This is a genomic window from Citrobacter sp. U14242, from assembly GCF_046555775.1.
GTDB lineage: Bacteria > Pseudomonadota > Gammaproteobacteria > Enterobacterales > Enterobacteriaceae > Citrobacter.
The window spans coordinates 1-57671 of record NZ_JBKGLW010000012.1 but is presented as its reverse complement, the minus strand read 5'-3'; the positions used below and the strand labels follow the sequence as shown (position 1 = coordinate 57671).

Genomic DNA, 57671 nt, shown 5'->3' with positions numbered 1-57671 from the left:
AAAAGCACACGGCATATAGATAAGCCCTGTAGAAAGACCAAACGCGCCGGCTTTTAGCTCACGCTCAAGGACTTCACACATCTTCGCCACATCTTCACGCGTGGAAGGGCGTCCATCCAGGCCCATCGCTTCCATACGTACGTTACCGTGTGGCACCAGATACGCCAGGTTTGTTGCCGGATGTCGGGATGCCAACAGGTTGAGATAGCCGTCCGTGTTTTTATATTTCCAGTCAATTTTGTCGGTGTCGCCGTCCAGTCCGGCAATATTTTTACGCCATGCCGGAATATATTCCTCCGGCAATGGTGCCAACGCTACGCCATCCTGCCCCAGCAACTCGGTAGTAATCCCCTGGCGGATTTTCGCTGACAGCGCAGGATTAATAATGGCTGACAGGTCAGAGTGTGTGTGCGTATCAATAAAGCCCGGGCAAATAATTTTCCCTGTTGCATCAATAACCTGTTCATTGACACCCACATCAATTTGGCCAATTTCGACAATATGCCCTTCATCAACCATTACATCGGCAATTCGGCCTGGATTACCCGTTCCATCAATCACAGTTCCGTTTTTAAAAATGGTTTTCATCGTTATTCTCCATTGTGGTGCCACGAAGCAGCACCACCTGTAAGGTAAGAGGTATTTATCTTTATTTTTTAACGGCGATAGAGTGTCTGGATGATGCTGTAATAGCCGCGGGCCGATCCGGTCAACTGATCGATCTCGATATACTCGTCGATGGTATGCGCCAGATTTTCACGCGACGGCCCAAACCCAATGGTTTTGATCCCCGCTTCTCCCGCGTAGTGGCTGCCGTTAGTGCAAAATGAGTACTGAGTAATCGTTGGCGAGAAACCCGCTTCGCGAACGCCAGCCAGAGCGGCCTGCACGAACTCGTCGGACTCGTCATAAACCCAGCCAGGGAAGAAACGCTCACCCTCAATGGTGGCTCCGGTATAGCAAGACTCCTTACCAACTGCGTAAGAGACGCGGGCTTTGAACTGCGGGTCCTGGGCGGTTAGCTCCGCAAGTGCATTTTCCAGTGGAGCGATAACGCTTTCTTTGGTTTCGCCCACCAGCAAGCGGCGATCGTAGGTGGCTCGGCAGTAGTCCGGCACCACTGATGCGCCTGGGTACGGCGACGATTTAATGTCTGTCAGTTCCAGGATACCGGGGCCAAGCACCGGGTGAGTTGGCGGAGTGATGGTGCGAATTTTGTCGATCAACTGCGCCATTTTGTACACTGCGTTAACTCCTGCCTGCGGGTTGGCGGAGTGTGCTGGCTTACCAAAGGTTTCAACCACAATTTCAGCACGACCACGCTGACCGATTTTCAGATTCAGTTCAGAAGCTTCGCCAATGATGACGTAATCAGGCTTATAGCGCTCACTGACCAGACGAGCGGCAATGCCTTCAAAACACTCTTCATGAACGATACAGGCGACGTAAATTTTCCCGGCGAAATTGCGCTGATTATCCTGGCCGAAAAAACCGACGGCGGAGATCATCGCAGCAACAGCACCTTTCATATCGGTGGTGCCACGGCCATAAATCTTACCATCGTCAATATCACCGCCGTACGGGTTGCGGGTCCACTTCTCTTCATTCACCGGCACAGTATCGATATGACCATCCAGAACCAGCGTTTTCCCCGGCTGATTTCCCACAATACCGCCGACGATATTGCCGTATTTATCAACATGGATATCGTCGAACTGGTAATGCTGCATCATTGTTTTTATGGCATTTACCACGTCACCTTCCTGACCGGAATAGCTTTTTTGCTGGATCAGCGCCTGACAATTTTTAATAACGTCTTCAATACGGGTTGCAGATAACATGTGTTTCTCCGTTAATGCTCTCAATCAGGAAATTATTTATTGATGCCTGGGTACTGACCGCCCCAGACAATATCCAAATATTGTTGCGGGTCGGTATCACCTTCGGTACTTATCAGCAACACGCGGGAATGCTCATCCAGACCCAGTTGCTCACGGGTTGGTGCCAAATCCGGGGAGGTCATCAACTGCGCCAGAAGACCTGTCGTGACGGCCCCAGATTCACCTGAAATAATTTGTGGGTCGCCCGCCAGCGGGTTACCCAACATACGCATCCCCAGCGCCGCGATTTCATCAGGGCAGGAAGCAAATGCGGTGGCATAATCACGCAGTAACGCCCAGCCAATACTGTTTGCCTCACCGCAGGCCAGACCCGCCATCACGGTCTGTAAATCGCCGCCTACCGCAACAGCATCCCCCTCTTTTGCACGGGCAGAACGATAGAGACAGTCGGCAATTAACGCTTCAGCGACGATCACTTTCGGACGATTTTCGCCCCACGCGGCCGTCACCATTCCCTGCACCATTCCCGCAAATGAACCCACCCCGGCCTGAACGAAAACATGCGTCGGGGCGACCTGATGGAGCTGATCAATCGCCTCCAGCATCAGCGTGCCGTAGCCCTGCATAATCCACAGTGGGATCTTTTCATACCCTTCCCAGGCCGTGTCTTGTACAACGATCCAGCCATACTTTTGTGCCTGATCCGCGGTCATGCGCACGGCATCGTCATAGTTCATATCCACGATTTCAGCGGTAGCACCTTCATTGCGGATTGATGTCAGCCGCTGCTGTGAAGACCCTTTCGGCATGTAAACCACCGCATTTTGCTTTAACTGGCGCGCCATCCACGCGACACCGCGCCCGTGGTTACCATCGGTGGTGGTGGCAAACGTCACGGTCTTCAGGTCATGGCGTACTGCTTCACTGGTCATGACATCAAACGGTAATTCGCTGATATCCTTCCCCACTAATTCCGCGATATGGCATGCCATCGCGTAGGCGCCGCCCAGCGCCTTGAACGCTTTCAGGCCAAAACGCTGAGACTCATCTTTGAGGTAAATATTTTTTACGCCCAGTTTTTGGGAAAGTGCCGGCAGCGTATACAGCGGCGTCGGAGCATATCCCGGAATAGACCGATGAAAATTCAACGCTTTTACCAGTTCCTGGCGACTAAATGGTGCCAGCGGTGCGTTAGGGTGTTCGGTAAACGGCGTCTGGTTGATAAAAAATGATAAGTTTTGCTGCATCATAAAACCTCATTGTCCTGGTAATTCATTCCCTGTAATCGGTGTAATACAGAGTTATTTACGCTATCGGTAATTCATAAGAGCAAAATGCTTACCAGTTTTTTAGAAAATGGGGGAATGCTTAGAATTAATTTAATAAATACTTTTATTTCAATGTGTTAAGGAATTTCCAAAGCTAACAAGGTAAAAACAGCCTGCCTTAGTTTATCGCCTGATTTTGATAAATTCTCATAAATGAGAAATAGTGTGATCACGAAGGATAAAATTAAAAAAACATACAAAAACAATGCAATAGATTGATTTTTCGCAAATCAATTTTGCAATAATTCACCTATTTATCATTTTTATTGAGAAATGAGAGAGCTTACCGGAGAAGTATCATGATTTCAGTACTGAGCAATATCCAGGATGATATATGCAATTATGCCGATGCTATTTCTGGCATTACCGGGACTGATGTAGAAATCATTGATGAATCTTTAATGCGCATTGCTGGCACCGGTAAATACCGACATATGCTCAATGAGAACGTGGCAAAAAATGGTTATATCTATCGGCATGTTTTGCAGGTCCGTGAGACGGTATTGATCAAAAACCCCGGTGAACATCCTCTATGTCAGCTGTGTGAAAAACACCATTACTGCTCTGAAATGCTGGATTTGAATGCCCCTATTTTTCTCAATAACCGCGTCATTGGGGTGATCGGCATTATTTGCTCAACGCAAATACAGCGTGACACCTTGCTTAGCCAGATCGATAAATTTGTCACGTTTATAGAGCAAATTGCCGTCATGATCTCCAGTAAGGTCTTCGAATGCCTGGAACGCTTACGCGCGCAGGAAACACTCGGTGCCTTTCGTCGCCTGATTGATGCAATGGATCGCGGTGTTGTGGCCATTGATGGCAAGGGTCGCATCTGGCATGCCAACCATTCAGCAGATCGCATACTTAACCGTGAGGTTCAGGGATTACCCCTGACCATCGAAACGACCGGAGACAGTTTGTATGGCGATGAGGAAGCATGGCTGACGCTTGAAGGGCAAAAACACCATGTGCTGTGTAAACAGATCTCGCTCTCGTCGCTGGATAACGACCGACTAACCATGGTTATCTTTCGCGATGCGCACGACTACCTGAGCACGATTGCCCCCTCGCCCTATGAGTCTGACACACAGGTACGTCTGATTGGACATTCCCCCTCAATGGAACAACTCAGAAGCACCATTGGTAAAATCGCCAACAGCTATGCCAGTGTACTGATCACCGGGGAAAGTGGTTCAGGTAAAGAAGTTGTGGCATTTGCCATTCATCAGAGCAGTCCGCGTAAAGCCGCCCCCTTCGTGACCATCAACTGCGCCGCTATCCCTGAACAACTACTGGAAAGCGAACTGTTTGGCTACGTACGCGGCGCATTCAGCGGCGCCGATCCCAAAGGACGAGTGGGAAAATTTGAGCTGGCCAATGGGGGTAGCCTGTTCCTCGACGAGATTGGCGATATGCCACTGCATTTGCAGGCCAAGCTGCTCAGGGTACTGCAGGAAAAAGCCATCACCCGTGTAGGGTCTAACAACACCATCAATATTGACGTGCGGATTATTGCCGCAACCAACAAAAACATCAGCGCGATGGTCGAGAATAATCAGTTTCGTGAAGATCTTTTCTATCGCCTGAACGTGGTGCCATTGGTTCTCCCTTCCCTGCGCGAACGACGGGCGGATATCGCCGTCCTGGCACAATATTTTGCCGATGAATTTTCGCTAAGCTACCAGCGACCACCGCAGAAACTTCCTGATGATGTTATTAACCGCCTTTATGCCTGGCACTGGCCGGGCAACATCCGTGAACTGCGCAACGTCATCGAGTACATTTTTGTCATGCGCGGAGAAGCCGCCGGGATCAACGCCAGCCATCTGCCCCCTTACCTGCTTACCGCAGCCGATGGCAGAAAAAGCACAATGATGGCGCAACCTCGCCAGCTTGCCCACCAGGGTAAACAAGCAGAAAGAGATGCCATTGAAAACGTCATACAGCGATTTGGTTCAAGCGTTGAAGGTAAGAAACAAGCCGCGACAGAATTAGGGATCAGCATTGCCACGCTGTACCGGAAAATAAAACTGTATGGGTTATGATTTTCCCTTGCTTTCGCCACGGGCTGTCAATGCCTGATGGCGCTTCGCTTATCCGGCCTACGTTTTACAGGCTTTAGCTGGCCGGATAAGACATCAGTGGGCAGTTACGGCTAAGCGTCTTAATCAAACACACCATTAATAATGGCGGTGACGACCGCGGTGCTCAGCGCAATCAACACCAGATTGTCACCGATAACCTGCCATTCATAGCCAGGATAATACGGAAGTTGATTCAACATGGAGGGGGGGACGCTCTTCTTCGCAATTCCAGGAGGGAGCGGTTTTCCTCGAGCCAGATTTTTGGCAATGCCCGGTGGCAGTGACTTATACCCCGTCAAACCATATCGGACAGCGTATTGCCTTGCCACGTGATAGCTGATGTCACTATCGACGTGATCAGGTTTGCCATAATTTTTACGCTGATCTGACTGCGGATTGCCTTTGTGACCTGAATTTCCTTTCTGGCTATTACCATGATTGCCGCTGTTACCATTTCCATTCCCATTACCGTTTCCGGGGTTAGCAAATGCAGGCGTGGCACACATCGTCATCGCGGCAACAGCGACTAAAGCCGTTGCTAAAGTACGGAGTCTGGACATGATGATTCCTTTATCAGTGGTTACCTCTAAAAAGGTACGGTATGGCGTGAATTTAAGCCATTGCTATAACTCCGATTTATGCGCCTTCGCATACCGGGAATACTGATGTAAAGCTCGTCATTCCCGATAACTCAGATCTTCACGTGACAGACAGGCGATCTGAGTTTTTGGGAATAATTTCGCGAAAATGGAGAGAAAACGGTGATTTTTTTCAGTTAAGCTATGTTCATGCTTTGGCGCTACCTCATGGTCAAATTCACTTTTCAGGAACCAACCCGTAATGGCTAAAAGTATTCCGCTGCTGCCACATGATCCCCATATGTGTCGCAGCTATGAAAAAAAGACTCGTAGCCCACTGGCACTCTATTCAGAGTATCAGCGTATGGATGTCGAGTTGCGGGAGCCACTGGCCATGACTTACAGTCACTGGCATGGGCAGGTTGAAGTGAATGTGCCATTTGATGGTGATGTTGAGTACCTGTTCAATGACGAAGTGGTACAGAGCAAACAAGGCTTTATCACACTGTTCTGGGCGTGTACCCCTCATCAGCTCACGAATGCAGGGCACTGTAAGCAAATGGCTATCTTCAACTTGCCAATGCATTTATTTTTGTCCTGGCCGCTGGATAGAGAGCTGATTAATCACGTGACGCACGGCAGGGTGATTACCTCGTCAGCATCCCAGCAGCTTAGCGCTTTTGAGGTTCAACGTTGGCAAAATGAGCTCAACAGCGATAACGAACAGATTCGTCAGTTAGCCATTGATGAAATCGCCTTGATGCTCAAGCGGTTTAGCCTCTCAGGCTGGCGGACAGTATTGGGAAACCAAACGGCACGGACCCAGAAGAACAGCATTTCGCGGCATTCACAATTTTACGTCAGCCAGATGCTGGAATTTATTGCCGCCAACTGTGACAAATTGCTGACAGTCGAGGCCATTGCCGATCACGTCAAACTTAATCCTAATTATGCAATGGGTATCTTTCATCGCGTAATGCAACTAACGATGAAACAATATATTACGGCGATGCGCATCAACCATGTACGGGCATTACTCAGCGACACCGATAAAACCATTCTGGATATTGCGATGATTGCGGGTTTTCGCTCCAGCAGTCGATTTTATAGCTCATTTCATAAATACGTCGGTATGCCGCCTCAGCAGTATCGCAAGCTCAGCCAGCAACGCCGAAATCATCCACCTTATGCGGAGGGATAATTGACTATCAAATCTATCTCTTATTTTACTGCTGAAATATGAACATCATAACAGCAGGCCAGAACAGATCGCCTGAAACAGTTAATAAAATAGAGTTCGTTTATCAACTCACGTAACTACGCCACTCCGTTATTGATTGGCCTGTAGCAGGTATTTCTTTGGCTTGTTCAACCGTTAACGATTGGGATGGAATTATGGAACAAAATAGCTGTACCTCACACTACAGAAAAAAACTCTCTTTCTTTTGGTCAGTATTACCGATGGCGATCATGCTGGGAGGGATTAGCATCGGATATTTTATATTCAATATTCGCGCCGAACCTATGATCCTGATGGGAACGGCAGCCGCTTCATTTATCGCTATTGCTCATGGCTATACGTGGGATGATATTCTGCAATCGATTTGCAATAAAATATCAGAAGCACTGCCCGTCATTCTGATTGTCGCCAGTATCGGTTTTTTGATTGGCTCCTGGATGGTATCAGGTACCATCCCGATGATGATCTATTATGGTTTGAAGTGGATTAATCCCCAGTATTTTTATATTTCAGCATTTATGCTGGGTGCATTAATTTCAGTGTGTACCGGTACGTCATGGGGTTCCATTGGTACCGTCGGAATTGCCATGATTGGTGTGGCCATTGGCCTTAATGTCTCTCTGCCCATCGCCGCCGGAGCCATTGTTTCAGGTTGCTGGTTTGGCGATAAACTCTCACCAGTCTCCGATTCAACCAATATGGCGGCACTGGCTGCCGGTGTAAATCTGTACTCACATATTGGCCATTTGCTATGGACCACCGGACCGGGATTCATTATTTGCTGCGTGGTTTATAGCTATATGGGTATGGGCATTGATGCCTCTGCCAGCGCACCAGAAAATATCACCCATTTAATGAACGCTATCGGCCAGATTTATCAGTTCAACATTCTGTTGTTGCTACCACCGATTATAGTATTGTACGGCTCACTGTCGAAAAAACCGCCTATCCCGATGCTGTTTTTGTCCACTATCGTATCAATGATTCTGACTCTGGTTTTTCAACAATTCAGCGCATCTTCGGTCGGTGAATCCGTGGTCAGCGGCTTTAAGCTCGCGATGCTCACCGGAGATCATATTCCTGCACTGTCATCTGATGTCTCACGCTTATTAGAGCGAGGCGGCGCAATCTCTATGTTCAGCAGTTTTGTGACCGTCTTCAGCGCCTTTAGTTTTGCTGGTGCCATGAGCGCGACAGGCTCCCTGCACACGGTCATTAACGCACTGACAAAAGGAGTTAAATCAACATTCCGCCTGGTCGCTACCACCATTGTTACGACGTTCACCATTTGCGCCTGTACCGCCAATGGAACCTTACCGTTGTTATTGTGCGGCGATGCCTTTAAAGATGAATACAAAAAACGTGGACTGGCTGCGAAGAATCTTTCGCGAACCACCGAAGATGCCGGAACCGTTGTCGAACCTATTATTCCGTGGTCTGCTTCTGGCGTTTATTGCGCCACGATGCTGGGCGTGACAACTCTTGATTATCTGCCATGGGCAATTCTATGTTACAGCGGCGTCATCTTTGCATTGCTGTGGGCAGCAACCGGTATTGGCATTGCTAAATATGAGCCTAATGAACTTACTACCAATCGGGTTGAACAAGAATCGTAAAGTGATAAATAGCTAAAGACAGCGATCACCAGGGTAATTTTACTATATCAACCAGATATGTACATGACGTGTGCATAAACATTATTGGTTCATTTTACGCGGCTTAAATTATTTATTTCAGAGACTATCCAGGAGTTAGCAATGTCTTTGTTTGATGCTATTGTCACAAGGGATGTTAATTGTCGCAAATACGGACAATTACAACAAATGTACGGTACCAGCGATGTATTACCACTGTGGATTGCGGATATGGATTTTGGTACGCCAGAGCCCATCATGAATACCTTACGCACAGTAGTAGAGCAGCCTGTTCAGGGCTATAACCTGGATTATCCGCAATGGAAAGAGTCCGTTATCCAGTGGTACGCAAAACAGTATGATGCCGAGCTTAAATCGCACTGGCTGCATTTTGTTCCCGGCGTCATAAAAACCATTGTCATGTCTTTGCTGGCGCTTACCCGCACGGGAGACAATATATTAACCTGTACCCCAATATATGATCCCTACCCTAACCTGGTGAAAACCAGCGGCAGGCATTTACTCCAGACCCGTCTCATTGAAAAAGACGGTTGCTATGAATTTGACTGGCAGGATTTCAGCGAAAAACTTAAACAGTGCAAAATGTTTCTTTTTCCCTCGCCACATAATCCTGGTGGAATGGTGTGGTCGCGGGAAACGCTTGAAAAAATCAGTCACTCTTGCCAGCAGGCCGGTGTCATCATTCTCTCCGATGAAGTACATAGCGATTTAACTCTGCCAGGTAAGCAACACCTGCCCTTTTTTACCCTCGATGACGCAGCAGGAAGTCAGTCAATCGTACTGACCTCTGTCAGCAAGACCTTCAACACGGCGGCGATCCAGGGCGGGATAGCCATTATAAAGAATGATGAACTGCGTCACCGGTTCTATCATTTTCTCGATAACTGTTATCTTGCAGAGACTCACTCACTGCAACAGGCAACGATTTATAGCGCTTATACCCATTGCGGTGACTGGCACCGGGAATTATTGGCTTATCTGGCTGATAACGTGGCATTTGTTAAAAGAGAAATTGAAATGCACTGTCCGTTGATCTCGATTGTCTATGGTGGCGCATCCTATCTGCTCTTTCTGAATGCCGAAAAAATGGCGCTTAGCGAGACGCAGCTAAGCGATTTTTTTGTCCATGAAGCGCGACTCGGCCTGTCTCCGGGGTCACAATATGGCCCAGGCGGAGAGGGGCACATGCGTCTCAACGTTGGCTGCCCGCGCGCCGTACTGGTGGACGCAATGAACAGACTAAAAACGGCATACCAGAAACGGCAAAACATGTAACACAGACCGCTACGCTTGCCCTGCGTTGTCAGGGCAAAATTACCCAAAGATATTGACCGAACTGCTATAAAGTCTTTCTCTTCTGTCGGCTGGTGTTAAACTGGAAAGTGTGATCTTCATCATAACCTGCTTAAACAGAGAAAAGAGACACTGCTATGCAACATATCATTGAGGGCTTCCTCAACTTCCAAAAAGAGATTTTCCCTCAACGTAAGGAACTCTTCCGCAGCCTGGCATCCAGCCAGAATCCTAAAGCGCTTTTCATCTCCTGTTCTGACAGCCGTCTGGTGCCTGAGTTAGTGACGCAGCAAGAGCCAGGACAGCTTTTCGTTATCCGTAACGCCGGTAATATTGTACCGTCTTTTGGCCCAGAGCCTGGCGGCGTGTCAGCCACCATTGAGTACGCGGTCGTTGCGTTAGGCGTGACTGATATCGTTATCTGTGGCCACTCCAACTGCGGCGCGATGAAAGCCATCGCAGAAAGCCAACCCCTGGATCCGATGCCTGCTGTCGCCCACTGGTTGCACTATGCCGATGCTGCGAAAGCCGTGGTTGAAAAGAAAACCTGGGCTAACGAAATCGATAAAGTAAATGCCATGGTGGAAGAAAACGTTATTGCCCAGTTAAACAACATTAAAACGCATCCTTGCGTGGCTGTTGGCCTGCGTAACAACGCGATTCGTCTGCACGGCTGGGTTTACGACATCGAAAGCGGAGAAATTCGTACTCTGGATAAGAACAGCAAAACTTACGTTTCGCTGGCCGATAATCCACACGTCCATTTCGAGTAAATCAGCACTGGAGCACGGATGCTCTGGCAATCCTCCCACTATGATTTCTGTCAGTAGACAAACACCCCTCTTGCGACTAGCTTTTAAACTAGCCATCAGTGTGGACGTCGTGGAACACGCAATAGATTAAGCGATAAAAAGGAGCAGTTACGCATGCGAACGAAAAATAACAGACTGATTAATATGTTATTTTTTCATGAATCATGGGATATTATGATCCTAAAAAATAAGGGTTCGCATACCTTTCCCACGAACACGCTGGAAATTCTGAACCGCACCCGAGCCCAACAGCTCAAAAAGAAATATACCTTTCAGGCCGATCCTTTCATTATTGAAAAAGACAATAAAGTTTATGTTTTTTATGAAGCACTAAGCTTTCGTAATTCGCAAGGTATCCTGCGCTGCCGTATCCTTGATGCTAACCTGGTTGAGCTTGAGGATGTGAAACTCGACGGTTTTGATAACCTAAAATGCCATTTATCATTTCCTTTTTTATTTTACAGCAACGATCAGCTTTTCATGATCCCGGAGTCTTCAGAAAGGAAAGAGGTTATCTTATTCCAGTCGATAGATTTCCCTACGCGCTGGAAACAGGTAAAAGTAGTAGTACCTGACCTGGCGCTCACCGATAACGTCGTCGTCTCGTTACATGAAAATCTTTATCTTTTATCCACCACGATGGAAGATGAGTTAGTTATCCATACTGCCAGTGATGTCACCGGGCCATGGCAAAAAATAGAGCCCACACTGAACCTGTCGAATCAACACCCCCGGGGCGCTGGCGCACCACACTGCGTTGATAATAAACTCTATTTCCTCACCCAGGAATGCACACCAGAGACGTACGGAAAGTCAGTTTATATCAAAGAGTTAATCACGCTTAACGCATCCAGCTTTAATGAGCGTTTGATTGCGCAGATCAATGCCAGCATCAACCAAAGCGAGGGCGTCCACACGCTGAACTTCACCGATAACTATATCGTGTATGATAGTAAGATAAGCAAATTCAGCCTGTTTTCTATATTTAAAAAAATATCTTATAAATGCAGGGTGAAATACCGGAATTTTTACCTTACCCGACGCCACCAATAACGTTTATTTAAGACGGTGGCATTGATGAATCAATAATAGTTTGTAAAAAATATATCTGGAGACTGTATGGCAATTCTGGTCACTGGTGGTGCTGGTTATATTGGTTCACATACCGTGCTGACGCTTCTGGAAAGAGGTGATGATGTTGTGGTCATCGATAATCTCTCCAACGCCTCACAAACATCCCTGGACAGGGTTGCAGAACTGACTGGCAAAGCGCCCATCGTTTATATTGCTGATGTGCTGAACAACGATGTTCTGAAAACTATTTTCTCTAACCATAACATCACCGATGTTATTCATTTTGCTGGACTAAAATCAGTTTCAGAATCAATAAAAGAACCGCTTGCCTACTATGACAATAATGTCACCGGCACGCTGGTTTTACTGCGTGAGATGTTAGCTGCGGGAGTTAAGCACTTTATTTTCAGCTCATCCGCCACGGTATATGGCAACCCGGAAAGCGTTCCATTAAGTGAACAATCGCCAACCGGTGGCACCACCAATCCGTATGGCACATCAAAATTCATGGTCGAGCAAATTCTGGCAGACTTTTCCCGCGCACAACCCGATTTCCGCATAACCTGCCTGCGCTACTTTAACCCAGTCGGCGCACATCCATCGGGCAGGATTGGTGAAGATCCGAATGGTATCCCCAACAATCTGGTACCGTATATTTCTCAGGTGGCGATTGGCAAGCTGGAAAGCGTGTCGGTCTATGGAAATGACTATCCAACCCCTGACGGCACCGGTGTGCGTGATTACATCCATGTGATGGATCTGGCAACTGGCCATTTAGCAGCACTGGATTGCCAGGAAAAAGGTGCGGCATACAAAGTCATCAATCTCGGTACCGGTATCGGATATTCCGTACTTAACCTGATCGCAGCCTTCGAGAAAGCGGCGCAAACCCGAATTAATTATAAGATTGTGGCCAGAAGACCCGGGGATATTGCCGAATGTTGGTCCGACCCGTCGTTAGCACGAAAAGAGTTGGGATGGCAGGCCATCTACAATCTGGATGAAATGATACGCGATACCTGGAACTGGCAAAAAAACAATCCAGATGGCTATCACGTTTAATTTTTAACGATAAGGAGCCTGATTCCCAGGCTCCTTACTATGGCAGGCTATTTCACCGTTACCGCAGACACGCGATACCAACCGTTGTTCAGCTTCCCTTCATTGGCAAAGTTAATTCTTGCCGCACCGGATTTATCCACAATCGCCGCTTCAATAGCATATTTCCCTTTCGGCAGCGTCCCGGGCATCGGCATCCCGTAACTCAGTGGGTGTTTTCCGGGCAGCCAGTGACGTATATCTTCAGGGACATTCCCTTGTGCCACCACCTTATTGGCCTCATCAACCAGACGAAATGCCAGCGTGTAGGGAAGGTAAATCGGCGCGTTCCCCTCATTATACCAGGTGCTTGTCAGGGTGAGTTCTGGTCCCCCTTCCCAGACTGACTCGTGGCTCAGGGAGGCTAAGCGAAACCGATAGCCCAGTTTTGTCAGTGCCTCGTCGACAATCGGACGATACTCACGGGGCACGGTTCTCGATTTCAGGTTAATCGTACTGGTATGTTGCTTCACCGCCCAGTCAAAAATCCCCTGCACTTCCTCTCGCGTATAGTGAAACGTATTTTTCCAGTCCTGCATGTACGAGCAGATCTCAAAGCTCACTGGCGCATGTTTCCAGGCATCGTTAAATCCTGAAGAGCTTTTCTGTGCGGCCTGCAGCCGTTGAGGATAATCATCCGCCATATGATTCCATGAATCAGAAAACACGCGGAGATCGCCCAGGCAGTCCGCTCGCCAGCCCGCCCCGCGCGCGACCGCATTCGCCAGACTTTGCCCACCACTCATCAACATGATTTTTGGCGTACGGGGGAAAGCCGTGAAATGCATCGTCACATAGCGGTCCAACTGCGCCGTGGTGTAGCGCTCCAGCAATGGCTTCAGCATCGGGAAGTTGCTGTTATGCCACTCTCCCCACGACCCCACCATGCCGATATCCACGAAAGCCAGGTTCTCGTTACCATCATAGCGTTTACCCATCGCGTTCAGCAGGCGCTGGCTATATTCAATAAATAGGGGATCGTCTAAATCAGGGATAAAGGTTTTGTTGTCAGGCGTCCAGGTTCCCTTTACGCCTTTTTTAATCAACCAGTCGGGAATTTGTGAACCGGTTTCCGGCTCAGCAAGCGCCATAAACCGCAGTCCGACGTTCATCGCCGGTCGATGCGCCGCGGCATACCTGAAGGCGTCATCAACCAGTGCAAAATTGTACTGGCCTTCGACCGGCTCAAGGTCACGCCAGTAAAAGCGCTCATACTCAAAGCCTGTGTCGGGATAATCCGCCAGTCCAAGCGTTTCACCATATCCCTGATGAAAACTGGCTACCCCAATACCTGGGTTTGTCAGTGGGACCGTCAATGCTTTAGGGGTTACGGTCGTTAATGCGGCCAATACCGTCAGCGGACAGAACAGACACAACAGCGCAGAAAACCATTTACACTTCATCGCAGTGACGCCTTCCACAGGTTTGTTAACACTAGCGGTCTTTCAGGCTTAACCACCAGTCCCAGATACCAACGTGAAAATGTTGGAATACATCAATACCCAATGCGGATTTGATCATGTATAGCGTCAGTAATACGCAGCAGGTGACAAACAGCGTGCCTAGCAGCAGCAAAAATGTGAGCAACATGGTCGATAAGGTCGACTCCTGACGATGCCGCTGACGTAAGTCTCTGCCGAATAAAAAAACCAGATAAAAGCGTTTGCCGAAAAATGGAAAACTTCTGCGAATATCGATCCGATGTCTTGATGCCAGAGTGCTGGCGACGATCGCTTTCTCGATCCCCTCTTTTTGTTCCGGGGTCAGTCCCTCCGATATATGCGCATCAAGCTGAGCATAAAATCGTTCAATGACGGGGGGGCGATTCTGAGGACTGGTCAAAATTAACCTATATTTTTATCAATTGAGTGATAGACATTGACTGTTTTTCTGGCAATTTCCTGCCAGTCATAATTTTGCAAATATACACGATAGTCCACGCTATTTGCGCTGGCCCAGGCGGTTAATTTCTCAGCAAGACTGGACAATGAGCCGACCCGAAAATAGGCCTCAGACGGCAACTGCACTTCCAAATTTGCGGGAATGTCGCTCACCACCGCCGGGAGGGAATACGACATCGCCTCCAGAAGCGCAATCGGTAGTCCTTCATGGTAAGAAGGCATAACAAACAGCCGGGCCTGCGAAAACACGGCCTGAAGTTCATCTCCCCTTAAAAATCCGGTCATCACCACGCCAGGGGTATCAGCGGCAAGTTGCTTGAGTCGAATACTGTATTCCGTTGGGTGATCTGCATCACCAATGAGCACTAGCGGCTGTTGCAAACCACTTTGTTTGTACGCGGAGATGGCATCATGCATCCCCTTTTCTTCCACAAACCGTCCGACCACCACGAAATAGTTTTTCGCTTCGAGTCCAAAGCGGGAAAGCGTGGCATGAATGGTTTGCTCTGACAACGGACGGGGCTTATTGACGCCATTGAAAATCAAATGCGCATCATAGCGAGCATGTTTTTTCTGAATCAGTTGGTTAATGACCTCAGAAATCACTATCACCTCATTGGCATATCTCACCGCCCAGCGTTCGCCCAGCAGCAATATTTTTTTGGCGACAAATCCCCATTTTTGACGATCGTAATCAGGCCCGTGGTGGGTAAAAACCACCTTCTTACCTAACACGCGTAATAATGGGATCACCAAACCCGGCCCTATAGCATGGACATGCACAATATCAGAACGGTCGACACAGGTTCTAAACGCCGCTAAAACGGAATGCACAATCGCCTCCAGTGACCGTTTTTTGGGTGCCCACAGCGCATAGGTCTCAACTTTCTTATAAGAAGATCGTTTGTAGCTAACATACGGCGAGCGGGCGATAACACAAATATCAACGTCAAACTGTTGTTTAATCGCCGGATAAAGATTCTGGCAGTGGGTTTCCACACCGCCCAATACATCCGGAATACCGCGGGTACCAAAAACCGTTATTTTTTTACTCATTCTATGGCCTGCTCAGAAGTTCTTTATATAGCGCCTGTAAGGTATCCATATGTTTGTTAAGCGCATATTTTTCACTCAGGCGCGCACGACCCCGTAAGCCCATGACGCGTGCTTTATCCGGGTCATCAACCAGAGTATCCATCGCCTTCGCCAGTTCCTGCGCATTACCCGGCTCAAATAAAATCCCTTCAATACCGTCGCGTATTTGTTCGGGGATCCCGCCAATACGCGCCCCGATCACCGGTTTCGCGAAAGACATCGCCTCTAGCACCGCCATTGAGCAGTTTTCATAACATTCAGAGGGGAGGATCACCACTCGGGCATGCTTAATGAGCGTATTGAGGGCATCCCCTTGTTGTACATAACCCAGAAACTCAGCTTCCGGGTATTTCGCCACTAACTCGTCATGCAACGGACCGTGCCCCACTATTTTCAGTGGAGCCGGGTTACGCATTTTCTGATGAGCGGCCAGCAACGTTGCCACCCCCTTTTCACGGCTCAGGCGGCCGAAGTACAGTATATAACCGTCATCGACGACCTCATCGATGGGCTGGCTATCATCAACACCATTGACGATCACATCGATTCGCGATTTCGGCAACGTTCGGAGTAACACGCCGCGTAGAAAGAGGCTGGGTGAAACAATCACATCCAGAGCCTGATAATTTTGGGCAATGTATTGCCAGGTCGCTTCTAACGAGAGCAGCAAGCTTTTAGAGGCAGAGCCTTCCTGACAACGATAGCGGAAGGCATTGAAAACGGTACCGGTGATACAGGCATCACACACCTTCCCATCACGTAACATGGAGTATGCAGGACAGACAATCTTATAGTCGTGCGCCGTCAGCACCGTTTTGCAGCCAAAATTACGCGCCACTTTAATTAACGCTGGCGTCAACTGATGGTAAATATTATGAAAGTGAACGATATCAGGGCGTTCTTTTTGTAAAAGCGCCAGCATTTTTTTGCAGGCCTGGGTGTTATGAATAAAGTTAACCGCAGTTTTGATGCCCCCCAACAGATTACTCTCTTTATGGTAATCGACATTGCTGACGAAATAATCAGCATAATCAGAGGGGAAATTTTTCTCATGCTGCATGGAAAAATCAATGACCTGAACACCAGCCTGTTTCAGCATGTCGCGTTCTTGAAAATAAACCGTTTCCGCGCCGCCTTTAATGAAAAAAAACTTGTTAACTAATAATACTTTCATGGCGCTTGTCCCGGTTATTCATGAATGATTTTACTGTTGGGCGGAGTCAGCGGATCGCGTACCGGATAAAAAATACCTTTGATCAGTCCCGCTGAGCGTACGATTAAATTAATAACGCTTTGCAACCCATCGCTTAACGAGCGATTTTGCACTATCTTCAACAAGGCAAATGCCAGTAATGGTAAAAGCGCAACGGCAAACACATTAATATTAAAGGTGAGCAGCGCAACAAATAAGAGAATAAGGTATAGCGCAAATACCGCCTCATTCTTCACGATGTTAAATGACTGGGAAAACCAGGGTTTCCCCCAACTGCAACGCAAAAGCTCACCCGGAGCCTGGTAATAACCGCTAGTCCAGCGGCGCGCCAGCATCTTAAACGTCGGCAGCGTATGTGACGTATGGCTGAAGTAAGGAATATCCAGACGCCGCAGTTTATAGCCCGCTTCGATTAAACGCAGACCCAGCTCAGCCTCTTCATAAGCGTGCAAATTTCGGTTGGTCAGATAACCAATTTTTTCAATTGCCGACCGACGATACAGTCCGCCGCCCCCCAGATGATCGCTATCACCAAGAGGATAGATTTTATTGATCCGCTGCTTACGAGACTTAAATTCATAGTTAACGGCATCATCCATTTCGACAGTACCGGCCACCCCGGCATAGTCCGGTTCCGCTTGCAAAAAAGCAACAGCCTGGTCAATGAAGCCATCTTCCAGCTCCATATCTCCATCCATCAGTAATAAATATTCCCCTTCGCTGTACAGATAACCCAACTGATGGCCCACCCCACAACAGCGATCGCCCGGATCGGTGAGTGACACTACCGTGACGCCTTTATTGGCTGCCAACTGCTGGGTGTTATCAGTCGACAGACTGTCAGCCACAATAATTTTATGCGGATACCCGACCAACTGACGCCGAATGCTGTCGATCGTTTTCTCAATACCTTTAGATTCGTTGAGCGTCTTAATACTCACTGAAATAAATGGCTTATTGTCCATACCATCCCCCTGCACTGCGAAGTACGGTTCGACGAATCACTAAGCTCGCCCCCAGCGATAAATAGAACAGGAACTGTAACATCGGCGTAATCATCAATATCTGGCTGTAAGGCAAGCTGATTAAACAACTGATAGCGAAAGCGTTAAACGCTGGCGCAAAGCTCAGTAACTGCAGATCCTGTTTATCCAACTGCTCAAGCATCAATACTGGTTTTGGCTGGCACACTTTCAGAATATAAACAAACAAGCCAATAAACAGCAGCGTGCCAATAATGCCAACTTCCCACAGCAGCATACTCAGAGCCGTCGAGTCTAAAATCAGGTTATAGATAATGTTCAAAAATCCAGGGGAGACCGTACTACCACTGTTTGTGGCATTAAGCCCATAGCCAAATAATGTGCCCGACAGTCCCCATAGATCGTTATTTTTTAACCAGAACAGAAACGTTGTGAAACGCCCCAACTCTCCGGTCGACATGATGTAGTTCGGATCAAAGATATAGCTCAATGAATCAATAAAAATGCTTAATGAGCCTTTCGTCGGATCGCTGCCAAAAGCGGAAGCGTAGTACCAGGCCAGTATCATAATCGACAGGCCGATGAGCACCAGCATTCCTGCCACAATGACAAATAACGTCTTCAGATTTACCTTACTGACATCTTTAACATAGCTCGGCGATATCCACACCCATGCCAGAAATATCGGTGACAGCAGGATGACAAACTTAACCTCACCAATGATGCATAACCCTATTCCAAGGATGATATGCAGCGCTGCGGATTTAAACGTCGTAAGCCCGTGCTTATATTCAGAGAGTTTCAGCAACATAATTAACAGGCAAAATAACCCCATCGCCGCCGTATTGCCGCCACCCATTGGGTCTCCGCCGAATGTCCCTACCACGGAGTCCCATTTTTCATCTTCCCCGCGCACAGCCACACGCTGAGGAACAACCAGCAAAACCTGATAAATCATCACCGGGATTTGCGCGTAGAACACCCAGTACAGATAGCGTGTCGCCCGATATATCTGCGATTCCCGGCAAAAACCCAACAGCAAACACACCATCACCAACGATAACGCGATTTCGTTTTTGAAGGCCACAATTGCAACGGTTACCCCACCCTGAATCAGGGTCGATGTTCCCGCCAGTACCAGAAAGGAAAAATACAGCGCAAGGATAATGGTTTCCTGTGCATCCAGACGCAGCGCTCCGTCTCGCGTCTGCATCACCAGTAATCCCACCATCAGTAATGTCAGGAAAAACGGGATCCACAACACGGATTGCAGGCCGGTAAAATACTGCACCAGACCACACAGGATCAGCGTTATAAATGTGTAGACCTGTAAATAATTTCCGGTATTCAGTGTCATGGCATCACCGGCTTGTTTTTCAGGAGATTGGCCCGCTTGTTCATTTTCAGGTAAATGAACGCATAGCGAATAAATGTCAGTGAAGAGAACAATATTACTGACGCCGCATAATCATGGTAAAAATAGGGAACGACCACAAACGCCAGTAGCACAATCGCCAACTGTTCAAGTTGGATACGCAGAAAATAGCGGTGCGAGCCAAAAATAAGCTCAATCACCGTTAAAGGACTTATCGCCAGTGCCGGGAACAAATAGGGCAACATGTAGCGCGACGTCTCAATGGAGTTAATCCAGTCTTCGCTAAAACCCAGCCGCATCACAATGGGATAGAAAATAAAGACGCCTAAGGTACAGACCCCCCCCAGCACTAACAGCAGCATACGTACCTTCGTATACTCCTGATAATTGAAGGTGTTATTTCTGAAGTCGATGGACCATTTAGAAAAAATGGTATTGCGTACCGCGTTACCGATAATCACTACCGGCGCCAGACAGAACCGGCTTACAACGGAAAAATACCCCGCCGTCAGCGCCGAAAACCAGAAGTTAATCAGCATAATAGGCAAGTTACTGCTCGCCATTGCCAGCACCTCAGCACTACCGACTTTAGTGATGTGATGAATATTCTGTTTAAAAAATCGCAAATTACTTGCCGGACGCAAATGCTGCGACGTCACCGAGCGAATATCAAACGAATGTAAAATACAGCTGGCGGTCAGCAATATCATGGCGCAGGCCCACGACCAGTAAAATGTCTGTACCTGGTGCGTGAGCAGTACCGAGAGCACCACCACCACAGAGACCGAAATACGCTGAAAAATCAGAAAATAAAAGTTGGCTGTCCGCAGCGATAAGTTTTCCGATATTAACGCCCACGCCGTTGAAAGCGTCAGCAAATAGAGAAACAGTATGTTCTGGTGAAACAACCACGCGGTCAGGACGGCATACGGTAATGCAATGAGCGCGCTTTGCAGCAAACAGAACACCACATTTTGCGCCAGCTCGTCATCCTGCTGTTTGGGAATCAAAAGCTGGGAGGCAAAGGTACATACCTGTGCCCCCACCACCGCGATACTGTAATTGAGCGCATACAGCCCAACCTCTGCCATATCGTACTTATGTGAGATCAACCAGATAGACAGCGCACCAATCAGCTGCGAAACGACTGATGAACTGGCTATCGTAGAAGCGCTCTTCAGTAAGCTCATACACGACCTGGCGTAGTCATCAGTTGGTCAGTATTGAAGTTCAATGAGCGCAACCCTTCCTGCGTTTCAAGGTTTTTTTCCTCGACCGCATTCAACACGGCGCCAATCACCACGCCCTGATTATCCTCAATCTTATCCAGTGCGCTGGCGATATTCTCCGCAGAACCGGTCCCGGCTTTCACGATAAAGATAACCCCATCAACAGCGCGTTTGATCAGTTGGATATCCTGACTTTGATTGACCGCAGCAACGTCAATAATAATGCGTTGATACTGCGACTTCAGTTCGCGCATCACGGGTTCAACGTGCTCTGACGACAGCATCAGTAAAGAGGAAATGGTCGTCTTACCGTGGGGGATAAAATCAAGGTTTTCAGCGATCTTAACCCGTGCCTTTTCAAGCGGAGCCTCACCCCGCAACAGCTCCGCCACACCTGCAGAAGTCGCCGATGCCAGTTCAGAAGACAGGCCGTTGGTATTGAAGAAATCTGCATCAATAAGCAACGTTTTCTGATCGAAGCTGAATGAGCTGGCCAACAGATTCGCCAACAGGGAGCGCCCTTCCCCCTGCTCCGCCGAAGCAATAGCGACCGTCTGCAGCGACCGGTTATCCAGCATAATTCGGGTGCGAATACCGTGGATGATATCGGCATTCAGCGGGTTCTTCAGTATCATATCCCGCACCTGTGCGCGTCCCGAAGTACCGGTAAATCGACGAATTTCGCCCAATGGCTCGACATTGAGACGTTTCTTCAGACGGCTCAGGGTGCTTATTGAATTATCCATTGCCGCTTTGACGATGAAATACATGATGCTGAATACCACAACCAGCATCACCACCATCACGAGCAGCAGCGATTTATTCGGCTTAGACGGCTTTAACGGAGGAACGGCTGGATCATACAGCACCGCATCCGCATTAACCCCGGACAGCGACAATTCCTGAGTCCGCTGATAAAGCGTTTTATACAGATCTTCCATTTTATCTAACGCCAATTTTTGGCTGTTATAGGCATCCCGTTTTGATGCCATCTTCTGGAAGATCTCTTTTTGCTCAGCAACCTGCTGCTGGTAATTCTTTTCGTCGGCCAGCGCAGCCAAATACTGCTGACGTAAGCCAAGTTTTAGCTCACCCAGTACCCGACCCGTTTGATTTTGGATTGATTGCACATCGGCTTCTGCTTTTAAAATATTGGCACTTTTAGGCCCATACACTTTGCGCAGTTCCGACAACGTGCGCTGCGCCTGGATCAGCGCAATGCGTAAATCCTGAATCTGCGCATGGTCAGAAACTGATGGCAGCGAAATAATATCGCCTGAAGATTTCCCTCTGTTATTGACTTCATTGTAAACAGACTCCGCGGCGACACGCCGTTGGGTCGCATCGGCAAGACGGTTGGTCACAATGCTTAACTGCTCTGTTTCAAAACCATCAATACCACGGAAGGTCAGCAGCCCAGAGTTTTTCAGGTAGCTATCCATTTCCTCTTTTTGTTTCGCTATCGATTTCTGAATCTCTTCCATTTTTTCAAAGTTGAGATTGCGAGCCTGCTCTGCGTTCAGACGCTTTTGTTCTACCGTGTAGTTGATAAAAGCCTGAGCGACGCCATTGGCTATCTCAGCTGAAAGTTGAGGCGAGGAAGATTCATAAGAAATAGAGGCCAGATTAGTGGTACGGATACCGATGACCTTCAGGTCTTTCGACAATGTTTTCAGCGCCTGATCAACCCTCAGCTGCTGATCCTCACTACCAGAGCCAGGCTTCACCCCGGTAAAATCCGGGTTTTCATCCAGCTTCAGATCGCGGACCGCCTGCTCGAGGATAATGCGAGACTGCATCAATGCATACTGTGTTTCGTAGTAACCACTACGCGTTGAATCAAAACCATCAACCTGGGGAAAGGGCGACACATTATCAGCCTGAGCCTTAATCAACACCGTGGCAGTCGAAACATACCTGGATGACATCATGCTGATTAATGGATATGCGACAACCCCGGCAATAATACCGGCCAGCGCGATTTTCCAGGCGTTCTTTTTCAGTTCTTTGGCAAAGCGGGAGAAATCGACGGAGTTTTCTCGTTGCTTGCCGTTTTCCACTATAGATAGTTTCATCGTTAGAAGAACCCCATGCCAATAATCACGACATCCCCAGGACGAACAGAGTGCGTTAAATCAACATTCTCAAGTAGCTGATTGCTACCAGAGAGGCGAATGTTGATATCTTTGCGATCTGCACGGTCAGTAAATCCACCCGCCTGAGCAATCGCTTTCTCTACGGTAAGTCCCGGCTCCCAGGCGAATCCATTCGGGCTTTTCACTTCCCCTGACACGTAGAATTTACGGAACTCGGCAATACTCACTGTCACCATGGGATTAACCATATACCCATTGCGCAAGCGTTGAGTTAATTCAATATTCACCTGTTCTGGTGTTTTATCTTTTAAACCCAGCACGCCGATATAAGGGAAGTTTATTGTTCCACTCTTATCCACAATAAATTTCATCGTCATCTCGGGTTCCCCGTAAACAACGATATTGACAGTATCCCCCGCCCCAATTCGGTAATCCTCTGCCACCGCAGCAGGATCGTCCATTAATGGTGGCCTGGACGTTGTGCATCCGACCAACAGGATACTGAATAGCAAAAACGCGCACAGTTCTATTATTTTCATTTTAGATCTGAACCTTAGCTTTAAGCATAATCATAGAATTATCATAACCCAACGTTCTAATGACTTCCTGATTGTCGTTGGGACCGATATAAAACGAATCAGTATCCTTATTCGAATTCAGGGTATCTAATTGATATTTAATCTCAAAATTGACAGACGGCGTGTAGTCATAGCTCATGGTTACGCTAAATACACCATTTTTATCATGTCGATCCTTGTTCTGTTTTTTATAGTCTTCCGTGGTGTATGAGTAGTCCAGCAAAGTAGAAAAACGATTGCCCAGCCAGAAATGCTGGTAAGAAAGCCCATATTCAGTCACTAAAATATACCCCCCAACTTCCGAGGGGTCTTTAATACTTTGAGCAGAATGGACAGTGAAGACTGACTGATTTAACGGCTTCCACTCCCCCTTTATATCCCAGTTTAGACCATTAAAATCATTCGAGTTTGGGGCATTTTCAAATGTTTTGTACAGCCATGAAATATTCATGTCGACGTTGGTTTTCCCCGTCAACTGCGATTTCAGACCGTAAAGCAAATAGTATTCATTACTGTCTTTTTCTGAGTTGTTATCATAGTGACGCTGATTAGTAATAAAACTATAGCGAAAGCGCGTTCTGGATGTGTATTGGTCAAAAATTTCAGCAACCAGACTATTTTCATGCCATTCCTGCTGCTGAATATAATTGTAAAAATCCGGGCTGGTATCCTGCACATCCGAGGTATTCCCGAACGTCAGTTTTTTATATAACAGTGCCAGTTCCGCTTTGCCGCGTCCATCTGGTGCGCCATAGCTATAGCGCAACTCACTGTTGATAAAATTATTCGTCAGCGGAGAGTTAACTCCATACTGGCGGAACTGGTTCGGCAAAAAGCCCTCTGTGATATCGCGCCCGCGAGATTCATGCCCAATTGAATCTTCCAGATTCAAGGTTAAGCCGTGCATTTGCCCATAACGCCAGGCACCGTTAAAACGGAAAAAATGGTCGTTATAGTTATCGGCAGAATCGCTTGAGTAGTTACGATAATCACCTGAATACATTAACAAATACTTATCCTGGCCGCGCTCACCGATCATACTAAACACAGGTGCTGCGCTCTGGAAAGCTGAACCTATCGCATCACTGTTATGGGGCTGATAAGTCACGTTATCATCATAGCCGTAATCCACAGCAACGTTGCCCTGGAAGTCGATCCCCGCAAAGCCAATGTGTGATTTCGGTGTGAGATCAGCCCATGCGGACTGCGATATCACGATTCCGGTAATAACTATTAATTTAGTATGCATTCTTACCGACAAATCCTTTGAAAATAGTTTTAATAATAATTTTTATATCCAGCCATAGCGACCAGTTTTGAATATATTCAATATCATACTGAACGCGCTTTTCCATCTTATAAAGTGCATCGATTTCGCCACGGAAACCGTTAATCTGCGCAAGCCCGGTGATCCCCGGCTTAACTTTATGGCGGATCATGTAGTTTTCGACCTGTTTGCGGTACTGTTCATTGTGCGTAACCGCATGAGGTCTGGGACCAACAATAGACATACTTCCCTGCAATACATTAATGAATTGCGGGAGTTCATCAAGAGAGGTGCGTCGCAAGAAACTACCAAATTTTGTCACACGTGGATCATTCTTGGTGGCCTGGATAACCGTATCGGAATTCTCCATAACTCGCATCGAGCGAAACTTCCATACCTTAATTTTTTGTCCACTCAGGCCGTATCGATCTTGTTTGAAAAACACCGGGCCACGGGAGGTAAGTTTAATACCAATAGCAATCGCTAACATCAGTGAGGAGATCATCACCATAATGATGCTACCGAGAATCAGGTCTTCCGCACGTTTAATAAATGAACCGGCCCCTTCAAACGGTGAGCTAAAGATGCCAATGGTTTGCAGATTGTGGATCGAGCGCAGCTTGGACATATTGTTACTGTAGGTATAAAAATCAGGAACAATATAGGTATCTACCGTGGTATCTGACATCATGGCCAAAAAGTGACGAATACGATGTAATGCCACCATCGGTAATGCGATATAGATCTCGTCGATATTCCCTTGTTTGGCCTCTTCAACCAGATTAATGACAGGGCCACGAAAGGGGCTTTTTATCTTATCCACGATATCACCACAGCGGGACAAAGCGCGTTCGTCATAAAAAGCCAAATCTAATTTGATATTGGAGTATTCTGCTATCAGTGCTTTTTCAGCTGCCACACCGTTGTCGGTAAGACCAATAATCGCCACACGAATGCTTTTTTTCGTTGAATATTTAAAAATGAAAAAACGAATAAAATAAAGAAAAGGTAAAGGAATGAAATACCAATAAACAATAGGAGATAAAAAAGACGGTGTCAGGCTTGCCAGGTATCCAAGTGACTCCGGTTCAGCCACCGTCATGCTGATCACTTCGTTGAACGATATCGCCAACAGTGTACAAAAAAGCAGCCGTTTTTGGTTACGTATGCCGATGGTTTTTATCTTCTGCTGGTACATTTTTGTGTATTCAGCAAGCAGTAAGAAAAACACTGAGAAGAGAATACTCAGAATGACAATGGTCTTAAATGGCACCATACCTAACAGATGGGCACTAAAAATTAACGTAATATTAATTACAATAAAATCGACCAGTTTCAAAAAGACTGGATATCCTTGACTGCTAATCTTTAGCGAATTTTTAAGCATATCTCAGCCCATTATTTATTGATATTTAATTGTTTTTTTCTCTTTTCATGTTGCTAATTATATCACAAGTCTAAAAAACGCAATGGCACTTTGTCAGTAAATGTAAAAAATAATGTTTATTAGTGTGACTATCACCTATGTATCATTTTTATCATCATGATTTTAATCATTAATTTATGAGCGAACACTTTTTCATCACCACCAAAAAAGATGATAATTTACAACACAACTGTTATTGACAGATAATAATTCTTAGACTATGAATGCAGCTATATGTATGATGAATAGCAAAAAATCGTTTCTCTTTTTTCCCAGGATAACCGTTAAAATTAATTAATGGTGTCACAATACAAATAAAAACAATAAATCGCACACCGTTATTGTTAAAATAACAATAATAACCAACTTTATTATTTGCAATTTCTTGAGAATAATCTGTGCCAAAGAAATAAAGACATCAGATCGGGATGCTTAAAAATCGGACTCGTACGCTCAGCCCCCCTAGCGTATTGCTACGCGACAACTGCGGGTGTGTGCGGTGTAGACGCGCAATATCGTTGACCAGAGCCAGGCCTATCCCTGCGCCCGGGATATTGCCGACGTTATCCAGGCGATGAAACGGCAACAGTGCCTGATGCACCCGATCATCATCAATGCCGGGTCCGCTATCTTCCACCACCAGCACCACGGCTTCCCCCTCGCGTACTAAACGCGCCGTCACCACGCCCTGTACTGGCGTATATTTCAGCGCATTATCCAGCAGATTTCCGCACAGTTCACCGAGCAGCACCTCATCCCCTTCAATCCACAGCGCCTCCTGCTCCCCCTCATATCCCAGATCGATGGCTTTACTGCGCGCCTGCGCCAGACGGGTAAAACAGCTGGTTTGCACCACGTCATACAGATTAACGGGCGAAAAGTGCCTTTCTCCCTGCTCTTTACGCTTCACCGCTGAAAGCTGTAACAACCTTTCCGTCAGTTGAATGGTGTTATCCAGCGTTGAACTCATCGCCTGTAAGCTCTCATACCATTGTTGCGGCTGCGGGCTCGCCAACGCCACTGCCGCCTGCGTTTTTAGCACTGCCAGTGGTGTTTTGAGCTGATGGGAAGCATCTGCGCTAAAACGTTCCTGCCGTGAAATAAGCGCCCGCAGTCGGTCGATGTAGCGGTTGAATGCCACAATCAGCAGGCGGGTTTCCGACCATGGCAGCAACTCTGGCAACGGCGTCAGCAATCCCGGTTCACGTCGTACCATCAATGATGACAGCTGACGCATCGGGCGTAATACCCGACGCAGCAGCCAGCCGACCAGCACCAGCGTCAGGAGTACTAATAGACCTTGTGACACCCAGGAGGAAAACAGCAGTTGCCGCGCCAGATAACGACGTGATTGCAGCGTCTCAGCAACATAAATTTCGGCCATGCCAACAATCCCGCCCTCATTGACCGGCTGGAGCAGACGCGCCACGCGGATTGCCTCGCCGCGATATTCGGTATGATAAAACCACGCTAACGCCGGATACAGCCGGGTACGCGAGGTCGCGGGCGGCATGGCCGGTAAATCGTCATAGCCGGAAATCACCTTACCCGCCGGGTCCACCACCTTGTAATACAGCCTGTCGTTCATGTTCAGTTCAAAGCTGTCCAGTACCACCCACGGCACGTTGACTTCCAGGTGTTTATTGCGCACGACCAGCCGCTCTGAAACCGTTCTGGCCGATGAGAGCAGCGTCCGGTCATACGCCTGCGTCGCGGCCTGTAATGCGCTAACGTAGCTGTTAAACGCCGAGAGTCCCCACAACAACAGCAGCGGTAGCCCGAGAAACATCAGCAGTTGCAGGTACAACGACTGAGGCTTAACCCACCTCATCGCAGCGTTCCAGCACATAACCCAGGCCACGCAGCGTCGCGATACGCACGTCACTCCCTTGCAGTTTCTTCCGCAACCGATGGATATACAGCTCAATGCTCTCGGGGCTGACCTCATCGCTCAAACTGAAAACCTGTTCGAACAACTGCTGGCGCGAGACCGGACGCAATCGTCGGTACATCAATACCGTCAGCAGCGCCTGTTCGCGTGGCGTTAGCGCCAGCGGTTGTCCCTGCAGCAGAAAGTAACCTTCATCGTGAAACGCCAGCGCTCCCAATTGCTGGATGCCCTGTACCTGACCCGCGCTACGCCGTAGCAGCGCCCGTAGCCTGGCATCAAGCTCTTCAATCTCAAACGGTTTTGCCAGATAGTCATCCGCGCCTGCATTGAGTCCCTTCACCCGATCCGCCACCGCGCTGCGCGCCGTCAACAGCAGAACGGGCAGCGTCAGCCCGCGCTTACGCAGCCGCTGAACCACCTCAAGGCCGTCCAGTCCCGGCATATTGATGTCCAGTACCGCCAGCGCGTAGGTTTCGCTATGTAAAAGGTGATCGGCTGCCAAACCATCAAACACGCAGTCAACGGCAAAACCGTTCTGTACCAGCGCTTTCTCCAGCCAGTGAGCGAGCTCACGGTTATCTTCCGCTAATAAGAGACGCATATCACATCCTGTAAAGTTTCTGCCGCATTGAAAGGGAATTGAAAGGTTAATTTTTTAACAATCACGCAACCGAACTGCTACACATCGGCTCACATAATCACAAAAATCTTCTTCCGTACCCGAAAATCCGGTTTTCCGGCGTGAGGATAAACAATGAAAAAACAATTACTTCGTACCCTTACTGCAAGCATGTTACTGATGAGTACCTCTGTTCTGGCGGAACAAGCGCCTTCGCGCACCGAATGTATCGCCCCGGCAAAACCCGGCGGAGGTTTTGACCTCACCTGTAAGCTGATTCAGGTGAGCATGATGGAAACCGGCGCCATCGAAAAACCGATGCGCGTGACCTATATGCCAGGCGGCGTAGGTGCCGTGGCGTATAACGCCATCGTCGCGCAACGCCCTGCCGAAGCGGGTACCGTGGTGGCGTTCTCAGGTGGTTCGCTGCTGAACCTGTCGCAGGGGAAATTTGGCCGCTATGGCGTCGATGATGTGCGCTGGCTGGCGAGCGTGGGCACCGACTACGGCATGATTGCCGTGCGCAACGATGCCCCATGGAAAACGCTGAAAGATCTGCTGACGGCGATGGAAAAAGATCCCAACAGCGTGGTGATTGGCGCAGGCGCCTCTATCGGCAGTCAGGACTGGATGAAGTCGGCGCTGCTGGCGCAAAAAGCCAACGTCGATCCGCACAAAATGCGTTATGTCGCCTTTGAAGGCGGCGGCGAGCCGGTCACCGCGCTGATGGGCAATCACGTGCAGGTCGTCTCCGGCGATCTCAGTGAGATGGTGCCGTATCTCAGCGGCGACAAAATCCGCGTACTGGCGGTGTTCTCTGACCAGCGCCTGCCGGGTCAGTTAGCCAATGTGCCCACCGCCAAAGAGCAGGGCTATGACCTCGTGTGGCCAATCATCCGTGGTTTCTACGTTGGGCCAAAAGTGAGCGATGCGGATTACCAGTGGTGGGTTGATGCCTTTAATAAGCTCCAGCAGACCGACGAATTTAAGAAGCAGCGTGATTTGCGTGGCCTGTTCGAGTTCAACATGAGCGGTAAGCAACTCGATGACTACGTGAAGAAACAGGTCACCGATTACCGTGAGCAGGCAAAAGCCTTCGGTCTGGCTAAATAACCGCAGAGGCATTGATGATGAGCGATCGTATTTTTGCGGGTATCTGGCTGTTGCTCTGTATAGCCGGGCTGTTCGTGGCCTGGCAAATCAGCAGCGAATACAGCTATGAACCCGTCGGGCCACGCCCCTTTCCGCTGGGCATTATCAGCTTGATGCTGCTGTGCGCCGTCGCGCTGCTGTTGCGCCACCCGGACACCATCAGTTGGCCTCGTCGCCACGTGCTGCAAAAGCTGCTGACGATGGTGATTATTCTGTTTATGTACGCCTGGGGTTTTGAATGGCTGGGATTCCCCATTGCCACAGCCATTCTCACCGTGGTGATCGGCCTGCTGTTCGGGGCCACCATCCCGGCAGCGGGTATTTCCGGGTCGGTTCTCGGCATTTTGTTGTGGTATGCCTTCGATCGACTTCTTGACGTCACCTTACCTCTCGGCGCCTGGCTGAGTTAACGGAGAAACGATGGATACCTGGATATATCTTTCTCAGGGTTTTGCGGTGGCAATGACGCCGGAAAACCTGGTTATCGCCTTGATCGGCTGCTTTGTCGGCACCATCGTTGGGTTGCTGCCGGGCCTGGGGCCAATCAACGGCGTGGCGATCCTGCTGCCGCTGGCCTTCGCATTGCATCTGCCTGCGGAGTCTGCACTGATCCTGCTGGCGACTGTTTATATCGGCTGCGAATATGGCGGGCGAATCTCGTCGATTTTGCTGAACGTGCCCGGCGATGCCGCCGCCATTATGACTGCCCTCGACGGTTATCCGATGGCGCAGCAAGGACGCGGCGGCGTGGCGCTTTCTATCTCAGCGGTCAGCTCGTTCTTTGGTTCGCTCATCGCCATCGGCGGCATCATTCTGTTTGCCCCGGCGTTAGCACAATGGTCGCTGTCATTCGGCCCTGCAGAATACTTTGCCTTAATGGTCTTCGCCATTGCCTGTCTCGGCAGCATGATGGCACAGAATCCACTGAAATCATTTCTGGCAGCGCTTATCGGTCTTGGCCTTGCGACCGTCGGCGTAGACGCCAACACCGGGGTTTATCGCTTCACCTTTGACAGTGTCCATCTCTCCGACGGCGTGCAGTTTATCGTGGTGGTGATTGGACTGTTCTCTGTCTCAGAAATATTATTAATGCTGGAACATACCAGCAGCGGTCAGGCGCTGGTGCGTAAAACGGGCCGCATGATGTTCAACGCCAAAGAAGGCGCGCAGTGCGTGGGCGCCACGCTGCGCTCGTCGGTGATTGGCTTTTTCGTCGGCGTCCTGCCCGGTGCCGGGGCCACCATCGCCAGTGCTATCACCTACATGACGGAGAAAAAACTCAGCGGTAACAGCGACAGCTTTGGGAAAGGGGACATTCGCGGCGTGGCCGCACCGGAGGCGGCCAACAATGCCTCGGCCTGTGGCTCGTTTATCCCAATGCTGACGCTCGGCGTACCGGGCTCCGGCACCACGGCAGTGATGATGGGTGCGCTGACGCTGTACAACATCACGCCAGGGCCGGCAATGTTCACCGAACAGCCTGATATCGTCTGGGGACTGATCGCGGCGCTGCTGATTGCGAACGTGATGCTGCTGGTCATGAACATCCCGTTAATCGGTCTGTTCACCCGCATGCTGACCATTCCGCTGTGGTTCCTGGTTCCGGCCATTGCGGCGGTCTCAGCGGTCGGTGTGTATGCCGTGCACAGCACCACCTTCGATCTGGTCCTGATGGTCGGCCTCGGCGTACTGGGATACATTTTGCGTAAAATGCACTTCCCGATGTCGCCGTTGATTCTCGGATTTGTGCTCGGGGAAATGCTGGAGCAGAACCTGCGTCGGGCCCTGTCCATCAGTAATGGCAGCATGGATATTCTGTGGGCCAGCGGCGTGGCGAAAGTCCTGCTGGTGATGGCGGTGATGGTTATCGTGATCCCGCCAGTACTGCGCCTGATCCGCAAACGCAACGATAAGCCGCAGGTGGATATCGGCTAACAAAATGCCGGATGGCGCAGTTCACAGCGCCATCCGGCATTTTTAGTTTCCGCGTAGCCCCTGCGTTCCTTCCAGCACATGTTCAACAAACTGCGTCAGCTTGGGCAGTGGGCGCAGATCCTGTCGCCACAACAGATGAATCGGTCGCGGCTCTGGCGTAAAGCCCTCCAGTACCCTCACCAGTTTGCCGCTGGCAAGCTCTTCTGCCAGTAGCACTTCCGGCTGTAACAGCAGACCTGCACCCGCGACCGCCGCCATACGCAGACCATGACCATCGTTACACCGCAGGATCGCATCGCGTTTCCATCTGACCTCACCATCCATACCCGGCAGTATCCATTCGTTACGCGCCGTCCACACGGTGTGGGATAAGCACAGATGATCCACCAGATCCACGGGCGTCCGGGGCGTACCGTGACGCGCCAGATACTCCGGCGATGCGCAGATCGCCATGCGGTACGGGCACAGATATTTGGCCACCACATCCGTCTGATGAATATCACCAATGCGGATCGCCAGATCGACCCCTTCATCCACCAGATCAACCATCCGATTAGTCAGATCCAGCTCAATGCGCACTTCCGGCCAGCGTTGTAAAAACACAGCGGCCAGCGGCGAAACGACACAGGCGCCAAATGAGGTGGGCGCGCTGATGCGTAGCGTCCCCGCCGGGGCCAAACGCAGTCGCTCCACCGAGCGTTCAGCTATCGATACCTGTTCCACTACCCGCCGGGCTTCTTCAAAATAGACGCGCCCGGCGTCGGTCAGACTCTGGCGACGGGTGTTGCGTTCCAGCAAACGCGTACCGAGTTGCGTCTCCAGCAGCGCGATATATTTCCCCACCATCACCGCTGATATCTCCAGTCGCGTTGCCGCGCCGGTAAAGCTTCCACTTTCCACCACCGCGATAAACGTTTCCATGCCGCGCAGCTTATCCATATTACAAACCTCTGGTTAGCAATCATCTAACTTTTAACCAGTTTATCTGATTTCATTTTCATTAAAGAATAGCGGCTCACACTATTGCGGAGGTGGTTATGAAAATCGTCATTATTGGTGCCAGCGGTACAGTGGGTCGTGCAGTCACAGAGACGTTAAGCCGTAAACATGAGGTTATCCGCGTGGGCCGCACGCAGGGTGATTACCAGGTCGATATCACCTCACAAGAGAGCGTACAGGCGCTATTTGAAAAAACAGGACGCGTGGATGCTATTGTTTCCGCCACCGGCAATCTGTTCTTTGGCCCGCTATCGACGATGACCGACAGTGAATTTAATCAGGGTCTGCAGGATAAGTTATTAGGCCAGGTGCGTCTGGCCCTGACCGGGCAACATTACCTGAACGATGGCGGTTCTATTACGCTGATCAGCGGCATTATCGCCCATGAGCCCATTGCCCAAGGGGCAAATGCCGCGACCATAAATGCCGGGCTGGAAGGATTTGTGCGCGCAGCAGCCTGCGAGTTAGGACGCGGTTTGCGCATTAACCTGATTAGCCCGACCGTACTGAGTGAATCTGCTGAAGCCTACGATGGATTCTTCCCTGGCTTTGAAAGCGTGCCAGCGGCAACGGTGGCCAACGCTTACCGCCGCAGCGTGGAAGGCATTCAAACCGGACGTATTTATAAAGTCGGTTACTAACATTTTTACTGCCGCTGCCCCCCATCAGCGGCAGTATTATTAATCCTCTGTTTTTAAATAACATTCTCCTGTTTATCTTCCGCGCTTTTCATTTAACCTCACCGTTTATAATGTTAAATATTTGTTGCTTTTGATCACAAATAATAAACAAACAAGCGCATTCTGTGCGCGTTTTTCAAAAATGTAGATATTTTTAATTTATGGCTACGAAACGTAGCATCGCCATGTCTCCCTGACAATCTACTGAGAGGATCGATTCTGATGAACGCACTGACTGCCGTACAACCGAACGCTGAAGATCCAGCCCAACACTACAGCGGCTTCACGCTGAAACCATCAGCCCAGTCTCCACGCTTACTGGAGCTGACTTTCTGTGCTGAGACTACGGAGCAATTTCTGCAAGCCGTCGCGCAGTGGCCGGTGCAGGCGCTGGAATACAAATCTTTCTTGCGTTTCAAAGTGGCGAATATCCTCGACGATCTGTGCGGTAATCAGTTGCAGCCGCTGCTGCTAAAAACGCTGCTGGACCGCGCTGAAGGTGCGCTGCTGATCAACGCCGTGGGCGTTGATGACGTGACGCAGGCGGAGGAGATGGTCAAACTGGCGACAGCCGTCGCCCATCTTATCGGGCGCTCCAATTTTGATGCGATGAGCGGTCAGTACTATGCGCGCTTCGTGGTGAAAAACGTTGATAACTCCGACAGCTACCTGCGTCAGCCGCACCGTGTCATGGAGCTACATAACGACGGTACCTACCTCGAAGAAATCACCGACTACGTGCTGATGATGAAAATCGACGAGCAGAACATGACCGGCGGAAACTCGCTGCTGCTGCATCTCGACGACTGGGAACATCTGGATCAGTACTTTACCCACCCGCTGGCACGCCGTGCCATGCGCTTTGCCGCACCGCCAAGCAAAAACGTTAGCCAGGACGTGTTTCATCCAGTGTTTGACGTCGACCAGCAGGGCCGCCCGGTGATGCGCTACATCGACCAGTTTGTCCAGCCGAAGGATTATGAAGAAGGCGTCTGGCTGAGCGACCTGTCTGATGCGCTGGAAACCAGCAAGAACATTCTTTCCGTTCCGGTTTCAGTCGGCAAATTCCTGCTGATCAACAACCTGTTCTGGCTACACGGTCGCGACCGCTTCACCTCGCATCCTGACCTGCGTCGCGAACTGATGCGCCAGCGTGGTTATTTTGCCTACGCCACCCACCATTACCAGACCCATCAGTAAGCGCGAAGGAATTAAGCGGATGTATGATTTTGTGATTATTGGCGGCGGCATTATCGGCATGTCGACCGCCATGCAACTGATTGATGTCTATCCGGACGCCAAAATCGCGCTGCTGGAAAAAGAGTCCGGCCCGGCCTGTCACCAGACGGGCCACAACAGCGGCGTGATTCATGCCGGGGTTTATTACACCCCCGGCAGCCTGAAGGCGCAGTTTTGTCTGGCCGGCAACCGCGCTACCAAAGCCTTTTGCGACCAAAACGGCATCCGCTATGACGTCTGCGGAAAGATGCTGGTCGCCACCTCAGAGCTGGAAATGGAGCGCATGCGCGCGCTTTGGGATCGCACCGCCGCCAACGGTCTTGAGCGCGAATGGCTCAATGCCGAAGAACTGCGCGAGCGCGAACCCAACATTACCGGACTGGGCGGTATTTTTGTCCCCTCAAGTGGGATAGTCAGCTACCGTGAAGTGACCACCGCGATGGCGAAGATTTTCCAGGCCAAAGGCGGCGAGATTATTTATAACGCCGAAGTCAGCGCCCTGAAAGAGCACGCAGCAGGCGTGATTGTGCATACCCGTCAGGGCCAGGAATATGAGGGCGCGACGCTGATTAGCTGTTCCGGGCTGATGGCTGACCGACTGGTGAAAATGCTCGGCGTCGAGCCCGGTTTTATCATCTGTCCGTTCCGTGGCGAATACTTCCGCCTGGCGTCAGAACATAACCAGATAGTTAATCATCTGATCTACCCAATCCCCGATCCGGCGATGCCGTTTCTCGGCGTGCATCTTACCCGCATGATCGACGGCAGCGTCACGGTCGGCCCCAACGCGGTGCTGGCGTTTAAACGCGAAGGCTACCGTAAACGCGACTTCTCGCTCAGCGATACGCTGGAGATCCTCGGCTCTTCCGGCATCCGCCGCGTGCTGCAAAACAATCTGCGATCCGGGCTTGGCGAAATGAAAAATTCGCTGTGCAAAAGCGGCTATCTGCGGTTGGTACAAAAATACTGCCCGAGCCTGACGCTTAACGATCTGCAGCCGTGGCCTGCAGGCGTGCGGGCACAGGCGGTATCGCCGGACGGCAAGCTGATCGACGATTTCCTGTTTGTCACTACGCCGCGTTCAATTCACACCTGTAACGCCCCGTCTCCGGCGGCAACGTCAGCTCTCCCTATCGGCGCGCATATCGTCAGCAAAGTTCACGCCCTGCTGGAAAACCAGAGCAATCCCGGACGCACGCTGCGTGCGGCACGTAGCGTGGAGACATTACACGCCGCCTTTACCCGTTAACCTTTTTACGACAGGAAGCAATCATGCAACTTAACGATCCCACCTTGTTTCGCCAGCAGGCACTGATTGACGGTCACTGGCGTGACGCCAACAGCGGCGAGACCCTCGCCGTGACCAACCCCGCGAATGGTCAGCAACTGGGTAGCGTACCGAAAATGGGGGCCGATGAAACCCGTGAAGCCATTGAAGCCGCTAATCGCGCCCTACCCGCATGGCGGGCGCTGACCGCTAAAGAGCGGGCCAATATCCTGCGTCGCTGGTTCAACCTGATGATTGAGCACCAGGACGATCTCGCCCGCCTGATGACGCTGGAACAGGGTAAACCGCTCGCGGAAGCCAAAGGCGAAATCACTTATGCCGCCTCATTTATCGAGTGGTTTGCCGAAGAGGGCAAACGTATTTACGGCGACACCATTCCTGGCCATCAAGCTGATAAGCGTCTGATCGTCATCAAACAGCCGATCGGCGTTACCGCCGCTATCACACCGTGGAACTTCCCTTCCGCAATGATCACCCGTAAAGCCGGTCCGGCGCTGGCGGCAGGCTGCACGATGGTACTCAAACCGGCCAGCCAGACGCCGTACTCCGCGCTGGCGCTGGCTGAACTGGCCAATCGCGCCGGGATCCCGGCAGGTGTTTTCAGCGTCGTGACGGGTTCAGCCAGTGCTGTTGGTAATGAGCTGACTGGCAACCCGCTGGTACGCAAGCTGTCGTTTACCGGCTCCACTGAGATTGGACGCCAGCTAATGCAGCAGTGCGCCAAAGATATCAAGAAGGTGTCACTCGAACTGGGCGGCAATGCGCCGTTTATCGTCTTTGACGATGCCGACCTTGATAAAGCCGTGGAAGGTGCGCTGGCATCGAAGTTTCGTAATGCCGGGCAGACCTGCGTTTGCGCCAACCGTCTGTATGTTCAGGACGGCGTGTATGAGCAGTTTGCCGACAAGCTCCAGCAGGCGGTGAACAAACTGCACCTCGGTGATGGTCTGGATCCGCAGGTCACCACCGGACCGCTGATCGATGAAAAAGCCGTCGCCAAAGTGCAGGAACACATCGCCGACGCGCTGGATAAAGGCGCACGCATCGTAGCGGGAGGTAAGGCTCACGCACTGGGCGGCAACTTCTTCCAGCCCACGATTCTGGTGGACGTGCCCAATACTGCCAGGGTCGCCAAAGAAGAGACCTTCGGCCCGCTGGCGCCGCTGTTTCGCTTTAAAGATGAAGCTGACGTCATTGCACAAGCCAACGACACCGAGTTTGGGCTGGCGGCCTACTTCTACGCCCGTGATCTCAGCCGGGTATTCCGCGTGGGTGAAGCGCTGGAGTACGGCATCGTCGGTATTAATACCGGCATCATCTCAAATGAAGTTGCCCCCTTTGGCGGCATTAAAGCCTCCGGTCTTGGCCGCGAAGGTTCGAAGTACGGCATCGAAGACTACTTAGAAATCAAATATATGTGTATTGGCCTTTAATAAAATAAATACTGGAGAACACCTGATGAGCACCAATAAAGAACTCATGCAACGTCGCAGCAACGCCGTTCCTCGTGGCGTAGGACAAATCCACCCGATTTTTGCCGAACGCGCAGAAAACTGCCGGGTTTGGGACGTTGAAGGCCGTGAGTTCCTCGATTTTGCTGGCGGTATTGCGGTGTTGAATACCGGTCATCTGCATCCGCAGATTGTCTCTGCGGTAGAAGCGCAGTTGAAAAAACTGTCACATACCTGCTTCCAGGTGCTGGCCTATGAGCCGTACCTCGAGCTGTGTGAAATTATGAACCAAAAAGTACCGGGTGATTTCGCCAAGAAAACCCTGCTGGTCACCACCGGCTCTGAAGCGGTGGAAAACGCGGTGAAAATCGCCCGCGCGGCCACCAAACGAACCGGGACCATCGCCTTTAGCGGTGCCTATCATGGCCGTACCCACTACACCCTCTCATTAACCGGGAAAGTGAACCCGTACTCTGCTGGCATGGGGCTGATGCCGGGTCATGTGTATCGTGCGCTGTACCCTTGCGCGCTGCACGGTATCAGCGATGACGATGCGATTGCCAGCATCCACCGTATTTTCAAAAACGACGCGGCCCCGGAAGATATTGCCGCTATCGTCATTGAACCCGTACAAGGCGAAGGGGGGTTTTACGCCGCCTCCCCGGCCTTTATGCAGCGCCTGCGCACAATTTGTGACGAACACGGGATCATGTTGATTGCCGATGAAGTGCAAAGCGGCGCAGGTCGTACCGGTACGCTGTTTGCGATGGAGCAAATGGGTGTGGCCCCCGATCTGACCACCTTCGCAAAATCCATCGCCGGTGGCTTCCCGCTGGCCGGCGTCACCGGACGCGCCGAGGTGATGGACGCCGTCCCACCGGGTGGTCTGGGCGGCACCTATGCCGGTAACCCGATTGCCTGTGCCGCCGCGCTGGCAGTGCTGAACATTTTCGAGCAGGAAAACCTGCTGCAAAAGGCGAACGACCTGGGCAAAACCCTGCGCGATGGTCTGCTGGCCATTGCGGAAACGCACCGCGAGATTGGTGATGTTCGCGGGCTGGGCGCAATGATTGCCATTGAGTTGTTCGAAGACGGCGACCACACCAGGCCTGATGCCAAACTGACCGCCGACATCGTTGCGCGTGCACGTGACAAAGGGTTGATCCTTCTCTCCTGCGGACCGTACTACAACGTGCTGCGCATCCTTGTTCCACTCACCATTGAAGAGGCACAAATCCGTCAGGGTCTGGACATTATTGCTCAGTGTTTTGCCGAGGCGAAGCAGGCTTAACACCACATTCTGCCAATAAAAAACGCAATCCGTAGGTCGGATAAGGCGGAGCCGCCATCCGGTAAACAGGGTCAATAACAATAATACGCGTGCCCCGGCGCGGGAATGCCGGGGTGCTCTCCCAAGTGAAATACTTTCGAGAGGTTTAAAGATGGGGCAAGTGTCACAATCACATGATTTAGGGGGCGGGCTGAAATCACGCCACGTCACCATGTTGTCCATTGCCGGGGTTATCGGCGCCAGTTTATTTGTAGGTTCAAGCGTCGCGATTGCCGAAGCCGGTCCGGCTGTGCTGCTGGCCTATTTGTTCGCCGGGTTACTGGTGGTCATGATTATGCGCATGCTGGCCGAAATGGCCGTCGCCACACCCGATACGGGTTCCTTTTCCACCTATGCCGATAAGGCTATCGGGCCGTGGGCTGGTTATACCATCGGTTGGCTATACTGGTGGTTCTGGGTGTTGGTTATCCCACTGGAGGCTAATATTGCGGCCATCATCCTGCATTCATGGATCCCTGGAGTGCCTATCTGGCTGTTTTCCCTGGTTATCACCCTGGCATTAACCGGCAGTAATTTGCTGAGCGTCAAAAATTACGGCGAGTTTGAATTCTGGCTGGCGCTGTGTAAAGTGATTGCCATTCTGGCATTCATCGCCCTGGGTGCGGTAGCGATTAGCGGATTTTATCCGTACGCGGAGGTCAGCGGCGTTTCACGACTGTGGGATCAGGGCGGCTTTATGCCCAATGGTTTTGGCGCAGTACTCAGTGCGATGCTCATTACCATGTTTTCCTTTATGGGCGCAGAGATTGTCACCATTGCCGCCGCAGAATCCGACACCCCGGATAAACACATCGTGCGCGCCACGAATTCGGTCATCTGGCGTATCTCCATTTTCTATCTGTGTTCCATTTTCGTGGTAGTCGCGCTGATCCCATGGAACATGCCGGGGCTGAAAGAGGTGGGATCGTACCGCTCGGTGCTGGAGTTACTGCATATTCCATATGCCAGGCTGATCATGGATTGCGTCATTTTGCTGTCGGTAACCAGTTGCCTGAACTCAGCGCTGTATACCTCCTCCCGTATGCTTTACTCCCTGAGCCGTCGCGGCGATGCCCCGGCCTTTATGGGAAAAACAAACCGCAGCAAAACGCCATATGTGGCAGTACTACTCTCTACCGGAGCGGCATTCCTCACCGTTATCGTGAATTATTACGCGCCGGCCAAAGTATTTAAGTTTCTGATCGACAGTTCCGGCGCCATCGCACTGCTGGTCTATCTGGTGATTGCTATTTCTCAGTTACGGATGCGCAAAATCCTGCTGGCGCAAGGCGGTGAAATTAAGCTAAGAATGTGGCTCTTTCCATGGCTTACCTGGCTGGTGATCGCCTTTATTGTCTTCGTATTAGTGGTGATGCTCTTCCGTCCGGCGCAACAGCTGGAGGTGGTTTCGACCGGGCTACTCGCCATCGCGATTATTTGCACCGTACCCATTATGTCACGCTGGAAAAAACTGCTATCGTGGCAAAAAGCACCGTTGCAAAATACGCATTAAATCTGATCCCGGCGCAGGCCGGGACATTTATTCAGGAGTAAGACCATGACCGCCATTTCCCAACCGACGGCCATTGATGGGTACCGCTGGCTGAAGAACGATATCATCCGCGGTATATATCAGCCTGATGAGAAACTGCGTATGAGCCTGCTGACCTCACGTTATGAACTGGGTGTTGGGCCACTACGCGAAGCGCTTTCGCAACTGGTTGCAGAGCGACTGGTCACGGTGGTCAATCAGAAAGGGTATCGGGTGGCACCGATGTCCGGGCAAGAGTTACTCGATATTTTCGATGCCCGCGCCAATATGGAAGCCATGCTGGTGGGTCTGGCTATCGCGCGTGGCGACGACGCCTGGGAAGCAGAGATTCTGGCACGCGCGCATATGCTCGGCAAGCTGGAGGCCGTTGACGCCAGCGAGCAGATGCTTGATGAGTGGGATCAGCGCCATCAGGCGTTTCACTCGGCGATTGTTGCCGGCTGTGGTTCGCAATATCTGCTGCAAATGCGTGAACGACTGTTTGATTTGGCGGCACGATACCGTTTCATCTGGTTGCGTAAAACGGTGCTGTCGGTAGAGATGCTGGAAGATAAGCACGATCAGCATCAAACGCTGACCGATGCTATTCTGGCGCGCGATGCCGCACGCGCCAGCGAGTTAATGCGCCAGCATCTGCTGACGCCAATTCCCATTATTCAGCACGCCATGTCCGGCAAATTACTGACGGAATAGATCTGAATATCATTATTCCTGCGGAATACGCAAAACCTGGCCGGGATAGATTTTATCCGGGCTTTTTAGCATCGGTTTATTGGCTTCGAATATTTTATTGTACAGATTGGCATTACCGTAAACCTGCCTGGCAATCGCACTCAGCGTATCGCCTGACTTTACGGTATAAAACTGACTTTCGCTCGCCGGCGCAGAAGTTGTAACCTGATCGTCCACGCTGGCGATACCGGAGATATTACCGACAGCAATCAGGATTTTTTCTTTCGCCTCCTGACTTAATCCATCGCCAGAAACGGTTGCCTTACCTTCGATAATTTGGACGTCCACTTTATCTGCATCCGGAATACCGGTTTTGCTCAGATGCTCCTGCACTTTTTTCACCAGCTCGGCGCTGTCATGGTTTCCGGTAACTGCATCCCAAAGTTTTTCACCTGCATCTTTCACGAAATTGAAGAGTCCCATATTCACCTCGATGATTAACAAGCAGCACCTGAAAGTGTAGCAGAGGAGAACAGGCGGTAAGGAAAGCGGCACGATTGCACCGCTACGGTGACGACTCTCAGTGACGTGTTTGCACCCAGAAGGCGTGGATAAGGCCTGGGATGTAGCCCAACAGTGTCAAAACGATATTGAGGATAAACGCCCAGCCGAATCCTTTCCCCAGCAACACGCCAAGCGGCGGCAGAATAATAGTAAAAACGATTCTCCAGAAACCCATACACACTCCCTACAAGCAAAAAAAATAATCATTTCATAGAAATCTAAGGTTAGTGAGTTTATCCAACTCTGCCTGGCTTCCCCTGCTGTTTTACCCTCCTTTACGCTCTTTACGCTGGCGGACGACGCGCATTTACTTTAGAATTAACTTAACTTAGGAAATGCTAAAATACATATGACTGAACTTGAACAACTGCAGGCCAGCGCAGAACAGGCTGCCACCTTGCTCAAAGCGATGAGTCATCCAAAACGGTTACTGATTTTGTGCATGCTTTGTGGCTCACCGGGTACCAGCGCGGGAGAGTTAGCCCGCGTTACTGGTCTTAGTGCATCGGCCACCTCTCAGCATCTGGCAAGAATGCGTGAAGAGGGGTTGATAGACAGCCAGCGTGATGCTCAGCGCATCCTTTACTCCATAAAAAATGCGGCCGTGAATTCGCTTATCGCCACATTAAAAACACTGTATTGCCCATAAGGAACCACTATGACCATTGGGATGATTTCCCCCCACGAGGCGCAGACGCTGTTGGCTCAGGGCGCAAAGCTGATTGATATCCGCGACGCTGACGAGTATCTGTACGAGCATATCCCCGCGGCGCACCTGGCACCGTTATCCACCCTGGAGCAGGGTTCACTCCCCGCAAACTTACGGGCTGAGTGCATTATTTTTCACTGCCAGTCAGGCAAGCGTACACAAAATGCGGCGGCAAAATTGAATGCCGCCGCCGCGCCGGCACAAGTCTGGCTGCTTGAGGGGGGGATCGACGGCTGGAAAGCAGCAGGTCTGCCGGTTGTGAAAGATAGCTCACAACCATTGCCGCTAATGCGTCAGGTGCAGATTGCCGCAGGCAGCCTTGCCTTGCTTGGCGTCATTCTCGGTTACGCCGTTAACAGCGGCTTCTTCTTACTCAGCGGTTTTGTCGGTGCAGGGCTGGTACTTGCGGGTGTAACTGGCTTCTGCGGTATGGCGCGACTGCTCGACAAAATGCCCTGGAACCGACGTACTCATTAAGCGGTAATAGAAGAAACAGCGCTGTACCCGCCGATTGACGTGATCTATGGTGGGTTTTGTGATCAAGAAAGGAGCGCAATATGTTTAAACCTGGCGATGTAGTGCAACCGCGTATGGGCGGACCAAAACTGAAAGTTGTCGAAGTGAAAGACGAACAAATTGTGGCTGTACAAGCCAGCAATGAAAGCGGCGAAAAATACACCCTAAAAACAGCTGATGTCACGCGATATTCTGAAGAAGGCGATTTCGGCGTCTGCTGAAAATAAGCGGTGAGGTTCCCCTCACCGCATTGATATTAGATCAAAAAATCATCGAGAGATTTACCGGCAGCCAGCGCCTGCGCAATCGGCTTCGGCGTGCGGCCTTGTCCAGTCCATGTTTTGATTTCACCATTGGTATCCGTAAAACGGTATTTCGCCGGACGTGGCTGACGCTTTTTAACCGAACGCGACGTTGCCGCCGACATGCTCAACAATTCTTCAGGATCAATCCCATCAGCTCTCATCATCGCCAGCAGTGTATTAATTTTTTCCTGCTGTTCTGCACGTTGGCGCTGCAGCTGTTCTTCTTCGTCACGTCGTTCTTTGGTGACTACCCGGAGTTTTTCCAGCATATCATCCAGAACCTCAACGGATAATTCACGCGCCATGACACGTAGCGCTCGAATATTATTTAAGTTTTTTAACATTGAACTCATATTAATAAAACCTCTTTAACGCAAAAACAAAAATCGGTATTACGAGGCAAATTGTATGCGAGTATTTTTTCTTTTTCCAGTCTCTTTTTTGTCGCAAGATATTAAAACGACAACCACTATTATTATTTATCTTGTCATACAATATTCTTTAGTCACCGATATTTTATATTCGGCCAAAAACCAGAATAAATAGACTTCGGGATATCCCACTGCTGCACCAGATAAACCAATACAAGCATCGCACAGGCGTTGCGGTAGATATGCGAAATATTCGTCAGCATTCAAAAAGGAGCGCAAAAAGTTCAGAAAAACAAGTCAAAGCAACCTATTGATTTTTAATCATTTTAATTTACATGACAACGAAAATGCCAAAACGAACAAAAAACAAACCATCACAGAGCATTTTATCGACAAAAAGGCAATAAATAAAAATTTTAAGCTAGTTGCTAGTTATTATGCAGGCAGATATCCTATTAAAACGCGAAAGCGACAAGACAAATCACTAGCAACAAAGGTATTGAAAACCTTTTTTCCCCTTTTTACAAGGAGCATTAACATGTTCTCTCCGCAGTCACGCTTGCGTCATGCTGTAGCAGACACGTTCGCGATGGTTGTTTATTGTTCTGTCGTGAACATGTTGATCGAGATATTCCTTTCAGGAATGAGCTTCGAACAGTCACTGTATTCCAGACTGGTCGCCATCCCCGTCAACATCCTGATCGCCTGGCCATACGGTATGTACCGCGATTTGTTTATGCGCGCGGCACGCAAAGCCACGCAGGCAGGATGGGCAAAAAATCTGGCGGATGTACTGGCCTATGTCACGTTCCAGTCACCGGTGTATGTGATTATTCTGCTGACGGTTGGCGCAGACTGGCACCAGATCACGGCTGCGGTAAGTTCAAACATCGTGGTCTCAATGCTGATGGGTGCAGTATATGGCTACTTCCTTGATTATTGCCGCCGCCTGTTTAAGGTCAGCAGCTACCACCAGGCTAAAGCTTAGCAACATATCATCGCGACTGGCACCGCCAGTCGCGTTATCAGTTTGAACTCACGTCGCCAAACAACCCATTCAGATAGCGCTCCAGCGCGATACGCGAGCTAAAGCCGTGTGGAATACCATAATGTTCATGAGTATCGCCGGCTAAATAAAGCGGGAATTGCTGATAGTGATCGCAGGTTTTAATATCCGTGGCCGGTTCTGCCAGTGAAGAACTACGCTCTTTTAGCGTGGGATGAATCACCAATGCGGTACGTCCCATCCGCGCTTCACGGTTTACGTATACATAATTCTCGCCACGTCGATAACCGTATGTTTTCTGTGTGACTACATCAACGGTAAAGCCCACTTTTTCAAGTACGCGCGCCACCTCATCAGGTCGTAAATACATATTATTTTCCTCGTTATCTTTTACTGCGGGCTTACCTTACCTGATTCAGCATTAGCAACGCTTTCAGAAAAGTCCATAAACGAGTGCAGACGGTGAGATGAATATCTTAAGAACAACGCAAATTTATGTCAGCGCCAACCGGAGTTGATATGCAGCCTGCTGCGCCATTTCCGCCGATCGGATATTGGTAAATGACAGTAATATTCCTCCCTGACCTGTTGAGGTGATGCGCCACCGGCTTAAGGACTGAACCGCCAACCCGGCCTGATTCGCTTTGCGTACTAACGCATTGTCATCCCCCGCCACGGCGATCACCAGTTGGATCCCGCCCTCTTGTGGCACCACGCTAAAACCCTGCTCTGTCAGGGCGCTTTCCATCCATTGACGCCGTTGGGCATAATGCTGGCGCATACGTTTTAAGTGCCGCCAGAAATGACCGTCGCGCATAAAATCGGCCAGCGTTTGTTGCCATAAAACCGGCACACTGCAAGCTGTTAGCGCGGCCTGTTGGCGAAAATGTGCGACCTGAGTCAGCGGAACCACCAGCCAGGCGGTGCGTAAAGCGGGAAATAACGATTTACTGAACGTACCCGCATAAATCACTCGCTGCGGCGCATCCAGACTTTTAAGCGGTGGTAGCGGTTTGCCGTGGTAACGAAACTCACTGTCGTAGTCATCTTCGATGATCCACGCCTGTGCGCGGTCAGCCCATTCCAGCAACTGATGACGACGGGCCAGAGAAAGCGCCACGCCCAGTGGGCTTTGGTGAGCGGGTGTCAGCAAGGCAAAACGCGCCTGTGGGTAGTCACGGATCCCGGCACTGACATCAAGGCCATCGGCATCAGCCGCAACAGGCATCAGTACCACACTCTCCTGCGCGACCACTGGCCTGATGAGCGGGAAACCGGGATCTTCAACCCACATCCCTTCACCGGGCTTTGCCAGCGTGCGCAGGATCAACATCATTGATGCCGCATAACCCGAAGTAATAAAAACCTGTTCCGGTAGACATTCAATGCTGCGCGACACTCGCAGGTAATCGACTATCGCCTGGCGTAACAGCCGTTCACCGCAAACATCCCCCACTGCAAGGTCAAAACGTGTTTGGGTACGCAAACGTCGCCCCATTACCCGTGCCCAGATATCGCGTGGAAAAAGATCGAGGGCTGGCAATCCCATCTGAAAGAGCTGTGGTGTGTCGTTTTCTCCGGCGAATACGGCAGGGGTGGCGGGCGAGGTTTCCAGTCGCAATTGCTCGCTGACAAAGGTTCCTGCCTGCCCACGTCGCGTAAGCCAACCCTGCGCCACCAGCTCAGCGTAGGCGTTTTCCACCGTCGAGCGTGAAACGCCGAGCTCCTGAGACCAGGTTCGGCTGGATGGCAATCGTGTGCCAGGCTTAAGCTCCCCTTTCTCAATGGCGGTTTTTAACTGACGAGCGATTTGCTGATAGCGCGGCATTTATGGTCTGCTTTTTAAGTAAAAATATGGCTCTCTTTAGCAGACCATTATAGTGCTACATTGCAGGTCATCCAAATGAGGAGCAATACCATGACAATGTTACGCCAGCCCTATTATGAACTCAGCCCTGAAATCTATAACGCCCTGGTTCAGGCAAGCAAAGCGCTGGAAAACTGCGCACTGGAACCCACGCTGACGGAACTGATTTACCTGCGGGTTTCACAAATCAACGGCTGCGCATTTTGCCTTGAAATGCACAGCAAAGCGCTGCGCAAGTCTGGCGTAGAACAGGCCAAACTGGATGCACTGGCAGGGTGGCGGGTTAGCCACCATTTCAGTGAGCGGGAGCAAGTGGCGCTGGCCTGGGCTGAGTCCGTCACTCATATCGCCTCTACGCACGCCGAAGACGCTGTTTATCTGCCGCTGCTTGACCATTTTAGCGCCAAAGAGATAAGCGATCTGACGTTCGCCATTAGCCTGATGAACTGCTTTAACCGCCTGGCGGTGGGTATGCGCATGTAATTTATCGGTCGCCGGATAGCCCTATCCGGCAACAAGCCCCCTCGCCCCCACGCATCGCCTTGAACATCACCCCGCCAAAATTCCCATATCTTGTATGGTTGAATCTTCTTTCATCTACATCTAGTATCTTCTCTATCAGCACACACACAAACCGATGTTCACTATGCATCGCTCTTTTACCTTTAAATGGAAATACGAATCATGCGTATTATTATTTACACTCGTAATAACTGTGTTCAGTGCCATGCCACAAAGCGGGCAATGGAAAGCCGTGGTTTTGACTTTGAGATGGTGAATGTCGATTTGCAGCCTGAACTGGCAGATACCCTGCGCGAGCAAGGTTTTCGTCAGTTGCCTGTCGTGGTGGCAGGTGAAACCCGTTGGTCAGGATTTCGCCCGGACATGATCAATCGCCTGCGCCCGGAACCACGCGTGGTCAGCGCATGACGACGCTCGTCTACTTCTCCAGCAGCTCCGAAAATACGCACCGCTTTGTGCTGCGTCTGGCGCTGCCCGCCATCCGCATTCCGCTTAATGAACGCGAGAGGATCCGGGTAGACGAGCCTTACATTTTAATCGTGCCGTCTTACGGCGGCGGCGGTACCGCAGGCGCAGTCCCGCGTCAGGTGATCCGCTTTTTAAACGATCCTCATAACCGGGTATTAATCCGTGGCGTGATCGCTTCTGGCAATCGCAATTTCGGCGAGGCTTATGGGCGTGCGGGTGAGGTCGTCTCACAAAAATGCGGCGTGCCATGGCTCTATCGTTTTGAGCTGATGGGTACGCAAAGCGATATCGAAAACGTTCGAAAAGGAGTGAGCGAATTTTGGCAACGACAACCGCAGAACGCGTAATCCAGCCAGCACTGGATTATCACGCCCTGAACGCCATGTTAAATCTGTACGATAAAACCGGGCGTATTCAGTTCGATAAAGATCATCAGGCGGTGGAGGCTTTTTTTGCTACCCACGTCCGCCCCCATTCGGTGGTCTTTGCCAGTCAGCAAGAACGCCTGGAAACGCTGATTCGTGAAGGCTATTACGACGAAAGCGTTTTAGCCCGCTACGATCGCGCGTTCGTGGTGAAGCTGTTTGCCCACGCCCACGCCAGCGGATTCCGCTTTCAGACATTCCTCGGCGCATGGAAGTACTACACCAGCTATACGCTGAAAACCTTTGACGGCAAACGCTACCTTGAAGATTTTGAGGATCGCGTGACGATGGTGGCACTCACCCTGGCGCAGGGTGACGAGGCGCTCGCCATGCAGCTCACTGATGAAATGCTCTCTGGTCGTTTTCAACCCGCCACACCAACCTTCTTAAACTGCGGCAAACAGCAGCGTGGCGAGCTGGTTTCCTGCTTCCTGCTACGCATTGAAGACAACATGGAGTCCATCGGCCGGGCGGTTAACTCAGCGCTGCAGCTTTCCAAACGCGGCGGCGGCGTGGCATTTTTGCTCTCGAATCTGCGCGAGGCCGGAGCGCCTATTAAGCGTATTGAAAACCAGTCTTCCGGCGTGATCCCAATAATGAAAATGCTGGAAGATGCCTTTTCTTATGCTAATCAGTTGGGCGCGCGTCAGGGCGCGGGCGCGGTGTATCTGCACGCGCACCATCCCGATATTTTGCGTTTTCTCGATACCAAACGTGAAAATGCCGATGAAAAAATCCGCATCAAAACACTCTCGCTCGGGGTGGTGATCCCGGATATCACCTTCCGTCTGGCCAAAGAAAATGCGCAGATGGCGCTTTTTTCACCATATGACGTAGAACGCCTTTACGGCACAGCATTGGGTGATATCGCGATCAGCGAACGCTATGACGAACTGGTTGCCGACACGCGCGTGCGCAAAAAATACATTAATGCCCGCGACTTCTTCCAGCGACTGGCAGAGATCCAGTTCGAGTCTGGCTACCCCTACATTATGTTTGAAGATACGGTGAATCGTGTGAATCCGATTGCCGGTCGCATCAATATGAGCAACCTGTGCTCGGAGATTTTACAGGTCAACAGTCCATCAACCTATGATGAGGCACTGGGCTATACGCAGGTAGGGCATGATATTTCCTGCAATCTTGGATCGCTGAACATTGCCCATACCATGGATTCACCTGACTTTGGTCGTACCGTTGAAACCGCAGTGCGTGGCTTAACCGCCGTCTCGGACATGAGTCATATTCGCAGCGTTCCTTCCATTGAAGCCGGGAACAGCGCGTCACACGCCATTGGTCTCGGGCAGATGAACCTGCATGGTTATCTGGCGCGGGAAGGAATCGCCTACGGTTCACCCGAAGGGCTGGATTTCACCAATCTCTATTTTTACACCATCACCTGGCATGCGTTGAATACATCGATGAAACTGGCCCGCGAACGCGGAAAATCTTTTGCCGGATTTAGTCAGTCACGCTATGCCAGCGGCGAGTACTTTTCCCAGTATTTGCAGGGAGACTGGCAGCCTAAAACAGAGAAAGTCCGCGCACTGTTTGCCACGAGCGGCATTACATTGCCAACCCGGGAGATGTGGCTGCAACTACGGGATGATGTGATGCGCTACGGCATCTATAACCAGAATTTACAGGCCGTTCCGCCGACCGGTTCGATCTCCTATATCAACCACGCAACCTCAAGCATTCACCCGATTGTATCGAAAGTGGAAATTCGCAAAGAGGGTAAAACCGGGCGCGTTTACTACCCGGCCCCGTTTATGACCAACGAGAATTTGGCCCTGTATCAGGATGCCTACGAGATTGGCCCACAGAGGATTATTGATACCTACGCCGAAGCGACACGGCATGTTGATCAGGGACTCTCACTGACGCTTTTTTTCCCCGATACCGCTACCACTCGAGATATCAACAAGGCACAGATCTACGCCTGGCGTAAGGGTATCAAATCGTTGTACTACATACGGTTACGCCAGTTGGCGCTGGAAGGAACCGAAATTGAGGGTTGCGTGTCATGCGCACTGTAAGGAGAACAGCATGAAACTATCTCGCGTCAGCGCCATCAACTGGAACAAGATTGAAGATGATAAAGACCTTGAGGTATGGAATCGCCTGACCAGTAACTTCTGGCTACCGGAAAAAGTCCCGCTTTCCAATGACATTCCGGCATGGCAAACGTTGAGCGCTGCCGAGCAGCAGCTCACTATCCGCGTATTTACCGGCCTGACGCTGCTCGACACGATTCAAAATATCGCCGGAGCCCCCGCGCTGATGGCGGATTCAATCACGCCACATGAAGAGGCGGTACTGTCGAATATCAGCTTTATGGAAGCCGTGCACGCGCGCTCCTACAGTTCTATTTTTTCCACGCTTTGTCAGACCAAAGATGTGGATGCAGCTTACCTCTGGAGTGAGAAAAATTCTCCGCTCCAGCACAAGGCACAGATAATTCTGACGCATTACGCCAGCGAGGAACCGCTGAAAAAGAAAATAGCCAGCGTATTTCTCGAATCCTTCCTGTTCTATTCCGGCTTCTGGCTACCGATGTATTTCTCCAGCCGCGGCAAACTGACGAATACCGCTGACCTTATCCGCCTGATCATTCGTGATGAAGCGGTTCATGGTTATTACATTGGCTATAAATACCAAAAAGGTCTGGAACAAGCTTCACCATCTGCGCGTGAAGCGCTACAGAATTATGCCCTCGATCTGTTGATGGAATTATATGACAACGAAGTTCGTTATACGGAGGAACTGTATGCAAAAACCCCGTGGGTGGAAGACGTCAAAGCCTTTCTCTGCTACAACGCCAATAAGGCGCTAATGAATTTAGGTTATGAGGCCCTGTTCCCGGCAGAAATGGCGGATGTGAACCCAGCAATCCTCGCTGCACTCTCACCCAACGCAGACGAAAACCACGATTTCTTCTCCGGTTCAGGGTCATCTTATGTGATGGGTAAAGCCGTCGAAACAGAAGATGACGACTGGAATTTTTAATGTTTCCTTCCGCGGGAAATACCTTACATTTTCCGCGTTAATATTTTAACGAGATCACATTTTTATCACACAAATATGATTGGGTGATCTACACTCAATATCAGCCGCAATATTCGCCTGTATTTCAACAATTCAGGCGCGTTTTCAGTGTCATTTACAAAAAATATCCCTCAAGGCGCATCCGCGCTCAGCCCTTATATCATGGGAAATCCCGCCATCTGACGTTTGGCAATATTCATGCCACAAACAAATTCAGGGTTGTCTCAGATTCTCAGTATGTTAGGGTAGAAAAAGGTCACTATTTCCATCAGGTAATATATCGATATAAACAAATAACAGGAATCATTCTATTGCATGGCAATTAAATTAGAAGTTAAAAATCTCTATAAGATATTTGGCGAGCATCCCCAGAGAGCGTTCAAATATATTGAAAAAGGACTTTCAAAAGAGCAAATTCTGGATAAAACAGGGCTATCGCTTGGCGTTAAAGACGCCAGTCTGGCCATTGAAGAAGGCGAGATATTTGTCATCATGGGATTATCTGGTTCGGGTAAATCCACAATGGTACGCCTTCTCAATCGCCTGATTGAACCCACCCGCGGACAGGTATTGATAGACGGCGTAGATATTGCCCGAATCTCCGATGCTGAACTTCGCGAGGTGCGCAGAAAAAAGATTGCGATGGTCTTCCAGTCCTTTGCCCTGATGCCGCACATGACGGTGTTGGACAATACGGCGTTCGGTATGGAATTAGCCGGTGTTGCCGCTGAAGAGCGTCGTGAAAAAGCGCTGGATGCATTACGTCAGGTAGGTCTGGAGAATTACGCGCACGGCTACCCGGATGAACTTTCCGGCGGAATGCGCCAGCGCGTGGGTCTTGCCCGCGCATTAGCCATCAATCCCGATATCTTATTAATGGATGAAGCCTTCTCGGCACTCGATCCGTTAATTCGCACCGAAATGCAGGATGAACTGGTAAAACTACAGGCGAATCATCAGCGTACCGTGGTCTTTATTTCCCACGATCTTGACGAAGCGATGCGTATTGGCGACAGAATTGCCATTATGCAAAACGGTGAAGTGGTACAGGTCGGTACACCGGATGAAATCCTGAATAATCCGGCGAATGATTATGTGCGTACCTTCTTCCGTGGCGTAGATATTAGCCAGGTCTTTAGCGCTAAAGATATATCCCGTCGTAGCCCTGAAGGGCTAATTCGTAAAACGCCAGGCGTCGGCCCCCGTTCGGCCCTGCAATTACTGCAGGACAAAGATCGCGAATATGGTTACGTGATTGAACGCGGCAATAAATTCGTCGGCGTGGTGTCGATCGATTCATTAAAAACAGCGTTAAGCCAGGCACAAGGTATTGATGCGGCATTAATCAACGAGCCGCTAGCCGTGGATGCACAAACTCCTCTTAGCGAGTTACTTTCTCATGTCGGTCAGGCCCCGTGCGCGGTGCCGGTTGTCGATGAGGAACAACAGTATGTGGGCATTATTTCAAAACGCATGCTGCTACAGGCTTTAGATCGCGAGGGGGTAAACAATGGCTGATCAAACCAATCCGTGGGATACCACACCTGCGGCCGACAGCGCCGCGCAATCTGCTGATGCCTGGGGGACGCCCGCAGGCGCACCTGCCGACGGCACTAGCGCAGACTGGCTGACCAGTGCACCTGCACCGGCACCAGAACATTTCAATATTATGGATCCATTCCATAAAACGCTGATCCCGCTGGATAGCTGGGTCACCGAAGGGATCGATTGGGTGGTCACCCATTTCCGTCCTGTCTTCCAGGGCATTCGTGTCCCGGTGGATTACATACTTAATGGCTTTCAGCAACTCCTGCTGGGCATGCCTGCGCCGGTGGCAATTATCCTGTTTGCCCTGATCGCCTGGCAAATTTCCGGTATCGGAATGGGCACCGCCACGCTGATTTCACTGATTGCTATCGGTGCTATCGGTGCCTGGTCGCAGGCAATGATTACCCTGGCGCTGGTGCTAACCGCGTTGCTGTTCTGCGTGGTGATAGGCCTGCCAATGGGGATCTGGCTGGCGCGCAGCCCGCGTGCGGCGAAGATTGTGCGGCCTCTGCTGGATGCCATGCAGACTACGCCCGCGTTCGTCTATCTGGTACCGATTGTGATGTTGTTCGGCATTGGTAACGTTCCGGGCGTCGTGGTGACAATTATCTTCGCCCTGCCGCCAATCGTGCGTCTGACCATTCTGGGGATTAACCAGGTGCCAGCCGATCTGATTGAAGCCTCACGTTCCTTTGGCGCCAGCCCGCGTCAGATGCTGTTTAAAGTGCAGTTGCCGCTGGCGATGCCCACGATTATGGCAGGGGTGAACCAGACGCTGATGCTGGCACTCTCCATGGTGGTTATCGCGTCGATGATCGCCGTCGGTGGGCTGGGTCAGATGGTTTTGCGCGGTATCGGTCGTCTGGACATGGGTCTGGCTACCGTTGGCGGTGTGGGGATCGTGATCCTCGCCATCATTCTGGACCGTCTGACACAGGCCGTAGGCCGCGACTCGCGTAGCCGCGGTAACCGTCGCTGGTACACCACCGGTCCGGTTGGGCTTCTCACCCGCCCTTTCACTAAGTAGTTCACCCGTTGCCCGGTAACACCTTGCTTACCGGGCCTACAATTCATTAGCTTACACAAAATCGTTCAAGTTGCATCGCGGCGGCAAACGAATGTATCCCTTGGAGCGTACCAGTAGACGTGACTGGGGGCCGGAATGCAGCCAACTAAGAGGTAGCTTGAAGGATGAAGTGTAATAAGGAACAACGATGCGACATACCGTAATTTTTGCCACAGCGTTTGCCACCCTTGTCTCCACCAGCGCTTTCGCTTCTGACCTGCCGGGCAAAGGCATCACTGTACAACCTATCCAGAGCACCATCTCTGAAGAGTCCTTCCAGACGCAGTTAGTTAGCCGTGCGCTGGAGAAACTGGGCTACACCGTAAATAAGACGAGCGAAGTCGACTACAACGTCGGCTATACCTCTATTGCCTCTGGCGATGCGACGTTTACCGCCGTGAACTGGCAGCCGCTACATGATGATATGTACGCCGCTGCAGGCGGAGATAAAAAATTCTATCGCGAGGGGGTATTCGTAACAGGCGCTGCACAGGGTTATCTGATCGATAAGAAAACCGCTGAGCAGTACAAAATCACCAATATTGCCCAGCTAAAAGATCCAAAAATCGCCAAAATCTTTGATACCAACGGCGACGGTAAAGCTGACATGATGGGCTGCTCGCCGGGCTGGGGTTGTGAAGCCGTGATTAACCACCAGAACAAAGCGTTCGATCTGGAAAAAACAGTCGAGGTCAGCCACGGTAACTATGCAGCAATGATGGCTGACACCATTACCCGCTTTAAAGAAGGCAAACCAATCCTGTACTACACCTGGACACCATACTGGGTCAGTGACGTGATGAAACCGGGCAAAGATGTCGTCTGGCTGCAGGTCCCGTTCTCTTCTCTGCCCGGTGAACAGAAAGATATCGATACCAAACTGCCGAACGGCGCGAACTATGGCTTCCCGGTAAACACCATGCACATTGTCGCGAACAAGGCCTGGGCGGAGAAAAACCCGGCTGCGGCGAAACTTTTTGCCATCATGAAATTGCCACTGGCAGATATCAACGCGCAGAACGCAATGATGCATGATGGTAAAGCCTCAGAAGCTGACGTTCAGGGCCACGTTGATGGCTGGATCAAAGCCCACCAGCAGCAGTTCGACGGCTGGGTAAAAGAAGCGCTGGCTGCGCAGAAATAACCCACTCATCGGTCTGATAAGCATAGCGCTCTCAGGCCCAGTCACCACACCAATGCCGGATGGCGGCGCGATGCGCCTTATCCGGCCTACACGCCTTCCCCTCACCGCACAATCCATCACCCAACAAATCAGCAACATTTAATCACTTCCGTTATGATTGTTTTCTGCAACCCATTATTCAGTTGAAAACAATGACCAAACCCACTCACGGGCTTAGCCCGGCACTGATTGTTTTAATGTCTGTGGCGACCGGCCTCGCCGTTGCCAGTAACTATTACGCCCAGCCACTGCTCGACACCATCGCGCGAAACTTTTCGCTGTCGGCCAGTACTGCGGGCTTTATCGTCACTGCAGCACAACTTGGCTACGCTGCGGGGCTACTGTTTCTGGTACCGCTTGGCGATATGTTTGAACGTCGGATGCTGATTGTCTCAATGACACTGTTAGCCGCAGGTGGCATGTTGATTACTGCCAGCAGTCAGTCGTTGGGGATGCTGATCCTCGGCACTGCGCTAACCGGGTTGTTCTCCGTTGTCGCACAGATCCTGGTTCCGCTGGCGGCGACGCTCGCCACACCAGACAAGCGTGGCAAAGTCGTCGGCACCATCATGAGCGGCCTGTTGCTGGGGATTTTGCTGGCGCGAACTGTTGCAGGGTTGCTGGCGAATCTCGGCGGTTGGCGCACCGTGTTTTGGGTGGCCTCAGTATTGATGGCGCTGATGGCGATTGCCCTGTGGCGTGGTTTGCCGAAGATGAAATCAGAGACCCATCTTAACTACCCGCAGCTATTGGGCTCCGTGTTTAGCCTGTTTATCCATGATAAATTACTCCGCACCCGTGCGATGCTTGGCTGCCTGACCTTTGCCAACTTCAGTATCCTCTGGACATCAATGGCATTTTTACTCGCCGCACCGCCGTTTAACTATTCAGAGGGGATGATTGGCCTGTTCGGTCTGGCAGGTGCTGCCGGTGCGTTAGGCGCTCGTCCGGCGGGCGGTTTTGCCGATAAGGGTAAATCACATCTCACGACTACCGCAGGCCTGCTGTTACTGTTGCTCTCCTGGCTGGCTATCTGGCTTGGACATACTTCAGTGCCAATGCTGATTATCGGCATCCTGGTACTGGATTTGACCGTTCAGGGGGTACATATCACCAACCAGACGGTGATCTATCGCATTCACCCGGACGCACGTAATCGTCTGACTGCCGGGTACATGACCAGCTATTTCATTGGTGGTGCAGCAGGTTCTCTGATTTCAGCCTCAGCCTGGCAGCATGCTGGCTGGGCTGGCGTTTGTCTGGCAGGTGTGACCGTTGCCGTACTCAACCTGCTGGTCTGGTGGCGAGGTTTTCACCGCCAGGAAGCCGTAAATTAAGCGTATAACGTCTGTTTACCTTTGATTGGGCTCCTCAGGGTGTTAAGGAGCCCATCAGTCTGCTAAGGTTATAACTCATTGAGCCAGGTTATTTTAATTTCGGTAATGAAGCCTATAATCCTATGGAAAGCCCTGTTCCCCAGTCTGAATTCCGTTCTGCAACGTTAACTGAAGGATTCAAAGACAGCCTACCGATAGTTATCAGTTATATTCCGGTTGCATTTGCATTTGGCATGAATGCGACTCGCCTGGGCTTTACTCCCGTTGAAAGCGTTTTTTTCTCCTGCATCATTTACGCCGGCGCCAGCCAGTTTGTCATCACAACCATGCTCGCCGCAGGCAGCTCACTGTGGGTCGCGGCTCTGACCGTCATGGCGATGGATGTTCGCCACGTTTTGTACGGCCCATCTTTACGTAGCCGTATCGCCCGACAGCTGAGCAAACCTAAAAGCGCGCTATGGGCCTTTGGCCTCACCGACGAAGTCTTTGCCGCTGCAACGGCGAAGCTGGTGCGGGATAACCGGCGCTGGAGTGAAAACTGGATGATCGGCATCGCGCTATGCTCCTGGGCTTCCTGGGTACTTGGCACGGTTATCGGCGCATTTTCCGGCACTGGCTTACTGAAGGGGTTCCCGGCGGTAGAAGCTGCGCTGGGGTTTATGCTCCCGGCACTGTTTATGAGTTTTCTGCTTGCCTCTTTCCAGCGTAAGCAAACGCTATGCGTCACGGCAGCATTAGCCGGTGCGCTGGCTGGCGTGATGCTATTTTCCATCCCGGCAGCCATCCTGGCAGGCATAGCCTGCGGATGCCTGACCGCACTCGTTCAGTCGTTCTGGCTGGGAGGCCCTGATGAGCTATGAGGTTCTGCTGCTCGGTCTGCTGGTCGGCTGCGTCAATTTCTGTTTTCGCTATTTACCACTGCGTCTGCGAATGGGGAATGTACGCCCGACAAAACGCGGAGCCACTGGAATATTACTCGACACCATCGGTATTGCATCAATTTGCGCCCTGCTGGTGGTGTCTACCGCGCCAGAGGTGATGCACGACGCTCGTCGTTTTGTGCCTACGCTGGTGGGGTTTGTGGTACTGGGTGCAAGCTTCTATAAGACCCGCAGCATCATCATTCCGACCTTACTGAGTGCTCTGGGCTATGGATTAGCCTGGAAAATGCTGTTTGTCTTATAGATGAAAATAATCATTTTAAATAAATAATACATTTACTTTATTTGTCACTGTCGTTACTATATCGGCTGAAATTAATGAGGTTATACCCAAATGGATAGTTCGTTTACGCCCATTGAACAAATGCTAAAATTTCGCGCCAGCCGCTACGAAGAGTTCCCTTATCAGGAAGTGCTTCTGACTCGTCTTTGCATGCATATGCAGGGCAAGCTGCTGGAAAACCGCAATAAGATGCTGAAAGCTCAAGGGATTAACGAGACGTTGTTTATGGCGTTGATTACGCTGGAGTCTCAGGAAAACCACAGTATTCAGCCTTCTGAACTGAGTTGCGCACTTGGCTCGTCACGGACTAACGCCACCCGCATCGCGGATGAGTTAGAAAAGCGTGGTTGGATCGAGCGTCGCGAAAGCGATAACGATCGCCGCTGTCTGCATCTGCAATTGACCGAAAAAGGCCATGCTTTTTTGCAGGAGGTATTACCGCCTGGCACTGTTGCAAAGTTAGCGATGAGGCAGCCTTTTGTCTTATTCAAAGGCCTTACATTTCAAAAACTCTGCTTACCAGGCGCATTTCGCC

The 57671-nt window shown here is 50.5% G+C and carries 56 protein-coding genes (1 of these 56 running past the window's edge); 33 read left to right on the top strand and 23 right to left on the bottom strand.

The window, feature by feature from the left end; genetic code table 11:
* The 3 genes from ACLJXE_RS19370 to dpaL all read right to left on the bottom strand — a co-directional run.
* Positions 1-588, bottom strand: partial view of an N-acyl-D-amino-acid deacylase family protein gene (locus tag ACLJXE_RS19370; protein ID WP_410751755.1) — the start only. It extends 1005 nt beyond the left edge of the window; 588 of the gene's 1593 nt are visible here — the first part of the coding sequence; it begins with the start codon at positions 586-588; its stop codon lies off the left edge, out of view.
* 68 nt (positions 589-656) lie between these two features.
* A complete protein-coding gene (locus tag ACLJXE_RS19365; RefSeq protein WP_410751754.1) occupies positions 657-1841 on the bottom strand; it encodes a YgeY family selenium metabolism-linked hydrolase in 1185 nt (394 codons plus the stop codon).
* A gap of 32 nt (positions 1842-1873) precedes the next feature.
* Positions 1874-3088: a diaminopropionate ammonia-lyase gene (dpaL, locus tag ACLJXE_RS19360; protein WP_410751796.1), complete on the bottom strand. Its 1215-nt coding sequence runs from the start codon at positions 3086-3088 to the stop codon at positions 1874-1876.
* A gap of 380 nt (positions 3089-3468) precedes the next feature.
* On the opposite strand from dpaL, the gene ACLJXE_RS19355 reads away from it, so the two are divergent.
* Positions 3469-5217 (top strand): sigma-54 interaction domain-containing protein, encoded by a 1749-nt coding sequence (locus ACLJXE_RS19355; protein WP_271454850.1) that lies wholly within the window; start codon positions 3469-3471, stop codon positions 5215-5217.
* Positions 5218-5336: 119 nt separating this feature from the next.
* On the opposite strand, the gene ACLJXE_RS19350 is transcribed toward ACLJXE_RS19355, so the two are convergent.
* Positions 5337-5816: an anti-virulence regulator CigR family protein gene (locus tag ACLJXE_RS19350; protein WP_410751753.1), complete on the bottom strand. Its 480-nt coding sequence runs from the start codon at positions 5814-5816 to the stop codon at positions 5337-5339.
* 280 nt (positions 5817-6096) lie between these two features.
* Here ACLJXE_RS19350 and melR point away from each other — a divergent pair, with 280 nt between their 5' ends.
* The 6 genes from melR to galE all read left to right on the top strand — a co-directional run bounded on the left by melR (position 6097) and on the right by galE (position 12970).
* The gene (melR, locus tag ACLJXE_RS19345; protein ID WP_286630476.1) at positions 6097-7035 is read left to right on the top strand and encodes a transcriptional regulator MelR; all 939 of its coding nucleotides are present in this window, start codon (positions 6097-6099) and stop codon (positions 7033-7035) included.
* 194 nt (positions 7036-7229) lie between these two features.
* The gene (nhaC, locus tag ACLJXE_RS19340; RefSeq protein ID WP_410751752.1) at positions 7230-8690 is read left to right on the top strand and encodes a Na+/H+ antiporter NhaC; all 1461 of its coding nucleotides are present in this window, start codon (positions 7230-7232) and stop codon (positions 8688-8690) included.
* Between the two features lie 141 nt (positions 8691-8831).
* Positions 8832-10004, top strand: a complete 1173-nt coding sequence (locus ACLJXE_RS19335; protein ID WP_410751751.1) for a MalY/PatB family protein — start codon at positions 8832-8834, stop codon at positions 10002-10004.
* Between the two features lie 155 nt (positions 10005-10159).
* The gene (locus ACLJXE_RS19330; RefSeq protein ID WP_005122990.1) at positions 10160-10795 is read left to right on the top strand and encodes a carbonic anhydrase; all 636 of its coding nucleotides are present in this window, start codon (positions 10160-10162) and stop codon (positions 10793-10795) included.
* Between the two features lie 153 nt (positions 10796-10948).
* Positions 10949-11887, top strand: coding sequence for a hypothetical protein (locus ACLJXE_RS19325; RefSeq protein ID WP_410751750.1), 939 nt, complete (start codon positions 10949-10951; stop codon positions 11885-11887).
* Positions 11888-11953: 66 nt separating this feature from the next.
* A complete protein-coding gene (gene galE / locus ACLJXE_RS19320; RefSeq protein WP_410751749.1) occupies positions 11954-12970 on the top strand; it encodes a UDP-glucose 4-epimerase GalE in 1017 nt (338 codons plus the stop codon).
* Positions 12971-13017: 47 nt separating this feature from the next.
* On the opposite strand, the gene ACLJXE_RS19315 is transcribed toward galE, so the two are convergent.
* The 13 genes from ACLJXE_RS19315 to tctD all read right to left on the bottom strand — a co-directional run bounded on the left by ACLJXE_RS19315 (position 13018) and on the right by tctD (position 28661).
* Positions 13018-14409 (bottom strand): DUF4832 domain-containing protein, encoded by a 1392-nt coding sequence (locus ACLJXE_RS19315; protein WP_410751748.1) that lies wholly within the window; start codon positions 14407-14409, stop codon positions 13018-13020.
* A 31-nt stretch (positions 14410-14440) separates the two neighbouring features.
* Positions 14441-14848: a hypothetical protein gene (locus tag ACLJXE_RS19310; RefSeq protein ID WP_410751747.1), complete on the bottom strand. Its 408-nt coding sequence runs from the start codon at positions 14846-14848 to the stop codon at positions 14441-14443.
* 2 nt (positions 14849-14850) lie between these two features.
* Positions 14851-15963 carry a glycosyltransferase family 4 protein gene (locus tag ACLJXE_RS19305; protein ID WP_410751746.1) on the bottom strand — a complete coding sequence of 371 codons (1113 nt, stop codon included), beginning with the start codon at positions 15961-15963 and terminating at the stop codon, positions 14851-14853.
* A gap of 1 nt (position 15964) precedes the next feature.
* Positions 15965-17176 (bottom strand): glycosyltransferase family 4 protein, encoded by a 1212-nt coding sequence (locus tag ACLJXE_RS19300; RefSeq protein WP_410751745.1) that lies wholly within the window; start codon positions 17174-17176, stop codon positions 15965-15967.
* A gap of 14 nt (positions 17177-17190) precedes the next feature.
* Positions 17191-18180, bottom strand: a complete 990-nt coding sequence (locus tag ACLJXE_RS19295; protein WP_410751744.1) for a glycosyltransferase — start codon at positions 18178-18180, stop codon at positions 17191-17193.
* On the bottom strand, positions 18170-19555 hold the full coding sequence (locus tag ACLJXE_RS19290) for a capsular biosynthesis protein (RefSeq protein ID WP_410751743.1): 1386 nt from the start codon (positions 19553-19555) through the stop codon (positions 18170-18172). Before ACLJXE_RS19290 ends, ACLJXE_RS19295 begins: the two co-directional genes overlap by 11 nt.
* Positions 19552-20763 carry a lipopolysaccharide biosynthesis protein gene (locus tag ACLJXE_RS19285; RefSeq protein WP_410751742.1) on the bottom strand — a complete coding sequence of 404 codons (1212 nt, stop codon included), beginning with the start codon at positions 20761-20763 and terminating at the stop codon, positions 19552-19554. The genes ACLJXE_RS19290 and ACLJXE_RS19285 overlap by 4 nt, the downstream gene beginning before the upstream one ends.
* Positions 20760-22877 carry a GumC family protein gene (locus ACLJXE_RS19280; protein ID WP_410751741.1) on the bottom strand — a complete coding sequence of 706 codons (2118 nt, stop codon included), beginning with the start codon at positions 22875-22877 and terminating at the stop codon, positions 20760-20762. The genes ACLJXE_RS19285 and ACLJXE_RS19280 overlap by 4 nt, the downstream gene beginning before the upstream one ends.
* A 2-nt stretch (positions 22878-22879) precedes the next feature.
* Positions 22880-23437, bottom strand: a complete 558-nt coding sequence (locus ACLJXE_RS19275) for a polysaccharide biosynthesis/export family protein (protein ID WP_286630463.1) — start codon at positions 23435-23437, stop codon at positions 22880-22882.
* Between the two features lies 1 nt (position 23438).
* On the bottom strand, positions 23439-24725 hold the full coding sequence (locus tag ACLJXE_RS19270) for an outer membrane beta-barrel protein (protein WP_410751740.1): 1287 nt from the start codon (positions 24723-24725) through the stop codon (positions 23439-23441).
* Positions 24715-26130, bottom strand: coding sequence for an undecaprenyl-phosphate glucose phosphotransferase (locus tag ACLJXE_RS19265; protein WP_410751739.1), 1416 nt, complete (start codon positions 26128-26130; stop codon positions 24715-24717). Before ACLJXE_RS19265 ends, ACLJXE_RS19270 begins: the two co-directional genes overlap by 11 nt.
* A gap of 457 nt (positions 26131-26587) precedes the next feature.
* A complete protein-coding gene (locus tag ACLJXE_RS19260) occupies positions 26588-28000 on the bottom strand; it encodes a sensor histidine kinase (RefSeq protein WP_410751738.1) in 1413 nt (470 codons plus the stop codon).
* Positions 27987-28661: a transcriptional regulator TctD gene (tctD, locus tag ACLJXE_RS19255; protein WP_410751737.1), complete on the bottom strand. Its 675-nt coding sequence runs from the start codon at positions 28659-28661 to the stop codon at positions 27987-27989. Before tctD ends, ACLJXE_RS19260 begins: the two co-directional genes overlap by 14 nt.
* 153 nt (positions 28662-28814) lie before the next feature.
* Here tctD and ACLJXE_RS19250 point away from each other — a divergent pair, with 153 nt between their 5' ends.
* Genes ACLJXE_RS19250 through ACLJXE_RS19240 form a run of 3 tightly spaced genes read left to right on the top strand, consistent with a single transcriptional unit; the run spans position 28815 to position 31766 of the window.
* Positions 28815-29792 carry a Bug family tripartite tricarboxylate transporter substrate binding protein gene (locus tag ACLJXE_RS19250; RefSeq protein WP_410751736.1) on the top strand — a complete coding sequence of 326 codons (978 nt, stop codon included), beginning with the start codon at positions 28815-28817 and terminating at the stop codon, positions 29790-29792.
* A 14-nt stretch (positions 29793-29806) separates the two neighbouring features.
* Positions 29807-30241, top strand: a complete 435-nt coding sequence (locus ACLJXE_RS19245; protein ID WP_410751735.1) for a tripartite tricarboxylate transporter TctB family protein — start codon at positions 29807-29809, stop codon at positions 30239-30241.
* Positions 30242-30251: 10 nt separating this feature from the next.
* Positions 30252-31766 carry a tripartite tricarboxylate transporter permease gene (locus tag ACLJXE_RS19240; protein WP_410751734.1) on the top strand — a complete coding sequence of 505 codons (1515 nt, stop codon included), beginning with the start codon at positions 30252-30254 and terminating at the stop codon, positions 31764-31766.
* Positions 31767-31808: 42 nt separating this feature from the next.
* Here the strand turns inward: ACLJXE_RS19240 and ACLJXE_RS19235 are convergent, their stop codons facing one another.
* Positions 31809-32705: a LysR substrate-binding domain-containing protein gene (locus ACLJXE_RS19235; protein WP_410751733.1), complete on the bottom strand. Its 897-nt coding sequence runs from the start codon at positions 32703-32705 to the stop codon at positions 31809-31811.
* Positions 32706-32803: 98 nt separating this feature from the next.
* Here ACLJXE_RS19235 and ACLJXE_RS19230 point away from each other — a divergent pair, with 98 nt between their 5' ends.
* The 7 genes from ACLJXE_RS19230 to csiR all read left to right on the top strand — a co-directional run bounded on the left by ACLJXE_RS19230 (position 32804) and on the right by csiR (position 40998).
* Entirely contained in the window at positions 32804-33406 is a 603-nt protein-coding gene (locus ACLJXE_RS19230; protein WP_271457235.1) for a short chain dehydrogenase, read from the top strand.
* A 261-nt stretch (positions 33407-33667) separates the two neighbouring features.
* The gene (glaH, locus tag ACLJXE_RS19225; RefSeq protein WP_410751732.1) at positions 33668-34645 is read left to right on the top strand and encodes a glutarate dioxygenase GlaH; all 978 of its coding nucleotides are present in this window, start codon (positions 33668-33670) and stop codon (positions 34643-34645) included.
* A 19-nt stretch (positions 34646-34664) separates the two neighbouring features.
* Positions 34665-35933 (top strand): L-2-hydroxyglutarate oxidase, encoded by a 1269-nt coding sequence (gene lhgO / locus ACLJXE_RS19220; protein ID WP_286630453.1) that lies wholly within the window; start codon positions 34665-34667, stop codon positions 35931-35933.
* A 23-nt stretch (positions 35934-35956) separates the two neighbouring features.
* On the top strand, positions 35957-37405 hold the full coding sequence (gene gabD, locus ACLJXE_RS19215; protein WP_410751731.1) for an NADP-dependent succinate-semialdehyde dehydrogenase: 1449 nt from the start codon (positions 35957-35959) through the stop codon (positions 37403-37405).
* A 25-nt stretch (positions 37406-37430) separates the two neighbouring features.
* Positions 37431-38714, top strand: a complete 1284-nt coding sequence (gabT, locus tag ACLJXE_RS19210) for a 4-aminobutyrate--2-oxoglutarate transaminase (protein ID WP_410751730.1) — start codon at positions 37431-37433, stop codon at positions 38712-38714.
* Between the two features lie 151 nt (positions 38715-38865).
* Entirely contained in the window at positions 38866-40266 is a 1401-nt protein-coding gene (gabP, locus tag ACLJXE_RS19205; RefSeq protein ID WP_286630450.1) for a GABA permease, read from the top strand.
* Positions 40267-40311: 45 nt separating this feature from the next.
* Positions 40312-40998: a DNA-binding transcriptional regulator CsiR gene (csiR, locus tag ACLJXE_RS19200; RefSeq protein WP_410751729.1), complete on the top strand. Its 687-nt coding sequence runs from the start codon at positions 40312-40314 to the stop codon at positions 40996-40998.
* A gap of 12 nt (positions 40999-41010) precedes the next feature.
* Here the strand turns inward: csiR and lysM are convergent, their stop codons facing one another.
* Complete coding sequence (gene lysM / locus ACLJXE_RS19195) at positions 41011-41460, bottom strand: peptidoglycan-binding protein LysM (protein ID WP_286630448.1); 450 nt, start codon at positions 41458-41460, stop codon at positions 41011-41013.
* Between the two features lie 97 nt (positions 41461-41557).
* Positions 41558-41716 (bottom strand): YqaE/Pmp3 family membrane protein, encoded by a 159-nt coding sequence (locus tag ACLJXE_RS19190; protein WP_286630447.1) that lies wholly within the window; start codon positions 41714-41716, stop codon positions 41558-41560.
* 174 nt (positions 41717-41890) lie between these two features.
* On the opposite strand from ACLJXE_RS19190, the gene ACLJXE_RS19185 reads away from it, so the two are divergent.
* The 3 genes from ACLJXE_RS19185 (at position 41891) to ACLJXE_RS19175 (ending at position 42987) form a co-directional block, all read left to right on the top strand.
* Positions 41891-42190: an ArsR/SmtB family transcription factor gene (locus ACLJXE_RS19185; RefSeq protein WP_286630446.1), complete on the top strand. Its 300-nt coding sequence runs from the start codon at positions 41891-41893 to the stop codon at positions 42188-42190.
* A gap of 9 nt (positions 42191-42199) precedes the next feature.
* Complete coding sequence (locus tag ACLJXE_RS19180; protein ID WP_410751728.1) at positions 42200-42727, top strand: rhodanese family protein; 528 nt, start codon at positions 42200-42202, stop codon at positions 42725-42727.
* 80 nt (positions 42728-42807) lie between these two features.
* Positions 42808-42987, top strand: coding sequence for a hypothetical protein (locus ACLJXE_RS19175; protein WP_286630444.1), 180 nt, complete (start codon positions 42808-42810; stop codon positions 42985-42987).
* 35 nt (positions 42988-43022) lie between these two features.
* On the opposite strand, the gene stpA is transcribed toward ACLJXE_RS19175, so the two are convergent.
* The gene (gene stpA / locus ACLJXE_RS19170) at positions 43023-43424 is read right to left on the bottom strand and encodes a DNA-binding protein StpA (RefSeq protein WP_286630443.1); all 402 of its coding nucleotides are present in this window, start codon (positions 43422-43424) and stop codon (positions 43023-43025) included.
* A gap of 556 nt (positions 43425-43980) precedes the next feature.
* Here stpA and alaE point away from each other — a divergent pair.
* Positions 43981-44430 carry an L-alanine exporter AlaE gene (alaE, locus tag ACLJXE_RS19165; protein ID WP_003037259.1) on the top strand — a complete coding sequence of 150 codons (450 nt, stop codon included), beginning with the start codon at positions 43981-43983 and terminating at the stop codon, positions 44428-44430.
* 37 nt (positions 44431-44467) lie between these two features.
* On the opposite strand, the gene ACLJXE_RS19160 is transcribed toward alaE, so the two are convergent.
* Together ACLJXE_RS19160 and ACLJXE_RS19155 are read right to left on the bottom strand one after the other, a co-directional pair.
* Entirely contained in the window at positions 44468-44818 is a 351-nt protein-coding gene (locus tag ACLJXE_RS19160; RefSeq protein ID WP_005122944.1) for a DUF2002 family protein, read from the bottom strand.
* A gap of 123 nt (positions 44819-44941) precedes the next feature.
* Positions 44942-46276, bottom strand: a complete 1335-nt coding sequence (locus ACLJXE_RS19155) for a PLP-dependent aminotransferase family protein (RefSeq protein ID WP_410751727.1) — start codon at positions 46274-46276, stop codon at positions 44942-44944.
* A 90-nt stretch (positions 46277-46366) separates the two neighbouring features.
* Between ACLJXE_RS19155 and ACLJXE_RS19150 the strand changes: the two genes are divergently transcribed.
* From ACLJXE_RS19150 to mprA, 12 genes are all read left to right on the top strand, one after another.
* The gene (locus ACLJXE_RS19150) at positions 46367-46798 is read left to right on the top strand and encodes a carboxymuconolactone decarboxylase family protein (protein WP_410751726.1); all 432 of its coding nucleotides are present in this window, start codon (positions 46367-46369) and stop codon (positions 46796-46798) included.
* A 201-nt stretch (positions 46799-46999) separates the two neighbouring features.
* Positions 47000-47245, top strand: coding sequence for a glutaredoxin-like protein NrdH (nrdH, locus tag ACLJXE_RS19145; RefSeq protein WP_286630440.1), 246 nt, complete (start codon positions 47000-47002; stop codon positions 47243-47245).
* Entirely contained in the window at positions 47242-47652 is a 411-nt protein-coding gene (gene nrdI / locus ACLJXE_RS19140) for a class Ib ribonucleoside-diphosphate reductase assembly flavoprotein NrdI (protein ID WP_410751725.1), read from the top strand. Before nrdH ends, nrdI begins: the two co-directional genes overlap by 4 nt.
* Positions 47625-49769 (top strand): class 1b ribonucleoside-diphosphate reductase subunit alpha, encoded by a 2145-nt coding sequence (gene nrdE / locus ACLJXE_RS19135; protein ID WP_410751724.1) that lies wholly within the window; start codon positions 47625-47627, stop codon positions 49767-49769. The genes nrdI and nrdE overlap by 28 nt, the downstream gene beginning before the upstream one ends.
* Positions 49770-49779: 10 nt before the next feature.
* A complete protein-coding gene (gene nrdF, locus ACLJXE_RS19130; RefSeq protein WP_410751723.1) occupies positions 49780-50739 on the top strand; it encodes a class 1b ribonucleoside-diphosphate reductase subunit beta in 960 nt (319 codons plus the stop codon).
* A 354-nt stretch (positions 50740-51093) separates the two neighbouring features.
* Complete coding sequence (proV, locus tag ACLJXE_RS19125) at positions 51094-52296, top strand: glycine betaine/L-proline ABC transporter ATP-binding protein ProV (protein WP_410751722.1); 1203 nt, start codon at positions 51094-51096, stop codon at positions 52294-52296.
* Complete coding sequence (gene proW, locus ACLJXE_RS19120; RefSeq protein WP_286630435.1) at positions 52289-53353, top strand: glycine betaine/L-proline ABC transporter permease ProW; 1065 nt, start codon at positions 52289-52291, stop codon at positions 53351-53353. Before proV ends, proW begins: the two co-directional genes overlap by 8 nt.
* A gap of 187 nt (positions 53354-53540) precedes the next feature.
* Positions 53541-54536, top strand: coding sequence for a glycine betaine/L-proline ABC transporter substrate-binding protein ProX (gene proX / locus ACLJXE_RS19115; RefSeq protein ID WP_271449805.1), 996 nt, complete (start codon positions 53541-53543; stop codon positions 54534-54536).
* A gap of 191 nt (positions 54537-54727) precedes the next feature.
* On the top strand, positions 54728-55912 hold the full coding sequence (locus tag ACLJXE_RS19110) for an MFS transporter (RefSeq protein WP_137383532.1): 1185 nt from the start codon (positions 54728-54730) through the stop codon (positions 55910-55912).
* A 122-nt stretch (positions 55913-56034) separates the two neighbouring features.
* Positions 56035-56772 (top strand): AzlC family ABC transporter permease, encoded by a 738-nt coding sequence (locus ACLJXE_RS19105; protein WP_286630434.1) that lies wholly within the window; start codon positions 56035-56037, stop codon positions 56770-56772.
* Positions 56762-57097 carry an L-valine transporter subunit YgaH gene (gene ygaH / locus ACLJXE_RS19100; RefSeq protein ID WP_410751721.1) on the top strand — a complete coding sequence of 112 codons (336 nt, stop codon included), beginning with the start codon at positions 56762-56764 and terminating at the stop codon, positions 57095-57097. Before ACLJXE_RS19105 ends, ygaH begins: the two co-directional genes overlap by 11 nt.
* Before the next feature lie 90 nt (positions 57098-57187).
* Positions 57188-57671: transcriptional repressor MprA (mprA, locus tag ACLJXE_RS19095; RefSeq protein ID WP_410751720.1), on the top strand; the 484-nt coding region annotated here is incomplete at its 3' end.

Bases quoted from the DNA above. Each gene is read 5' to 3' on its own strand.
- ACLJXE_RS19275 (WP_286630463.1), bottom strand. From the start codon at position 23,437: ATGAAAATAATAGAACTGTGCGCGTTTTTGCTATTCAGTATCCTGTTG.
- lysM (WP_286630448.1), bottom strand. From the start codon at position 41,460: ATGGGACTCTTCAATTTCGTGAAAGATGCAGGTGAAAAACTTTGGGAT.
- gabD (WP_410751731.1), top strand. From the start codon at position 35,957: ATGCAACTTAACGATCCCACCTTGTTTCGCCAGCAGGCACTGATTGAC.
- ACLJXE_RS19280 (WP_410751741.1), bottom strand. From the start codon at position 22,877: ATGAAACTATCTATAGTGGAAAACGGCAAGCAACGAGAAAACTCCGTC.
- alaE (WP_003037259.1), top strand. From the start codon at position 43,981: ATGTTCTCTCCGCAGTCACGCTTGCGTCATGCTGTAGCAGACACGTTC.
- glaH (WP_410751732.1), top strand. From the start codon at position 33,668: ATGAACGCACTGACTGCCGTACAACCGAACGCTGAAGATCCAGCCCAA.
- nrdF (WP_410751723.1), top strand. From the start codon at position 49,780: ATGAAACTATCTCGCGTCAGCGCCATCAACTGGAACAAGATTGAAGAT.
- nrdI (WP_410751725.1), top strand. From the start codon at position 47,242: ATGACGACGCTCGTCTACTTCTCCAGCAGCTCCGAAAATACGCACCGC.
- ACLJXE_RS19330 (WP_005122990.1), top strand. From the start codon at position 10,160: ATGCAACATATCATTGAGGGCTTCCTCAACTTCCAAAAAGAGATTTTC.
- ACLJXE_RS19230 (WP_271457235.1), top strand. From the start codon at position 32,804: ATGAAAATCGTCATTATTGGTGCCAGCGGTACAGTGGGTCGTGCAGTC.
- ACLJXE_RS19245 (WP_410751735.1), top strand. From the start codon at position 29,807: ATGATGAGCGATCGTATTTTTGCGGGTATCTGGCTGTTGCTCTGTATA.
- proX (WP_271449805.1), top strand. From the start codon at position 53,541: ATGCGACATACCGTAATTTTTGCCACAGCGTTTGCCACCCTTGTCTCC.
- gabP (WP_286630450.1), top strand. From the start codon at position 38,866: ATGGGGCAAGTGTCACAATCACATGATTTAGGGGGCGGGCTGAAATCA.
- nhaC (WP_410751752.1), top strand. From the start codon at position 7,230: ATGGAACAAAATAGCTGTACCTCACACTACAGAAAAAAACTCTCTTTC.
- ACLJXE_RS19240 (WP_410751734.1), top strand. From the start codon at position 30,252: ATGGATACCTGGATATATCTTTCTCAGGGTTTTGCGGTGGCAATGACG.
- ACLJXE_RS19160 (WP_005122944.1), bottom strand. From the start codon at position 44,818: ATGTATTTACGACCTGATGAGGTGGCGCGCGTACTTGAAAAAGTGGGC.
- ACLJXE_RS19180 (WP_410751728.1), top strand. From the start codon at position 42,200: ATGACCATTGGGATGATTTCCCCCCACGAGGCGCAGACGCTGTTGGCT.
- tctD (WP_410751737.1), bottom strand. From the start codon at position 28,661: ATGCGTCTCTTATTAGCGGAAGATAACCGTGAGCTCGCTCACTGGCTG.
- ACLJXE_RS19250 (WP_410751736.1), top strand. From the start codon at position 28,815: ATGAAAAAACAATTACTTCGTACCCTTACTGCAAGCATGTTACTGATG.
- ACLJXE_RS19290 (WP_410751743.1), bottom strand. From the start codon at position 19,555: ATGACACTGAATACCGGAAATTATTTACAGGTCTACACATTTATAACG.
- proV (WP_410751722.1), top strand. From the start codon at position 51,094: ATGGCAATTAAATTAGAAGTTAAAAATCTCTATAAGATATTTGGCGAG.
- ACLJXE_RS19265 (WP_410751739.1), bottom strand. From the start codon at position 26,130: ATGCTTAAAAATTCGCTAAAGATTAGCAGTCAAGGATATCCAGTCTTT.
- csiR (WP_410751729.1), top strand. From the start codon at position 40,312: ATGACCGCCATTTCCCAACCGACGGCCATTGATGGGTACCGCTGGCTG.
- stpA (WP_286630443.1), bottom strand. From the start codon at position 43,424: ATGAGTTCAATGTTAAAAAACTTAAATAATATTCGAGCGCTACGTGTC.
- ACLJXE_RS19235 (WP_410751733.1), bottom strand. From the start codon at position 32,705: ATGGATAAGCTGCGCGGCATGGAAACGTTTATCGCGGTGGTGGAAAGT.
- ACLJXE_RS19105 (WP_286630434.1), top strand. From the start codon at position 56,035: ATGGAAAGCCCTGTTCCCCAGTCTGAATTCCGTTCTGCAACGTTAACT.
- ACLJXE_RS19260 (WP_410751738.1), bottom strand. From the start codon at position 28,000: ATGAGGTGGGTTAAGCCTCAGTCGTTGTACCTGCAACTGCTGATGTTT.
- ACLJXE_RS19300 (WP_410751745.1), bottom strand. From the start codon at position 17,176: ATGAAAGTATTATTAGTTAACAAGTTTTTTTTCATTAAAGGCGGCGCG.
- gabT (WP_410751730.1), top strand. From the start codon at position 37,431: ATGAGCACCAATAAAGAACTCATGCAACGTCGCAGCAACGCCGTTCCT.
- dpaL (WP_410751796.1), bottom strand. From the start codon at position 3,088: ATGCAGCAAAACTTATCATTTTTTATCAACCAGACGCCGTTTACCGAA.
- ACLJXE_RS19110 (WP_137383532.1), top strand. From the start codon at position 54,728: ATGACCAAACCCACTCACGGGCTTAGCCCGGCACTGATTGTTTTAATG.
- lhgO (WP_286630453.1), top strand. From the start codon at position 34,665: ATGTATGATTTTGTGATTATTGGCGGCGGCATTATCGGCATGTCGACC.
- ACLJXE_RS19365 (WP_410751754.1), bottom strand. From the start codon at position 1,841: ATGTTATCTGCAACCCGTATTGAAGACGTTATTAAAAATTGTCAGGCG.
- ACLJXE_RS19285 (WP_410751742.1), bottom strand. From the start codon at position 20,763: ATGAGCTTACTGAAGAGCGCTTCTACGATAGCCAGTTCATCAGTCGTT.
- ACLJXE_RS19190 (WP_286630447.1), bottom strand. From the start codon at position 41,716: ATGGGTTTCTGGAGAATCGTTTTTACTATTATTCTGCCGCCGCTTGGC.
- ACLJXE_RS19305 (WP_410751746.1), bottom strand. From the start codon at position 15,963: ATGAGTAAAAAAATAACGGTTTTTGGTACCCGCGGTATTCCGGATGTA.
- ygaH (WP_410751721.1), top strand. From the start codon at position 56,762: ATGAGCTATGAGGTTCTGCTGCTCGGTCTGCTGGTCGGCTGCGTCAAT.
- ACLJXE_RS19325 (WP_410751750.1), top strand. From the start codon at position 10,949: ATGCGAACGAAAAATAACAGACTGATTAATATGTTATTTTTTCATGAA.
- ACLJXE_RS19335 (WP_410751751.1), top strand. From the start codon at position 8,832: ATGTCTTTGTTTGATGCTATTGTCACAAGGGATGTTAATTGTCGCAAA.
- ACLJXE_RS19270 (WP_410751740.1), bottom strand. From the start codon at position 24,725: ATGCATACTAAATTAATAGTTATTACCGGAATCGTGATATCGCAGTCC.
- ACLJXE_RS19175 (WP_286630444.1), top strand. From the start codon at position 42,808: ATGTTTAAACCTGGCGATGTAGTGCAACCGCGTATGGGCGGACCAAAA.
- ACLJXE_RS19155 (WP_410751727.1), bottom strand. From the start codon at position 46,276: ATGCCGCGCTATCAGCAAATCGCTCGTCAGTTAAAAACCGCCATTGAG.
- ACLJXE_RS19355 (WP_271454850.1), top strand. From the start codon at position 3,469: ATGATTTCAGTACTGAGCAATATCCAGGATGATATATGCAATTATGCC.
- galE (WP_410751749.1), top strand. From the start codon at position 11,954: ATGGCAATTCTGGTCACTGGTGGTGCTGGTTATATTGGTTCACATACC.
- ACLJXE_RS19295 (WP_410751744.1), bottom strand. From the start codon at position 18,180: ATGGACAATAAGCCATTTATTTCAGTGAGTATTAAGACGCTCAACGAA.
- ACLJXE_RS19150 (WP_410751726.1), top strand. From the start codon at position 46,367: ATGACAATGTTACGCCAGCCCTATTATGAACTCAGCCCTGAAATCTAT.
- ACLJXE_RS19350 (WP_410751753.1), bottom strand. From the start codon at position 5,816: ATGTCCAGACTCCGTACTTTAGCAACGGCTTTAGTCGCTGTTGCCGCG.
- ACLJXE_RS19315 (WP_410751748.1), bottom strand. From the start codon at position 14,409: ATGAAGTGTAAATGGTTTTCTGCGCTGTTGTGTCTGTTCTGTCCGCTG.
- proW (WP_286630435.1), top strand. From the start codon at position 52,289: ATGGCTGATCAAACCAATCCGTGGGATACCACACCTGCGGCCGACAGC.
- nrdH (WP_286630440.1), top strand. From the start codon at position 47,000: ATGCGTATTATTATTTACACTCGTAATAACTGTGTTCAGTGCCATGCC.
- ACLJXE_RS19185 (WP_286630446.1), top strand. From the start codon at position 41,891: ATGACTGAACTTGAACAACTGCAGGCCAGCGCAGAACAGGCTGCCACC.
- melR (WP_286630476.1), top strand. From the start codon at position 6,097: ATGGCTAAAAGTATTCCGCTGCTGCCACATGATCCCCATATGTGTCGC.